Origin of the sequence: Micromonospora sp. DT227 (assembly GCF_049841835.1) — a bacterium.
Classification (GTDB): Bacteria; Actinomycetota; Actinomycetes; order Mycobacteriales; family Micromonosporaceae; genus Micromonospora.
The window spans coordinates 500,432-556,528 of the sequence record NZ_JBNCLA010000002.1 but is presented as its reverse complement, the minus strand read 5'-3'; the positions used below and the strand labels follow the sequence as shown (position 1 = coordinate 556,528).

Genomic DNA, 56,097 nt, shown 5'->3' with positions numbered 1-56,097 from the left:
GTGACGTGGGACTTCTGCCGCGCGGTGCCGTCGGACCTCTGCTTCGCCGAGCCGGTGGGCTCACCGGTGGTCGGAATCGTGGCCCTCGTCCGCGCCGGGACGGTGGTCGTCGGCGTGACCGCGCCGGATGGCGTGCCGGCCGTCGGGTCGGTGCCGGTCGCCTCCGGGGCGGAAACCGGCCGCATGGCCCCCCGCCCGTCGGTCCCCGGCCCGTCGGCCCCCCGCCCGTCGGCCCACGGCTCGTCGGCCCCGGCCCCATCGGTGTCCGACTCGCTGGTGCCCGGCCCGGTGCCCGGCCCGGTGCCCGGCCCGGTGCCCGGCCCGGTGCCCGGCCCGGTCCCGGTGGTGCCCGGCCCGGTGGTGCCCGGCCCGGTGGTGCCCGTTCCGGGCGTGTCGGAGCCGGCCGGAAGCGGCCCGGTCGACGGCTGCGGCTCCGGGCGGCCGGCGGCGAGGACGTCGATGGCCGAGGTGCGCCGGCCCGGTGGCAGCAGGCCGGGCATCGGGGACGTGCGGGCCGGTTCCTCGTCGTACCGGACGCCGGCGGGCGTGACCGACCGGGCCGGTCGCTCGTCGTCGGCGGACGACGCCGGACCGGCGTGTCGGGGTGCCGATGACGGCGGCGTGACGGACCCGCCGGCCTCCGGCCAGTCCCAGTGCGCGGGAGCCGGCGCGCCGGCCGTGGCCGGCACCGGCGCGGTGACGGTCGGCGTCGTCGGAACGGTCGCGCTGGCCGGCAGCGGCGCGAGGATGTCGGTCGGGTCGACGGCGTCGGCGTTGCCCGGCCGGGGCAGCACCGAGGTGGCGGTCGCACCGAGCGCCCCGGCCGCCACCGCGATCAGCGCGCCGTAGTAGGGCGCGAGCTGGTAGCGGTCGGCCGCCGTGCCGGGACCGGCGGTCAGGTAGGCGAACGCCACCAGCACCGGCCCGGCCGCGCCGGCCGCGCCGCCGACCAGTGGCGGATGCCCGGCCCGGCGGGCCAGCACACCGATCGCGCCGCCCGCGAGCAGGGCCAGCGTGGGTAGCAGCAGCATGGCCAGGCGTTGCGCCGTCGGGGCGCCCAGCCAGGACGGTTCGAGCACCCCGAGGCGTACGGTGGCCAGCGGCCGGTTGGCGACGATCGTGGGTGCGACGGAGAGCAGGGCCAGCAGCCAGACGATTCCGGTGGTGATCGCGACGCCCCAGCCGAGCGGCGGCTTGAGCAGCACGGCGATCGCCGCGCCGGCGCCCACCACCGCACCGAGGACGGCGCAGATGCCGGCCGCCCAGGCCGGGTCGACGGAGCCGCCCAGCTCGGCGGCGCGGGCCGGTTGCATGCAGAGCGGGGCGACCACGATCGCGCCGAGCGCGCTGACGCCGGCGATCGAGAGCAGCTCGGTGGTGCCACCGGGGAGGTCGTCGCGGCGGGCGAGGCGCGCGGTGAGGACGGCCCCGGCGACGGTGGCGACGGCGGCGAACCAGGCGACCCAGACGAGCTGGGCGGGCCAGCGGTTGACCGAGACGTCGACGAACGCGCCGTCGAGGCGGACGACGCCGAAGCCGTACGCGACACCGAGCTGGCCGGCAGCGGCCAGCACACTCACCCCGAGCGCCGTGAGCAGCAGCCTGCCCCACGTCCGAAAGGCCATGTCGGGCACGTTACGGCCCGGTGGGGTGGTTCGCCACCTTGCCACCGCGCGGCGCGGCGAACCGCCGCCGGCGTGGCTACTTCAGCTCGACCAGCCGGGCGAGGTAGGTGGTGTCGCCGATGTTGGTCAGCATGTGCACCGCCCCGGGGTCGCGGTAGACCACCCCGCCGGTGGGCTCGTCGGCGTCGATCGTGGTGCCGTCGATCGTCTGCACCACGTTCTTCGCACCCTCGATCGCCACCACCAGGTACGGGTGGTCGTGGCGGTGCAGCGGCTGGCGCTCGCCCGGCTCCAGCCGGATGTGCCAGACCCGGACCCGGTCGTTCTCGTAGACGATCTCCTGGCCCACCGGGCCGAGTTCGAGGTCGGCGTGCTGGTGGGTCATCGTGCTCCGTCCAGTTGGGGGAGCACCTCGGCGGCGATCAGCTCCACGTGGTCGAGGTCGTCGAAGTCGATCAGCCGCAGGTGCACCCGGGTGGTCCCGACCGCGGCGAACTCGCCGAGCCGGTCGACGAGCTGGGCGGGGGAGCCGACCACCGGGTCCTCCGGCGGGAGCGCGCTGGCGACGTGCAGTGGCGCGGCCCGTCGCTGCGCCTCGGCGTCGGTGCGCCCGATCGCCACCACGATCCCGGCGGAGAGCGTCAGCGGCGCACGCCCGGACGCGTCGCGCCCGGTGCGGTCGCACGCCTCCCGGACCCGCTCGTAGGCGGCGGCCGTCTCGGCGACGCTCTTGAACGGCATGTTGAACTCGTCGGCGTACCGGGCGGCCAGCTCGGGGGTGCGCTTGGGGCCCTTGCCGCCGACGATCACCGGCGGGCCGGGTTGCTGCACCGGCTTGGGCAGCGCGGGCGCGTCGACCAGCCGGTAGTGCTCGCCGGTGAAGCTGTACGTCTCGTCGGACGGGGTGCGCCACAGCCCGCTGACGATCTCCAACTGCTCGGCCAGCCGATCGAACCGCTCGTTGACCGGCGGGAACGGAATGCCGTACGCGGTGTGTTCGCGCTCGTACCAGCCGGCGCCGATGCCCAGCTCGACCCGGCCGCCGCTCATCCGGTCGACCTGGGCGACCATCACGGCCAGCGGCCCGGGGAGCCGGAAGGTGGCGGAGGTGACGAGCGTGCCGAGCCGGATCCGGGACGTCTCCCGGGCCAGCGCGGCGAGCGTCAGCCAGGCGTCGGTGGGGCCGGGCAGCGCCGGCTCGTCCCCCATCGACCGGTAGTGGTCGGCCCGGAAGAAGCCCTCGAAGCCGGTCTCCTCGACCAGCCGGGCGAACCGGAGCTGGTCGTCGTAGTCCGCGCCGCGGTGGGGTTCGGTGAAGACCGTGACCCGCATGCTCACCGTCCTCCCGCCGCCGCGGCCCGCGGCGGCGTCTCGACCGGCGTGGCCGGCGGTCCCACCGGACCGGCCGGCGCGGGTACGCCGGGTGCGTCCCGTTCCATCAGCAGTTCGTGCAGCTCGGCGCTGATCCGGGCGACGTCGGCCAGGTGCGCGTGCCGGCCCAGGGTGCGGGGCCGGGGCACGGCCACCTCGACCACCTCGCGGATCCGGCCGGGACGCGGGCTGAGCACGACCACGCGGTCGGCCAGCAGCACCGCCTCGTCGATCGAGTGGGTGACGAAGACGATCGTCGCCTTCGTGTCCATGTGGACCCGTTGCAGCTCGCCGGAGAGTTCCTCCCGGGTGAGCGCGTCGAGCGCGGAGAACGGCTCGTCCATCAGCATCACGCGGGGTGAGCCGATCAGCGACCGGCAGAGTGAGACCCGCTGCTGCATGCCGCCGGACAGCTCGTGCGGGAGGCGCTTCTCGAAGCCGCCCAGCCCGGCCATCTCCAGCAGCGCCCGGGCCCGGTCGCGGTGCTTCGCCCGGCTCCAGCCGAAGATCTCCACCGGCAGCAGCACGTTGTCGAGCACGGTGCGCCAGGGCAGCAGCGCCGGCCGTTGGAACAGCATGGCGACGTCCTGGCGCGGCTTCGTGATCGGCGTGCCGGCGACGGTGATCTCCCCGGCGGTGGCCGGCAGCAGGCCGGCGATCATCCGCAGCAGAGTGGACTTTCCGCAGCCGGACCGGCCGAGGACGGCGACGAATTCACCCTCGGCGACGTCGAGGTCGATGCCGCGCAGCGCCTCCACCCGCCCTGAGCGGCCGTCGAAGGTGCGGGACACCCCGGACAGTCGGATCATCTGCCGGCTCCCTTCCCACGTCGTCCGAATGCGAATCGGGCTAGCGTAGCGGGGCTCGTCCGGTCGTTCAGTCCGGGGTGGACGTCAGCTCACCCCCCTTATGCACGTTCGTTTCCGTTCCGCAACCCGGACGGTTGCTGCGCGTCATCTGGCTTCTCGTACGCTGTTGCGCGCGAAGAGTCCCCTCGCGACGGTCCAGTCGGCCCATCCCCCCTGCCGACCCCGTCGGACCCACGACCCGACCGGCGAAGATGCCCAGGTCGGAAAGGACATGGTGCACTGATGAGAAGGTTGACCCGCACAGTCGCCGCGGCGGCGCTGGCGACCGCCCTCGCCCTCGTCGGCGGCTGCAGCAGCGACTCGGACAAGTCCGAGAGCAGCGGTGGTACCGGCGGGGCGCTGGAGAAGGTGACCTACCTCACCTCGTTCGGCAACTTCGGCCGTGACTCCTACGCCTGGGTGGCGAAGGACAAGGGCTTCTTCAAGGAGGCCGGCTTCGACGTCGACATCAAGCCGGGCCAGGGCACCGGCTCGGTCATCCAGACCATCACCGGCGGTCAGGCCGACTTCGGCCCGATCGACCTGACCGGTGGCATCCTCCAGCTCGGCAACGGCCAGGCGAAGGACTTCGTGGCGGTGGCCGCGATCCAGCAGCGCACGATGGCCGCCATCGTCACGGTCGAGGGCAAGAACATCGCCACGCCGAAGGACCTGGAGGGCAAGAAGCTCGCGGACACCCCGACCTCCGTCGTGCGCAACCTCTTCCCCACGTACGCGCGGCTGGCCGGCATCGACAACAGCAAGGTGACCTGGGTCAACGGTGAGGCGCAGGGCCTGATCGGCATGCTCGGCTCCGGCTCGGTGGACGGCATCGGCCAGTTCGTCGTCGGCCAGCCCACCGTCGAGGTGGTGACCAAGAAGAAGCCGGTCGTGCTGCCGTACAGCAACGTGATGCAGGACCTCTACGGCAACGCGCTGATCACCTCCACCAAGATCGCCAAGGAGAAGCCGGAGATGGTGAAGAAGTTCACCACCGCGCTGCTCAAGGGCCTGGAGTATTCGCTGGAGCACCCGGACGAGGCGGGCGAGATCCTGAAGAAGAACGTGCCGGCCGCCAACCCGGCCGCGTCCGCCGCCGAGCTTCGGCTGATGGCCGCGTACGTCCGGTCGAGCAACTCCGGCACCGCGATCGGCACGCTGGACAGCGGCCGGGTGGCCAAGAGCATCGCGCTGCTCCAGGGCGCGGGCGCGCTGAAGCAGAACCTCACCCCCGACCAGATCATCAACTTCGACCTCGCGCCGAAGGCCTGACCGGTCGCTCGGACCAACGGGGGTGCGACCCGCCGGGACACCCGGTGGGCGCACCCCCTTCGCGTGCCGGTCGTGCCGACCGGCCGGACAAGGAGGACACGTTGACGCAGTTGACCGAGGCCCGGCCGGGAGCGCCGGCGGGGCCGGCGGGGCCGGCGCGCGCCCGGCGCGGTCGGGGCGTACCCCCGGCGGCGGTCGGCCTGCCGGTGCTCGGGCTGGTCATCGCGGTGGCCGCCTGGTGGCTGGTCACGTCCGTGCTGCACCTGGTGCACCCGGTCGCGCTGCCGCCGCCGCAGGCGGTGGCCCGTTCGCTCGCCGCCACCACCGACGTGCTGCTGCCCGCCCTGGGGATCACCACCTGGATGACGCTCTCGGGCTTCCTGCTCTCGTCGGTCGTCGGCGTGCTGATCGGGATGGCGCTGGCCGCGTCCCGCCGGGTGGAGCGGATGTTCGCGCCGCTGCTGGTGGCGGTGAACGCGGTCCCGAAGATCGCCTTCGGCCCGCTGCTCGTGGTGGCCGTGGGCTTCGGTCAGAAGCCCATCCTGACCATGGTGTTCCTGCTCTGCTTCTTCCCGATCGTGCTCTCCACCGCCACCGGGTTGACCACCACCCCGGCGGACCTGGCGGAGCTGGGCCGGTCGCTGAACGCCTCCTGGTGGCAGTCGTTCCGCAAGGTGCGCCTGCCGGCCGCGCTGCCGCAGATCTTCGTCGGTCTCAAGGTGGCCATGCCGCTGGCCGCGATCGGCGCCGTGATCGGGGAGTTCTACTCGGACCGTCCCGGCCTCGGCTACCAGATCCTCCAGTACAACGGCGTGGGTGACACGGCGACCGCGTGGGCGGCCATCATGCTGGTGGCGCTGATGAGCATCGTGCTCTACGCGGCCCTGAGCGCGATCGAGCGGTTCGCCCTCCCGTGGGTGCGCGCCACCACCTCCGCCCGCTGACAGTCGACCGAGCACCCACCCTCGACCGAGGACTCCGACAGAGAGACCTCAACCCACGGTCGGCGGTCGACCACGACAGGTGTGGGCCCCGGCGCAACCGGCGCAGGGATCAAGCCTGACCGCCCGGAGCCGGTTGCGCCGGGGCCCACACCCCCACGGTGACCACTACCCGGCGAGCCGCCACCGACCCCCACGCGCCACCAGCGTCGTCAGCGCCTGCGGCATCAACCCGGAGTGGTTGTCCGGCGTCATCCGGATCGGGCCGGACAGGCCGTCGAGCTGCGAGGTCTCCAGCACGTCGCGCAGCGCGTCCCGGTCCACCTTCCCCCGGTCGCCGCCGGCGCGCTGCTCGGCGTCCGCGATGAGCTGGACCGCGTCGGCGGCGAACGAGGAGAACCCGTTGTAGCCGCCGAACCGGGCGGTGTAGTCCTGGAACCACTGCCGCCGGGCGGCCTTGGCCGGGGTGGTGGCGATGACGTCGTCGATCACCATCGTCTGGGTGAAGATCAGCGTGGCCAGCTCGGTGGAGCGGGCCGACGGGCCGAGGAACAGCTCGCCGGCGGCCGAGGCGTCGAAGAAGAGCGACCCGCGGTAGTTGCGCTGCCGGGCGGTGGTGGCGGCCAGCGTCGCCTGCTCCGGGGGCGTCCAGAGGATCAGGGCCTGCGGCTTCTTCTCGACCAGGTCGTCGATCTGCGTGCTCACCTCGGTGTCGGTGGTCCGCACCGCCTCGGCGGCGACCAGCTTCACCGACGCCTTGCCGAACTCGCGGCGCAGCGCGGCGACCCCTTCCTGGCCGTACCCGTCGGCGCTGTGCAGCACCGCCACCTTGCGGATGTTGCGCCGGGTCAGCTCGGTGGTGAGGGCCGCCGCGCTGTCCACCGCGTTCGGGGCCAGCTTGAAGACGTACCGTCGCTGGTCGACCGGCTCGGTGACCGCGCCGGCGGAAGCGAGCGCGATGGTCGGAATGCGCTTGTCGCTGATCGTGCGCGCCGCGCCGACGGCGCATTCGTTGCAGCCGCCCATGATGACGGCGCTCACCTGTGCGTCGCCGCTGAAATCATTGATGTTCCGCAAGGATTCGGCCGCGTCCGAGCGGTTGTCCTTGACTCTCAGTTCGATCTTCCGGCCGCCCAGCACGCCGGAGGCGTTCATCTGGTCGACCTTCAGTTCCAGCGCCCGCTGGTACACCTTGCCGATCGGCGCGGAAGCGCCGGAGAGTTCGAGGTCGGCGGCGATCACGATGGGGCTGGTGTCCTGCGGTTCCCCGCCGATCCCGCAGCCGGTGAGCGTGGTGGCCAGCACGGCCGATGCGAGCACCGCGATGCTCGCGGAGCGGATGGGGCTCAACTCAGTCCTCCAGGGTGCGGCGCGGGCCGGCGCCCGATCACCGCCGCTTGTCCGTCCTCAGTGGAGGAACGGGATTGGGGTGCCGTACGGTGTGCGCGAAGCTTGCAAAACCTTGCCAATGCCGGGCCCTGTGGTCAAGCGGGGATGCCGGATGCCGTTTCGGGACGGTCATCCCACATGCTGGGGACACGAAACGTTAACTGACAATTACTGCTCAGATGCGCTTGGCCACTCTGGAGTGACATCCCCTGTTCAGGGGGTTGGAGAAAAGAAGGTATTAGGTGACCGGATCACGGGTTGAGTCGACACCGACCGTTTCCTACCTCACCGCGGCTTCCCAAAAAGGATCTCGTCTGATGAAATCTCGGCCGTGCCGCGCGTGGCGCTGGCCGCTGCACCAGGCACGGGTCAGCGGGTCACGCGTGGAAGAAACGACGGAGGCGATGTCGTGAGCACCGGACCTACGACCCTGCCCGGGAGCCCCAGCGCCGAACAGCGGAATCGGCGGCGGCGTCTACCTCGGCTGCGTGACGCGCGGATCCGCTCCAAGCTCGCCCTCATCCTGGTCGTTCCGGTGGCGGCTGTCATCGCACTGGCAACTATCCGACTTATCTCGGTGGGTCAGGGCGCGTACGAGGCGGACCAGGTCCGGGCGCTGACCGCCGTCTCGGTCGACGTCTCGGCGCTCACCCAGGACCTGCACAAGGAGCGGATGGCGGCAGCCGCCTTCCTGGCCGACACGAACCAGAAGCCGGACGACTACAACCTGCGGGTCCGTCGCACCGACGAGCGCATCGCGGCCTACCGGGAGGAGCGCGGCGCGCTCGGCGACGTGCCGGCCGCGGTCCGGGACCGGTTGAAGGTGATCGACGACCACCTGGAGACGCTGAACGGCACCCGCCAGGAGGTGCTCGACCGCCTCCAGATGCCGGTGGCCGAGGCGAGCCTGCGCTACGGCATCGTCCTCGACGACCTCGTCGCGTACGGCGACACGCTGGCCCAGCAGCCCGGCGCGGAGAGCCTCGCCGACGCCCGCCGCGCGGTGGCCGCGTTCGCCCACGCCAAGGCCGAGGTGGCGGAGGAACAGGCGGTCGTGTTCACCGCCCTCGCGGTCGGCAACCGGATCGACGAGGAGCAGTTCTCCTCGTTCGTGGCCACGCTGACCGGCCAGCAGGAGGCCCTGCTCTCGTTCTCCCGGGCCGCCGCTCCGGAGCAGCGGGGCCTGGTGGACCGCACCGTCTCCGGTGACGCCGTCCAGCTCGCCGACCGGGTCGCGGCCGACCTGTCCCGGTCCATCGGCAAGCCCGCGCTGGTCACCCGCGACGAGGCGTCCGCCGCCATCGGCGCGGTCGACGACCTGATGCGGTGGGCGGAGATCCAGCTCCTCGACGAGCTGCTCGCCGACGCCGACGCGGTCCGCACCGACGTGATCCGGCAGGCGTTCGTGGAGAGCCTGCTCGTGCTGCTGACGCTGGCCGTCGCCGTGACGCTCGCCGTGGTGCTCGCCCGCTCGCTCAACGACTCGCTGCGTCGGCTCCGTGAGGGCGCGCTCTCCGTGGCCAACCACGACCTGCCGGACGCGGTGAGCCGGCTGCAGAACATCAACGCCATCGGTGACGGTGGCGTGGACGAGATCGTCCAGCAGGTGCGGGACCCGATCAAGCTGACCAACCGCGACGAGGTCGGTCAGGTGGCGGTGGCCTTCAACGTGGTCCACCGGGAGGCGGTCCGGGTGGCGGCCGAGCAGGCCGCGCTGCGGACCAGTGTCTCGGCGATGTTCCTCAACCTGGCCCGCCGCTCGCAGAGCCTGGTCGACCGGATGATCGGCGAGCTGGACGCGATCGAGCGCGGCGAGGAGGACCCGAAGCGGCTCGCCCAGCTCTTCGAGCTGGACCACCTGGCCACCCGGATGCGCCGCAACGACGAGAACCTGCTGGTCCTGGCCGGCGCCGACTCGGCCGTGCCGCGCCGCGACGACGCGCTCCTGGTCGACGTGCTGCGCGCCGCCCAGTCCGAGGTGGAGCTCTACAACCGGATCGAGTTCGGCACCGTGGACATCGACATCTCGGTGGCCGCGCAAGCCGTCAACGACGTGGTCCGTCTGGTCGCGGAGCTGCTCGACAACGCCACCCGGTTCTCGCCGCCGAACACCGTGGTGGTGGCCGACGGCCGGCGGATCCGTGACTACGTGCTGATCCAGGTGGAGGACCGGGGCCTCGGCCTCACCGACGACCAGCTCGACTCGCTCAACCGGCGGTTGGCCGCGCCGCCGACCGTCGACGTGGCCGCGTTCCGGCTGATGGGTCTGGCCGTGGTCAGCCGGCTCGCCTCCCGCCACGGGATCCGGGTCGAGCTGCGCCGCAACGTCGAGGGTGGCACGGTCGCCCAGGTCACCCTGCCGAACTCGACGGTGGTGCTGCCGGCCAACCGGGGCCAGGCCCCGCTGACCCGGCCGCGCCAGCCGCTCGCCGTCGAGCAGTCGCCGCTCAGCCAGGTCGGTGCCGCCGACGCGCTGGCCGGTGCCGGTCGGGGCGGCACCGCCACCCTGGCCGACCAGTGGCGCAGCACGGTCACCCCGCCGCCCGCGCGGTGGCAGGCGCCCGCCGAGGCGCGGGACACCGCGCCGGCCGTGCAGTTCGGCGGCATGCCCGGCTCGCTGCCTCCGGTGCCCGCCGCCGCCCCGGTCGCCGCCGCGCCCGCAGCCGCGCCGGCCCCGGAGACGGGCTGGTCGGCGGGGGGTCCGACGGTCGCGTACCCGGCTCTCGAACCGCTGCCCAAGCGGACGCCGAACGGCGACACGGCGACGACGACCAACCCCGCGCCGTCGGCCTTCCAGCCGTTCGCCGCCGCGCCGGCGGTCGAGGCCACCCCGGCCACCCCGGCCGCGCCGGTGGTGGCCCGACCGGACCGGCCGGCCGAGGCGCCGATATTCCGGGAGATGGAGGCGGTCTGGTTCCGCTCGCACGGAGAGGACGAGACCACCATCTTCACCCGTCCCCGGTTCGACGAGCCGCCACCCGCCGCGGCGCAGCCCGCCCCGGCGCCGCCTGCCCCGGCGCAGCACGCCGCGGCGGCCCGGCCGCCGCTGCCCACCCGAACCCCGGGGGCACAGGCTTCGGGGCTGAGCACACCGCCCGCGTACAGCCCGCCGGCGGCCCCGTCCACACCGCCCGCCCCGTCCACACCGCCCGCCGCGGCGGCGCCGCCGGCGGTGAACCCGCCCGCGCCGGAGCCCGCGCCGGCTCCGCCGATCGACCCGGAGGCGTGGCGGACGGCGGCCGACGACGGTTGGTCCCGGGCCAGCCAGGCCGCGGAACCCACGACCGGCGGCACGACCCGGTCCGGCCTGCCCAAGCGGGTGCCGCAGGCGCAGCTCGTGCCGGGCGGGATCGAACCGAAGAGCGGCCGGGACCGCAGCCGACGCACGCCGGACGAGGTACGGGGTCTGCTCTCCGCCTACCACCGTGGCGTCCAGCGGGGCCGCACGGCCGGCACCGACCCGAACAGCACCTCGACCAAGGAGACGAACCGATGAACAGGCCGGCGGCCATGCAGGACATGGGTTGGTTGCTCACCAACTTCGCCGACAGTGTGGCGGGTATCGCGCACGTGGTGGCGGTGTCCGCGGACGGGTTGCTCCTCGCCTCCTCCCGGGATCTGCCCCAGGACCGGGCCGACCAGCTCGCCGCGATCACCTCCGGCGTGGTCAGCCTCACCGAGGGCGCGGCGCGGATGTTCAGCGCCGGCGGGGTGTTGCAGACCGTGATCGAGATGGACAGTGGCTACCTCTTCCTGATGTCCATCAGCGACGGCTCGTCGATGGCCGTGCTCGCCGCCCGTAGCTGCGACGTCGGGCAGGTCGGCTACGAGATGGCGTTGCTGGTGGAGCGGGTCGGTCAGGCGCTGGTGCCGCTGCCGCGGGACGCCGTCCGTTCGTGACGCTCTGTTGACCTGGTGATCCGGAGCCGGTCCGGCTCCGTACGAGGGGAGGTGATCGCGAGATGGAACCGCGACGTGATCCGCGTGGCGCGTTGGTGCGACCGTACGCGGTCACCCGCGGCCGCACCGAGCCGTTGCAGAACATCGCGCTCGAGGCGGTCCTGTCGAGCACGGCCACCCAGTCCGCCGAGGCGCGGTTCGCCGGGCACGACAAATACCGCATCTCCTCGGTCTGTGAAGGCCGGGCACAGTCGCTGGCGGAAATCGCCGCTTACACCCGGATGCCGCTGGGCGTCACCCGGGTGCTGGTCGCCGACATGGTGGCCGAGGGCCTGCTGACGCTACACAGTGCCGCTCCCGCGACGGGCTTCGCGGCGCGGATGAACCTGCTTGGAAGGGTGCTAAGTGGACTTCGCGAACTATGACCCCGACGGGGCGAGCCGCGGCCGGGAGATCATCTCCGCGAAGATCGTGATCGCGGGTGGCTTCGGGGTGGGTAAGACCACCCTGGTCGGGGCGATCTCCGAGATCCAGCCGCTGACCACCGAGGCGTTGATGACAGCGGCCGGCGTGGGCATCGACGACTCGTCGAAGGTGCCGGGCAAGGAGACCACCACGGTCGCCATGGACTTCGGCCGCATCACCATGGCCGAGGACCTGATCCTCTATCTCTTCGGGACGCCGGGCCAGACCCGCTTCTGGTTCATGTGGGACGAGATCATCCGGGGCGCGGTGGGCGCGGCGGTGCTGGTGGACACGCGCCGGATCACCGACGCGTTCGCGCCGCTGGACTACTTCGAGAACCGCAAGCTGCCGTACGTGGTGGCGCTGAACCGGTTCGACGACGCGCCGCACTACGAACTGGAGGAGATCCGGGAGGCGCTCGCCATCTCGCCGGACGTGCCGCTGGTGATGTGCGACGCGCGGCACCGGGACTCGGTCAAGCAGGTGTTGGTGACCGTGGTCGAGCACGCCATGCTCCGGCTCCAGGCCGAGCACGGCTACCCGGCCTCGGTGGGCTGACCCGGCGCGTCGATTCTCAGCTACTGCGCCTCTGAGCTGGGAAAACCTAGGATCCTCTCGAGCGCTATAACGCTGTGTGAAGAAGTTTTCACAGTGTGCGCAGATGAGAGGGGATCCGATGCGCACAGTCAGAGGCATCACCGCACTGGCCGCCGGTGCCGTGCTCGGCGTCGGCCTGGTGGGGGCGCCCGCCCAGGCGGCGGTGACGAACGACACCACCCGGGCCAACACGTTGACGGCGATGCAGGGGGAGGCGTTCGCGTACGCCAGCTACCTGGCGTACGGGGCGGAGGCGGCGCGTAACGGCCACGGCGGCATCGCCAAGCTGTTCACGGCCACCGCCGCCACCGAGCTGAACGAGCACTTCACCGAGGAAGCGGCGCTGATCGACTTCGTCGGCTCGGACGTGGCGAACCTGCGCGAGTCGATCGCCGGCGAGTGGCACGAGGCGACAGTGGTCTACCCGGGGTTCGCGCGGCAGGCCCGCCGCGACCGGTGCCCCCGGGCTGCCCGACTCTTCGACGAACTGGCGGCCGACGAGGCGAGGCACGCCTCGCAGTTCCGCCTCGCCCTGTTCGCCATCACCCATCCGGGATCCGGGGCGCGGGTCCCGGTCGGCGAGGCCGTCTCGCCGGTGCCGATCACCGCCGGTGGGCCGGTCTGCTCCGGCGCGACGCAGGCCAACCTGGAGGCGACCATCCACGGCGAGGCGTTCGCGTACGCGAAGTACACGCTCTACGCCCGGCACGCCCGTGACGGCGGTCGGCTTCGCCTGGCCCAGCTCTGGGAGAACACCGCCGGTCAGGAACTCGGCGAGCACTTCAGCGAGGCGGCCACGCTCGCCGGCCTGGTCCGCGGCGACGCGGCGAACCTCCGCACGGCCATCGACGGCGAGATCTACGAGGCGACCACCATGTACCCGTCCTTCTCCCGGCAGGCGGCGTCGGTCGGCGAGGACGAGGCGGCCGACCTGTTCGCCGAGATCGCCCACGACGAGGCCGGGCACGCCTCGGCGTTCCTGCTGGCCCTGGTCGACCTGGAGGTCGGCGGCGCGGGCGGGGCACGCGACGCCCGCCGGAGCTGAGCCGGCTCAGTCCACCCGGAGGCGGTAGCCGCGCTTCACCACGGTCTGCACCACCCGGGGCGCTCGCAGCCCCACCCGCAGCCGGGCCACCGCCATCTCGACGGCGTGTTCGTCAGCGCCCCGGGGCAGCGTGCGCAGCAGCGCGGTGCGGGAGAGTACCTTCCCGGGCGACGCGGCCAGCGCCCGCAGCACGGCCATCGGGGCCGGCGCCAACTGGCGCAGCTCCCCGTCCACCACCGCGGCGTGACCGCGCAACGTGAGCACGTGCCCCGCCGCCTTCACCGAGACCGTGCGGCGGGGCAGCTCCTCGACGAGGGGCGGCACCGGCGCGCCGCCGGGGGCCCGGCTCGGCGCGCTGACCGGCACCCCACGCCGCACCAGCGGTTCGGCGGTGACCGTGCCCACGCACCCGGCCAGCACGTCGCCGCGCAACGCCGCCAGCACCGTCTCGGTCCGGTCCCCGGCGGCCCGCAGCAGCGCCTCGGCCGCCGGGGCGGAGGTGAACGTGACGGCGTCGACCAGCCGGCCGGCGACCAGGTCGATGAGCCGGTGCAGCGGCGCCGGGTCGGCCGGTGGCGCCCACCGGTAGACCGGCACCTCGATCACCGTGGCCCCGGCCGCGACAAGCGCCTCGGTGCACTCCGGCTGCCGGTCGCCGTGCAGTTGCAGCGCCACCACCTGGCCGGCCACGCCGCGCCGGACCAGGTGCTCGACCACCTCGTCGCAGGACTCCGAGGCGGGCGACCAGTGCTCACGCAGCCCGGCCGCGCGGATCGCCCCGGTCGCCTTCGGCCCGCGGGACACCACGTACGCCCGGGTGAGCGTGTCCCGCAGCGGCTCGGCCAGCCCCCAGCCCTCGGCCGCCTCCAGCCAGCCCCGCATCCCGATGCCGGTGTTGGCCATCAGCACGTCCGGCGGGTGCGCCAGGCAGGCCCGGGTCGCCTCGCGCAGGTCGGTGTCGTCGGCCAGCGGCACGATCCGCAGCGCCGGGGCGAGCACCACCCGGGCGCCGCGCCGCTGGAACAACGCGGCCAGCTCGTCGCGCCGCCGGTCCGCGGTGACCCCGATGGTGAAGCCCGCCAGTTCGTCCCGCATTCACTCCTCCTGCCGCAGCCGCACCTCGACCAGGCCGTCCCGGCAGCGCACCCGGTGCCGCCGCAGCGTCACCCCGGGCAGGTCCAGGCAGTGCCCGGTGGTGAGGTCGTACACCTGCTTGTGCAGGGGGGAGGCGAGCGTCGGCACCCCGCCCCGGCTGCCCACCAGGCCCCGCGACATCACGTACGCGCCGCCCACCGGGTCCAGGTTGTCCACCGCGAACAGCCCGCCGACGGTGCGGAAGAGCGCGACCTGCACGCCGTCCACGAGCGCCGCCACGCCCCGGTCGAGGTCGAGCCGGTCCAGCGGGCAGACCGGCGTCCAGCCCAGCGTCACGGTCGGGCTCATCGGCGTACCTCCGGCAGGCCCAGCACGACGGGCTGCCGCCGGCCCGCCCCGCCCGGTGGCGCACCGCGCGCCGGCACCGGCTGGCCCCGCTCCACCGCGAAGGTGATGGACGGGTCCGGCACGTCCGGCGCGTTGACGAACGAGGTGAAGCGGCGCAGCCGTTCCGGGTCCTCCAGCACGTCCCGCCACTCGTCGGAGTACCCGTCGACGTGCCGGGCCATCGCGGCGTCGAGGTCGGCGCAGAGCCCCAGCGCGTCGTCCACCAGCACCGACCGGAGGTGGTCGAGGCCGCCGTCCATGGCCTCGATCCAGGCGGCCGTCCGCTGCAACCGGTCCGCGGTGCGCACGTAGTACATGAGGAACCGGTCGATGAGTGTGACCAGCTCCTCGGTGCTCAGGTCGGTGGCGAACAGGTCGGCGTGCCGGGGCCGGAAGCCGCCGTTGCCGCCGACGTACAGGTTCCACCCGGTCTCGGTGGCGATGACGCCGAAGTCCTTGCCGCGCGCCTCGGCGCACTCCCGGGCGCAGCCGGAGACCGCCGACTTCAGTTTGTGCGGCGCGCGCAGGCCCCGGTAGCGCAGCTCCAACGCGATGGCCAGCCCGACCGAGTCCTGCACGCCATACCGGCACCAGGTGTCCCCGACGCAGGACTTCACCGTGCGCAGCGCCTTGCCGTACGCGTGCCCGGACTCGAAGCCGGCGTCGACCAGCCGGCGCCAGATCTGCGGGAGCTGGTCGACCCGCGCGCCGAACAGGTCGATCCGCTGCCCGCCGGTGATCTTGGTGTAGAGCTGGAAGTCCCGCGCCACCTCGCCGATCGCGATCAGCTTCTCCGGGGTGATCTCGCCGCCGGGGATCCGGGGCACCACCGAGTAGCTGCCGTCGCGTTGCAGGTTGGCCAGGAAGTGGTCGTTGGTGTCCTGGAGGGACGCCGCCTCGCCGTCCAGCACGTGCCCGGTGCCGAGCGAGGCGAGGATCGAGGCCACCACCGGCTTGCAGATGTCGCAGCCGCGTCCGCGCCCGTGCTCGGCGACCAACCGGGAGAACGTGCCGATGCCCCGCACCCGGACCAGGTCGAACAGCTCCTGGCGGCTCAGGTCGAAGTGCTCGCAGAGCGCGGTGGACTGCCGCACCCCGGCGGCGTCCAGCAACTGCTTCAGCATCGGCACGCAGGAGCCGCAGCTCGTGCCGGCCCGGGTGCACGCCTTCAGCGCCGGCACGTCGGTCGCCCCGCCGGCGATCGCCGCGTCCAGGTCGGCCCGGGTCACCGCGTTGCAGGAGCAGACCTGCGCGGCGGCCGGCAACGCGCCGGCCCCGGCCCCCGGGCCGCCGGCCGGGGCCAGCAGCGCCAGCGGGGGACCGGGCAGCGGGCCGCCGACGCTCGCCCGCAACGTCGGGTAGGCGCTCGCGTCGCCGACCAGCACGCCACCGAGCAGCGTCCGCGCGTCGTCGGAGAGGACCAGCTTCGCGTACGAGCGGGTGGCCGGGTCGGTGTACGTCACGTCGAGGCAGCCGGCGGTGACGCCGTGCGCGTCGCCGAACGAGGCCACGTCCACGCCGAGCAGCTTCAGCTTGGTCGCGGTGTCCGCCCCGGGGAACGTGGCCGCGCCGCCGAGCAGCCGGTCGGCGACCACCTCGGCGGTCGCGTACCCGGGCGCGACCAGACCGTGGCAGACGCCCTCCACCGCCGCGCACTCGCCGACCGCCCAGATCCGCTCGTCGGCGGTCCGGCACGCCGCGTCCACAAGCACCCCGCCGCGTGGGCCCAGCGGCAGCCCGGCGGCGCGGGCCAGCTCGTCCCGGGGCCGGATCCCGGCCGCGACCACCACCAGCTCCGCGTCGACCGTGCGGCCGTCCGCGAGGTCCAGCGCGGCCACCGTGCCGTCCGGTCCGGGGCGCAGCGCCGTGGTGGCCACCCCGAGGTACGGGGTGACGCCCAGCTCCTCCACGTAGCGCCGCAGCATCGCCCCGCCGGCGTCGTCCACCTGCACCGGCATCAGCCGGGGCGCGAACTCGACCACGCTGGTGGCGAGCCCCAGCAGGCGCAACGCGTTGGCCGCCTCCAGGCCGAGCAGGCCGCCGCCGATCACCGCGCCGGTCCGCCGGCCCCCGGCGTGTGCCCGGATCGCGGCCAGGTCGTCGAGCGTCCGGTAGACGAAGACGCCCGGCAGGTCGGTGCCGTCGACCGGCGGGACGAACGCGTACGAGCCGGTGGCCAGCACCAACGCGTCGTACGGGTGCTCGCCGGTCGCCGTGGTCACCACCCGTCGCGCCCGGTCCACGCCGGTGGCCGGCTCGCCCAGCCGCAGCTCCACGCCGTCGTCGGGGGTGTGCAGGCTCAACTCGTCCGCGTCGACGCCGTCGAAGACCGCCGAGAGCCGCACCCGGTCGTACGCCGGGCGCCGTTCCTCGGCCAGCACGGTGACCCGCCACCTCCCGTCCCGGTCGCGGGCCCGCAGCGCCTCCACGAAGCGCTGCCCGACCATGCCGTTGCCGACCACCACCAGCCTGCTGATCCGCTCGCTCATGACGGCACTCCGCTTCGCTGCGTGCCGCCATGAGGCACGGTCGCGCTGAGCCTGCTGATTCGCTCGCTCATGACACCTGCACCGCCTCCCGATCCGCATCCGTCTCGCGTACCTCGTCGGTTGTCGGCGGGTCCGCCTCGGCGAGCCAGGCGGCGATGCCGGTCACCGCGTCGCGGCAGCCACCACAACCGGTGGCGGCCCGGGTCGCGGCGGACAGCGCCGCGACGCTCCGGGCGCCGGCCCGCCAGCCCGCCACCAGCGCGCCCCTGGTCACGTCGTTGCACCGGCACACGACGGCCGCGTCCGGCATCAGCGCCGGGGACGCGGCCGGCTCGGCCGGTGCGCCGACCGCGCGGCCGAGCAGCAGCGCGCGCCGGTCCGCGGGCACCGGCGCGCCCCGGTCGAAGAGCTGCACCACGGTGCCGACCGCCGGGTTGTCGCCGAGCAGGATCGCGCCGGTCAGCCGCTCGTCGCGGATCCGCAGCCGGGCGTACGTGCCGCGGGCCGGGTCGGCGAACGTCAGCTCCTCGACCGGGCCGGTCCCGTCCGGGTCGCCGGTCCCGGCCAGGTCGCCCATCGCGGCCAGGTCGATGCCGGCCGCCTTCAGCCGGGTCACCGTCGGTCGGGGCCGGTAGCGGGCCGCCTCGTCGTCCCCGGTCAGCACGTCGGCCACCACGCGCGCCTGCGTCCAGGCCGGCGCGACCAGCCCGGTCAGCGTCCCGTCGTGCTGGGCGCAGTCGCCCACCGCCGAGATACGCGGGTCGCTGGTCCGCATCCGGTCGTCCACCACCACGCCCCGGTCGACGGCGAGCCCGGCCGCCCGGGCCAGCGCGGTGTCCGGGCGTACGCCGCAGCAGAGCACCAGCAGGTCGGCCGCGAGCGGCTCGCCGTCGGCCAGGTGGAGCCGGACGCCGTCGGCGTCGGCGGTCACCCGGGTCGCCGGCACGCCGAGCCGGGCCCGGACGCCGAGCCCGGTCAGCGTGCCCGCGAGGACCGCCCCGGCGGTCGGGTCGAGCTGCCGTTCCATCAGGTGCCCGTGCGGGTGGACCACCGTCACGTCGAGGCCCCGGGCGGCGAGGCCCCGGGCCGCCTCCAGCCCGAGCAGCCCGCCGCCGAGCACCAGGGCGCGACGTGCGTCCCGGGCGACGTCGAGGATCCGCCGGCAGTCGGCGAGCGTGCGGAACGGGACCACCCGGTCGGGCAGCGGGTCGAGCCCGGGCAGTGGTGGCACCGCGGCCCGGCTGCCGGTGGCCAGCACCAGATGGTCGTAGCCGTACCGGCCGCCGTCGGCGGTGCGGACCTCCCGGGCCGCCCGGTCGACGGCGGAGACCGACGAGCCGATCCGCACGTCCACCCGTGGACCGAGCGCCTCGACCAGTTCCACGTCCGGTTCGCCGATCTTCCCGGCGAGCAGCGTGGAGAGCATGATCCGGTTGTACGCCCGGTGCGGCTCCGCCCCGAGCACGGTGATCCGCCGGTCCCCGCCCCGCGCGTGCAGCTCGGCGGCGAGCCGGGCCCCGGCCATGCCGTACCCGACGACGACGACGCGCCCGGTCATGCCCGCTCCACCCGGACCGCGCAGATCTTGAACTCGGGCATCCCGGAGACCGGGTCGAGCGCGTCGTTGGTGACCGAGTTGGCGCGGGCCGCGCCGGGCCAGTGGAACGGGGCGAAGACGGTGTCCGGCCGGATCGCCGGGCTGAGTCGGGCCGGCGCGCGCAGCTCGCCCCGGCGGGAGACCACCCGTACCGGCGTCCCGTCGGTCACGCCGAGCCGGGCGGCCAGGTCGGGGTGCAGCTCGACGAAGCCGCCCGGCGCGGCCCGGCGCAACGCGGCGACCCGTCGGGTCTGCGTGCCGGACTGGTACTGCGCCAGGACCCGGCCGGTGGTGAAGTGCAGCGGATATTCGGCGCAGACCGGCTCGGCGGCCGGGCGGTGGGTCACCGGGTGGAACCGGGCCCGGCCGTCCGGGGTGGGGAACCGGTCGGGGAAGAGGCGGGGCCGGTCCGGTCCGTCGACGTCCGGGCATGGCCAGAACACGCCGTCGTCGGCGTCGATCCGGTCCCAGGTGATCCCGGCGTAGTCGGCCGGGCCGCCGGCCGAGGCGCGCCGCAGCTCCTCGAACACCGTCCGCGGGTCGGTCGGCAGCGGTGCGCCGCCGGTCAGGCGGGCGGCCAGCGCGGCGAGGATCTCCAGGTCGGTGCGGACGCCGGCGGGTGGCGGGCGGAACGCGCGACGGCGCAGCACCCGTCCCTCCAGGTTGGTCATCGTGCCGTCCTCCTCGGCCCACTGGGTCACCGGCAGCACCACGTCGGCCAGCTCGGCCGTCTCCGAGCGGAGCAGGTCGGCGACCACGAGCAGGTCGAGGTCGCGCAGCCGGGACTCGATCCGGGCCGCGCGCGGCGCGGAGACGACCGGGTTGGAGCCGAACACCAGCAGCGCCCGCGGCCCGGACGGGGTGCCGAGCGAGTCGAGCAGTTGGTAGGCGGGCACCCCCGGGCCGGGCAGCGTCGCCGGGTCGACGCCCCACACGCCGGCCACGTGCTCCCGGGCCGCCGGGTCGTCGATCCGCCGGTAGCCGGGGAGCTGGTCGGCCTTCTGCCCGTGCTCGCGTCCGCCCTGCCCGTTGCCCTGCCCGGTCAGGCAGCCGTAGCCGGAGCCGGGTCGGCCGGGCAGGCCGAGCGCGAGCGCCAGGTTGATGAAGGCGGTGACCGTGTCGACGCCCTTGGCGTGCTGCTCGGCCCCCCGGGCGGTGAGGATGATCGCGCGGTCCGCGCCGGCCAGCGCGCGGGCGGCGGCCTCCAGGTCGGCCACCGGCACCCCGGAGAGGCGCTCCACCTCCGCCGGCCAGCAGCCGGCGACGGTGCGCCGGACCTCGTCGAACCCGGTGGTACGCGCCGCGACGTACGCCCGGTCGACGAGGCCCTCGGTGAGCGCGATGTGCAGCAGCGCGTTGGCCACCGCCAGGTCGGTGCCGGGCAGCGGTTGCAGGTGCAGGTCGGCCTGGCGGGCGGTGGCGGTGGCCCGGGGGTCGATCACGATCAGCCGGCCGCCGCGCTGCCGCTGGTCGGCGACGTGCCGCATCAGCGGCGGCATGGTCTCGGCCGGGTTCGCGCCGACCAGCAGCAGCGTGTCCGCCCGGCCCAGGTCGGCGAGCGGGAACGGCAGGCCCCGGTCGACGCCGAAGGCGCGGTTGCCGGCCGCGGCGGCCGACGACATGCACCAGCGTCCGTTGTAGTCGATGTGCCGGGTGCGCAGCGTCACCCGGGCGAACCGGCCCAGCGCGTACGCCTTCTCGTTGGTCAGCCCGCCGCCGCCGAAGACCGCGACCGCGTCCGGGCCGTACCGGTCGCGGACCGTGTGCAGGCCGGCGGCGACCCGGTCGAGCGCCTCGTCCCAGCCCGCCGGGCGCAGCTCGCCGCCGGGCCGGTCGCGCAGCAGCGGCGTGGTGAGCCGCTCCGGGTGGTCGAGCAGCTCGGCGGCGGTCCAGCCCTTCTGGCAGAGCCCGCCCCGGTTGGTGGGGAAGTCCCGCGCGGCGACCTCGACGCCGTCGCCGGTCCCGCGCAGCACCATGCCGCACTGCAACGCGCAGTACGGGCAGTGCGTGGCCGCCTCCCGGGGGAGCACCCCCGATCGCGTCGCCACGCGTGCACCGTCTGTCATGTCGGAAAAGCGTGCCGCCGGGCGGTTTCCGGCCCGGGTCCCTTCTGTTTCGGTCCTGTCAAGAGCGCCTCACACCGCACGGGCTGACGGAGCGGATCGACTGGTCTAGAATGTGAGAAAATCGTCCCACAAAATGGGAGGCAGATGTGCGTGTGACGGATGCTTTCGACGCCGTGGCCGGCCGCTACGACGAGGCCCGACGCCGGCTGGTGCCCTGCTTCGACGCGTTCTACGGCACCGCGATCGAGGTGGCCGCGCCGCCGCTGCGGGCCGCGCTGGCCGCCGGGCGTACCCCCGAGGTGCTGGACCTGGGCGCGGGCACCGGCCTGCTCTCCCTGCTGCTGTCCGCGGCGCTCCCCGGCGTCCGACTGACGCTTGTGGACGGCGCGCCCGCCATGCTCGCGGTCGCCACCGGCCACCTGACCGCCCGCGGGGTGCCGCACCGCACGGTCCACGCCGACCTGGCCGACCCGCTGCCCGCCGGCCGCTACGACGCGGTGGTCTCCGCGCTGGCCATCCACCACCTCGACGACGACGGCAAGCGGGCGCTCTACCGCCGGGCGGCGGACGCGCTCGTGCCCGGCGGTGTGTTCGTCAACGCCGAGCAGGTGGCCGGCCCCACCCCGGCGCTGGACCGGCGCTACGACGAGGTGTGGACGGCGCGGATCACGGAGTTGGGCTCCGACGCCGACGAGATCGCCGCCTCCCGGGAACGGATGCGCTACGACCGGCCGGCCACGGTGGCCGACCAGTGTCGCTGGCTCGGCGAGGCCGGCCTGACGGACGTGGACTGCTTCTTCAAGGAATGGCGCTTCGCCGTCTTCGGCGGCCACCGTCCCGTCTCCGAGTGACCGACGCGGCCGAAGTTCAGATCTTGGTACGAAATGGCCCCGCCAGGGGCCATTTCGTACCAAGATCTACGCGATTCCCAAAGGTCGGAAGGCATTGTCGTGTCCGGTTCACCGGTCCGCGCGAGCGGGGATGACTGGCGGTCATACCGGTGGGTATTCTGCTCGGCATGACCGCCAAGGTGACACTGTCGTTCTCCGACGAGACCATCGAGGAGGCGCGCCGGTTCGCCAAGCGGGAAGGGCTCTCCCTCTCCGCCTGGATGGACCGGGCCGCCCGGGAGAAGGCGCTGCGCGAGGTCTTCACCGCGCACGCCGCCGCGGTCAGCCGGGCCGGCCTGGACCTGGAATCCGCCGCCCTGGCCGACGCCCAGGAGGCCGCGATGGTCGACGACGCCCTGTTCGGCGGCGGGCGTCCGCGTGCTGCGTAGGGGCGAGGTCTGGCGCATCTCCGGCGCCCGGGAACGGTACGGCCTGGTCATCAGCTCCGACGTCTACAACGCCACCGACGTGCCGATCGTGATGGTGGCCGAGGTGGTCGAGGAGTCGCTGCTGCGCGACTCGCCGCTCGCGGTGCGCACGGGCGGCTTCGTGGTGATGCCCGACCGGCTCTCCTCGCCGATGAAGAAGTGGTTCACCGAGTGCGTGGACGTGGCGGACGCCGAGACCATGCAGCGGGTCGGCCGGGCGCTGCGGATCCTCCAGGAGCTGTGACGATCTCACCGTTGCGGTCCGGCGGACGTGCGGTAGCCGTTTCCGGCCCGACGCGCGCGGGGCACCCCGGGGAAACCGCCCGCTCCTAGCGTCCTCCTCGTCACCGACGAGGAGGAGTCGCCGTGAGCACGCTCGCTTCAGCCCCGACCCCGACCGCGCCCCCGGCGCCGGCCGCCACCGGCCGCCCGGGACCGATCACCGACTGGCGTCCGGAGGACCCGGCGTTCTGGGCCGCCGGCGGCGCCCGGATCGCCCGACGCAACCTGTGGGCGTCGATCTTCGCCGAGCACGTCGGCTTCTCGGTGTGGAGCCTCTGGTCGGTGACCGTGCTCTTCCTCGGCCCCGGCTACGGCATCGACCCGGCCGGGAAGTTCCTGCTCACCGCCGTGCCGGCCGCGTTGGGCGCGGTGCTGCGGCTGCCGTACACGCTGGCGGTGGCCCGGTTCGGCGGCCGGAACTGGACCATCGTCAGCGTGTTGCTGCTGCTGGTGCCGGCGGTGCCGATGGCGGTGCTGATCCGGCCCGGCGTGTCGTACGCCACGCTGATGGTGCTGGCCTGCCTGTCCGGCGTGGGCGGCGGCAACTTCGCCTCCTCGATGGCGAACATCAACCTGTTCTTCCCGGACCGGCTCAAGGGGCGGGCGCTCGGGCTCAACGCCGGCGGCGGCAACCTCGGCGTACCGGCGGTGCAGCTCGTCGGGCTGGCGGTGCTGGCCACCGTGGGGGCCGCGTACCCCTGGCTCGTGCCGGCCGTCTACCTGCCGCTGATCGTGCTCGCCGCGCTGGCCGCGGCGCGGTGGTTGGACAACGTCCCGGGGGCGCGCAACGAGCCGGGCGCGCTGCGCGCGGCGGCCCGTGACCCGCACACCTGGGTGATGTCGCTGCTCTACGTCGGCACGTTCGGCTCGTTCATCGGCTTCGGCTTCGCCTTCGGTCAGGTGCTCCAGCTCCAGTTCGCCGACCGGTTCCCGACCCCGGTCGACGCCGCCTGGCTGACCTTCCTCGGGCCGTTGGTCGGCTCGCTGGTCCGGCCGGTCGGTGGCCAGCTCGCCGACCGGCTCGGTGGGGCGCGCGTCACGTTCTGGAACTTCGTCGCGATGGCCGGCGGCGCCGGGCTGGTGCTGTACGCCGCCCGGGACCGGTCCTTCCCGCTCTACCTGGCCGGGTTCCTGGCGCTCTTCGTGTTCTCCGGGATCGGCAACGGCTCGACGTACAAGATGATCCCGGCGATCTTCCGGGCCCGGGCCGTCACCGAGGCCGAGCTGACCGGGGACCGGGAGGCGGCGCAGCGGCGGGCGCGGCGCCTGGCCGGCGCGTTGATCGGCATCGCCGGCGCGGTGGGCGCGTCCGGCGGGGTGCTGGTGAACGTGGCGTTCCGGCAGTCGTTCCTGACCTCCGGCACCGCCGACGCCGCCTACCTGGCGTTCGTCGGCTGGTACGCGTTGTGCTTCCTGGTGACCTGGGCGGTGTACCTGCGACCGGGGCCGGGTAGGCTGGCCGGCGTGTGACAGGCGCCACGCGCAGGCGCAGGTCGAGCGCGGGGCGACCCCGTTTTGACCTGCCACCGGGCAGCCGGGTATCGTTGCCTGCTGTTGTACGACATTCTTAGGCGTGCCGCATCAGGTACGCTTGGTCGTTCGTGCGCGCTGGTTCGACTGGGAAGCCCCGGTTACCTCGGCGCGCGACCCCAGACCGACGACGAGACAAGGTAGACCTGTGCGTACGTACAGCCCGAAGCCGGGTGAGATCGAGCGTCAGTGGCACGTCATCGACGCCTCTGATGTCGTGCTGGGCCGCCTGGCGACCCACGCCGCCACGCTGCTGCGTGGCAAGCACAAGCCGACTTTCGCGCCGCACGTCGACACGGGCGACTTCGTCGTCATCGTGAACGCGGGCAAGGTCGCGCTGACCGGCAACAAGCGCCAGACCAAGGTCGCTTACCGCCACTCCGGTTACCCGGGTGGTCTGAAGCGGGTCGGCTACGACGAGCTGCTCACCAAGCGGCCCGAGCGGGCCATCGAGCTGGCCGTGAAGGGCATGCTCCCGCACAACAAGCTGGGCCGTCAGATTCTCAAGAAGCTGAAGGTCTACGCCGGTGCCGAGCACCCGCACGGCGCGCAGCAGCCGGCGCCGTTCGAGATCAAGCAGATCGCGCAGTGAGCGCGGGCGAAGGAAGCAGCATGACCGACATCACCGAGACCGAGGTCGCCCCCGAGGCCACCGAGGCGCCGGCGCCCGTCGCGCGCGCGCCCCGCGGTGACCGCCCGATCCAGACCGTGGGCCGTCGCAAGGAAGCCATCGTCCGGGTCCGGATCATCCCGGGCAGCGGCAAGATCACCTGCAACGGCCGCGACCTCGAGGCCTACTTCCCGAGCAAGGTGCACCAGCAGCTCATCAAGGACCCGCTGGTCACCGCCGAGAAGCCCGAGGCGTTCGACGTGATCGCCAACCTGCGGGGCGGCGGCACCACCGGCCAGGCCGGCGCGCTGCGGCTCGCCATCGCCCGGGCGCTGATCGTCAACGAGCCCGACGACCGTCCGGCCCTGAAGAAGGCCGGCTTCCTGACCCGTGACGCCCGGGTCAAGGAGAGCAAGAAGTACGGCCTCAAGAAGGCCCGTAAGGCTCCCCAGTACTCGAAGCGCTGATCACCAGCGTCTTGTACTTCTGACGGACGGCCGGGTCCGCCTCCCTTCTGTGGGGGCGGCCCGGCCGTTCCGCGTTTCTCTCCTCAACGGCAGTTCCACGGAGGTTGGCGGGTATGGGCCGGTTGTTCGGCACGGACGGCGTACGCGGGCGGGCGAACGCGGATCTCACCCCGGAGTTGGCGCTCGCGGTCGCGGTGGCCGCGGCCCACACACTGGCCGAGACCGACCGGAGTCATCCGCCGCTCGCGGTGGTGGGCCGGGACACCCGGGCCAGCGGCGAGATGCTGGAGGCGGCGGTGGTCGCCGGCCTGACCAGCGCCGGCGCCAACGTGGTGCGGGTGGGTGTGCTGCCCACCCCGGCGGTGGCGTTCCTCACCGCCGAGATCAAGGCCGACCTGGGCGTGATGCTCTCCGCCTCGCACAACCCGATGCCGGACAACGGCATCAAGCTCTTCGCCGCCGGCGGGCACAAGCTGCCCGACGAGATCGAGATGCGGATCGAGGCGGCCGTCGAGGCGAACGCCACCACCGCCTGGGACCGGCCGGTCGGCGCCGGGGTCGGCCGGGTGAACGACCTGCTCGACGGGGCGGACCACTACGTCCAGCACCTGGTCGGCACCGTGCCGCACCGGCTCGACGGGATCAAGGTCGTGGTGGACTGCGCCAACGGCGCGGCGGCCGACGTGGCCCCGGTGGCCTACCAGGAGGCCGGCGCCGAGGTCATCGCCATCCACGCCGAGCCGGACGGCCTCAACATCAACGACGGGTGCGGCTCCAACCACCTCGACGCGGTGCGCGCCGCAGTGGTCGAGCACGGCGCGCATCTCGGCCTCGCCCACGACGGCGACGCCGACCGGTGCGTCGCGGTCAGCGCCGACGGCGCGGAGGTCGACGGCGACCAGGTGATGGCGATCCTCGCGCTGGCCATGCGGGACGCCGGCGAGCTGACCCAGGACACCCTGGTCGCCACCGTGATGAGCAACCTCGGCCTGCGGCTGGCCATGTCCGCGCACGGCATCCGGCTGGTCGAGACCAAGGTCGGTGACCGGTACGTGCTGGAGGAACTGCGCGCCTCCGGCCTGGCGCTGGGCGGTGAGCAGAGCGGCCACATCGTGCTGCCCGCGTTCGCCACCACCGGCGACGGCGTGCTCACCGGCCTGCACCTGATGGCCCGGATGGCGGCCACCGGCGCCTCCCTGGCCGAGCTGGCCGCCGTGGTCACCAAGCTGCCCCAGGTGCTGATCAACGTGCCGGTGGGCGACCGGACCGTGGGCGCCGCCGCGCCGGCCGTCCGCGCCGAGGTCGAGCGGGCCGAGGCCGAGCTGGGCGAGACCGGCCGGGTGCTGCTGCGCCCGTCCGGCACCGAGCCGCTGGTGCGGGTGATGGTCGAGGCGGCCACCGAGGACACCGCACGCGCGGTCGCCGAGCGCATCGCCGAGCACGTTCGCACCGCCAGCCCGGTCGCCTGATCGGGCGTCCGGGTAGTCGCCTGACCGGGCCGGCCCGCGTACCGCGGGATCGGAGCCGCGGCCCGGTCGCGTGACCGGCCGGCGGCCGGTCAGAGCCGCAGCCGGGTGGCCCGGTCGAACGTGTCGGCCGGGTCCTCGCCGGCGGTGAGGTCGAGGTCCTCGACGATCCGGCCGTCGCCGAGCCGGATCAACCGGTCGCACCGGGCGGCGACGGCCCGCTCGTGCGTGGCCAGCAGGATCGTCATGGCGTGCTGGTCCCGCAGGTCGAGCAGCAGGTCGAGGATCTGCGCGCCGGTGGTGGAGTCCAGGTTGCCGGTGGGCTCGTCGGCCAGCAGCAGCCGGGGCCGGCCCATCAGCGCCCGGGCGATGGCGACCCGCTGCTGCTGACCGCCGGAGAGCTGGGCCGGCAGTGCCCGCTCCCGGCCGGCCAGCCCGACGGCCGCCAGCAGCTCCCGGGCCCGGGCCGGATGGTCGGCGCGACCGGCCCGCAGCGGCAGCACCGGGGCGATCACGTTGTCCAGCACGGTCAGCGCCGGCAGCAGGTGGTAGCGCTGGAAGACGAAGCCGACCCGCTGCCGGTAGCGGGCCAGCGCGGCCCGGCGCAGCGCGGTGACCTCGACGTCGTCCACCGTCAGCCGGCCCCGGTCGGCCCGCTCGATCGCGCCGATCAGGTGCAGCAGGGTGGACTTGCCGGAGCCGCTCGGCCCGGTCAGCGCCACCACCGAACCGCCCGCGATCTCCAGGGAGACGTCGTCGACGGCGGTGAGCCGCTCGGTGCCGGCGCCGAACGCGCGGACCAGCCCCTCCGCCCGCACGGTGCTTCCGGTGCTCGGTTCCATTGTCACTCCTCGGCCAGTAGTCGCGCGGTGGGCAGGCGGCGCAGCAGTCCGGCCGGGACGAGCGCCGCGAGACAGGTGAGCAGCACCCCGGCCAGGGCGACCAGGGCCGCGACGGTCACCAGGGCGGCCGGCACGTCACCGACCAGCCAGGCCGCGCCAGCCAGGCCGAGCCCGGCGCCGGCGGTCGCGCCCAGCCCACCGAGGAACAGCGCCTGGTAGCCGATCAGGCGGGCCAGCGCGCCGTCGGTCCAGCCGGTGGCCCGCAGCGTGGCCAGCTCGGTGGCCCGGTCCCGGACGTCCAGGTAGAGCACGTCGGCGACGGCGGCGGCGCCGAGCAGCACGGTGGCCACCGCGGCGAGCGTGTCCGCGCCGCGCACGCTCAACGACACGGTGTCGCCGAGCAGGCTGCCGACGACCGCGCCGCGGAACGCGTAGCCGACGGCGCCGACCACTGTGAGCGCGGCGACGCCGATGGCGAGCGCGGCGGCGCCGAGCAGCGTGCGCCCGGGGACGCGGGCCAGGTTGACCAGTGCCATCCCGGCGATGCTCCGGGACCGGCGGGCCCGGAACGTGCCGGCCACCGGTGGGCGCAGCGCGGCGGCCGGGTGGGCGCGTGCGGCCCGCAGCGCGGGCGCCAGGCCCGCGACCAGCGCCAGCAGCAGGGCCACCGGTACGGCGAGCAGCGCCCGCCGCCAGTCGACGTCGATGTCGAGGGCGCGGCCGAGCGGGACGGCCAGGCCGACCGCGAGCAGCCCGGCTACCAGGCCGAGCGTGGCGACCTCGCCGAGCACGAGTGCGCCGATGCGACGCGCCGGCCAGCCGAGGCAGGCCAGGACCGCAAGCTCGGACCGGCGGTCCCGGACGGCGGCGGTGACCGCGTTGCCGAGGAAGAGCGCGCAGACCACCAGCACCAGCGCGAACAGCACGGCGCTCTTCCGGTCGACCGCGCGGGTGATGACCGAGGCGACGCCGAGGGCCGACCAGTTCTCGGTCAGCCGCAGGTCGGGGCGGCCGAACGCGCCGGCCGGCAGCTCGACGGTCTGCGGGGCGGGGGAGGAGCCGAGCGTGATGTCCACGTCGAGGCCGGTGGTGGTGGCGATCTTCTCGGCGATCAGCCGGACCCGCTCGGCGGACCGCTCGCTCCAACCGTCCACGTCGGCCACCCGGACCCGGATCGCGCTGATCGGCGCGGTGCGCTGCGGGCTGCTGCCGGCCGAGAGCAGCCCGGGCACGCTGGACAGGCTGGTGAGCAGCAGCGGCGGCGCGGACAGGTACCCGGCCGGGTTGCCGCTCGGCTCCAGCGGTCGCCCGCCCAACGCCGCGCGGCTGCGGTCGTCGGCCCCGTCGGCGCGCGGCGGCTCGTACGTCTCCAGCGGCACCTTGCCCAGGTCGCTGAAGCCGGTCAGTTTCTCCGGGTCGAAGAGCCCCACGGCCTGCCACTGCCGGGCGTCCCGGTCGCCACGACCCAACCGGAGCTGGGTCAGCGGCCGGTAGCCGGTGTCCTCGCTGAGCCACGGTCGGGGCAGCGTGACCAGATCCTGCGAGTCGCCGTACACGGCCGGGTCGGCGGGCGCCGGGCGGACCCGCAGCGCGCCGTCGGGCAGCCGGTCGTAGCCGGCCTGCCCCGGCTGCACGACGACCTGCAACTGGCCGTGGCAGCAGGTACGCGGACCGAGCCCGGCGGCGAGTTGGGCCCGGTAGGCGCTCAGCGCGTCCCGTTGCGTGCCACCGGCCGGGGTGGCCGGTACGCCACGCAGTCGTCCGGCCAGCTCCCGGGGCGGCACGCCGGCGATGGTGCGGTCCAGCGGCAGGCGGGTGTAGCTGGCCCGGATCGCGCCGTCGAGGAACGGGCGGCTGGTGGCGAGCACCGGCAGCGTCCGGCTGGACAGGCCGCGCTCCCGGGTCACCACTGTGGTGTCGGTGGCGGTGAGCGGCCGGCCGGTGACCACCGCGGCGTCGAGGCCGACCAGTTTCTGCTCGGCGCCGGGGTCGACGGCGGCGAGCAGGAACGGCACGGTCAGGCGCACCGTCACGGTCACGCGGGAAGCCGGGACGGCGGGGGCGTCGAGGTTGGTGACGCCCTCGGTCGCCGGCCGCTCGAAGCGCCCACCGGGCAGCATCCGGAACGTCTCCACCTTCCACAGTTGCCGTTCGCTGACGTCCTGCAACCCGTTCGACTGCTCGACGCGCAGGTCGCAGAGGGGCGCGGTACGCCCACCCGGCAGCACCTCCCGGGGCAGCAGCCCGCAGTCGTTGGTGTCGTACGTCCGCCCGTCGGTGTAGCGCACCGCGTCCGGGTAGTACTCGTCGCCGATGACCGGGTAGCGCAGCGGATGCGTGGTGACGTACACGTAGGTGGGCTGGGCCGGCGCGTGGCTCAGGCCGCGCTCGGCGAGGAACTCGCGGTCGATGCGGATGAGCTGCCGGTCCAGCGCGGGGTCGACGGCCGCGGTGACGTCGAGCGGCATCTCGATCGACGTGGTGGAGTAGCCGAGCATGGCGATCGGGGCGGCGACGTCCACCCCCTCGACGGCCCGGACCCGGTCGTACTGCGCGGGGGTGATGCCGCCGTAGCTGCCGGAGAGGTAGTTGGGCCGGACCAGGCCGCGCTCCGCCTCCAACGGCGTGCGCGTCCCTTTGGGCCGGACCAGGATGTCGTAGGCGGCCCGGGTGTCGCGTTCCACGGTGCCGGTCACGGCCAGCCGGGAGGTGGTGGTGGCGCCGGTCAGCACCACGAAACCGGTGGTGGCCACCAGCACGCCGACCAGCAGCGCCACCGAGCGGCCGGCCCGACCGCGCAGTTGACCCCAGATGAACCCGACCATCGCGCCTCCCCGTGTGCTGAGCACACTCTGCGCGATACATTGTGACAATGCAAGGCCCCACCCGGGGCACCCGCCCGGAACCGGATCGGAGAAGACGGTGGCGATCCAGCACGCGGTCCTGGCCCTGCTCGCCCGCGGCCCCAGCTACGGCTACGAGCTGAAGAGCGCGTTCGAGGCGGCGGTCGGGCCGCAGTGGGGCCCGCTCAACATCGGGCACCTCTACCAGATCCTCGACCGGCTCTCCCGCGACGGCCTGGTGGTGGCCGAGCGGCAGCCGCAACCGGTCAAACCCGACCGGGTGGTCTACGAGATCACCGCCGACGGCCGCGCCGAACTCGACCGCTGGCTGACCGCGCCCAGCCCGCGCAGCGGCGGCTTCCGGGACGACTTCTTCCTCAAGGTGACCGCCGCCGCCCGGTCCGGCCGGGCCGACACCGTCCGGACCGTGCTGGCCAACCAGCGCGGCCACCTCATGCGGGAGCTGCGCAACCTCGACGGGCTGCGCCGGCAGGCCGACGACCCGGTGGTCCGGCTGCTGCTCTCGGCCGCCGGCCGGCACGTCGAGGCGGACCTGGCCTTCGTCGACGACGCCGAGGCGGCGCTGCTCGCCGACGGCGGCGCCACGCTCACCGGCCTCGCCGCCGCGCCCTCGACCGCCGGGTCCGCCGGCCGAGGGCTTGGCGGACCCGGCGAGGGTGCCGGCCCGGCGCGGGCGGCCGGCTAGCTCCGGGCCGGGGGCGGCGGGGTCAGCAGGTGGGCAGGCGGCGCAGGAAACGGGCGGCGAGCTCGCGTACGCCGTCGGCGTCCAGCTCCAGCGCCGGCCCGGCGATCGTCACCTCGGCCAGCGCCATCCCGGGCACCGCACTGTCCCGCCAGCCGCCGACGAACCACGCGCGCTCCTGCTCGGCCAGCGCCAGGTTGGCCGCGTCCAGCGCCGCCGCCGGATACGGCAGCCAGAACCGGAACTGGTGGGTGTGTGGCGGCGCCGGATGCACCCGGGCGCCCGGCAGCGCGGCCAGCGCCTCCGCCACCACCGTCGCGTGCCGCACGTACCCGCCCAGCCGGGGCAGCTCCCGCTGGAGCCCGACGAGCGCGGCGAGCGCCGCCGGCCACTGCTGGAACAGCGTGCCGCCGTACCGGTGCCGCCAGGTGCGCGCGTACCCGACCAGCTCCGCGTCACCGGCCAGTGCCGCGCCGGAGTGACCGCCGAGGGACTTGTAGAACGAGACGTACGTGCTGTCGGCGAGCGCCGCGATCTCGGCCGCCGAGTGGCCCAGGTGGACCGTCGACTCCCAGATCCGGGCGCCGTCGACGTGCACCCGCGCGCCCCGCGCCCGGGCCGCCGCCACGACCGCGACCAGCTCGTCCCAGGTGGGCAGCACGAACCCGGCGTCGCGCAGCGGCAACTCCAGGAAGAGCGTGCCGATCGGCTCGTCGAGCGCCGCCACCTCCTCGGCCGTCGGGTTGCGCGGCGCGGACGTGGTGTGCACCGCCCGCACGCCGGCGAGCAGCGCGTACGCGTCGCGCTCGTGCAGCAGCGGATGGCTGAGCGGGTGCAGGCCGACAGCGGCCCGGCCGGTCAGCTCCGCGCCGTGACGCATGGCCACCTGCTGGGCCATCGTGCCGGTGGGGAAGAACGCCACCGCCGCCAGGCCGAGCAGCTCCGCGACCCGCTGCTCCAGCTCCGCGACCGGGCCGCCCTCACCGTAGACGTCGGGCAGGTCGTCGCCGGCCGTCGCGGCGAGCGCGGCCACCTGCTCCCGCACCGACTCCGGGCGTACGCCGGAGAGCATCGTGTCGCAGCCGCGCTGGGCGGCGAGCCGGCGCAGCCGCTCGGCGTACCCGTCGCTCATCCGTGGTCCCGGAGCCGACGCAGTCGGGTCACCGCCTCGGCCAGCACCTCCGGCCGCTTGCAGAACGCGAACCGGACCAGCCGGCGACCCGCCGCCGTGTCGTCGTAGAACACCTGCGTCGGCACCGCCACCACGCCGCACCGCTCCGGCAGGGACCGGCAGAACTCCACCCCGTCCCGGCCGCCGAGCGGAGTGACGTCGGCGGTGACGAAGTACGTCCCCTCCGGCGCGAGCACGCCGAACCCGGCGTCGGCCAGCCCGGCGACCAGTTGGTCCCGGCGGCGTTGCAGGTCGTCCCGGAAGCCGGTGAAGTACGCGTCCGGCAGGCCGAGCGCCACCGCCACGGCCGGCTGCAACGGGCCGGCGTTGACGAACGTGAGGAACTGCTTCACCCGCAGCACGGCGGCCACCAGCGACGCCGGACCACTCACCCAGCCCACCTTCCAGCCGGTGCAGGAGAACGTCTTGCCGGCCGAGGAGACCCGCAGCGTCCGCTCCCGCATGCCCGGCAGCGTGGCCAGCGGCAGGTGCGCCGCGGCGGCGTCGGTGAAGACGAGATGCTCGTAGACCTCGTCGGTGACCGCGTACGTGCCGTGCTCCCGGCACAGCTCGGCGACCAGCGCCAGCTCGTCGGCGGTGAAGACCTTCCCGGTCGGGTTGTGCGGCGAGTTCAGCAGCACCAACCGGGTCCGCGGCCCGAACGCGGCACGCAACTCGGCCGGGTCGAAGGCGTACCGGCCGTCGGCGCCGGGTCGCAGCGTCACCGGGCGGCGGACCGCCCCGGCCAGCGCGATCGAGGCGGCGTACGAGTCGTAGTACGGCTCGAAGCAGACCACCTCGTCACCGGCCTCGCAGAGCGCGAGGATGCTCGCCGCGACCGCCTCGGTCGCGCCGGCCGTCACCACGACCTCGCCGTCCGGGTCGTACTCCAGGTTCCAGAACCGGCGCTGGTGCGCCGCGACGGCCGCGCGCAACGCGGGGATCCCCGGCCCCGGCGGATACTGGTTGTGACCGGTGCGCAGCGCCTCCGCGGCGGCGGCGAGCATCTCCGGCGGGCCGTCCGTGTCGGGGAAGCCCTGCCCCAGGTTGACCGCGCCGGTGCGCACGGCCAGCGCGGACATCTCGGCGAAGATGGTGGTGCCGAACGGCCGCATCCGGGCCACCAGCGGATCGGTCGTGGTCACGGCGGCCAGCCTACGGCCCGCCGCCGGACCCTCACCACCCGAAGCAGGTCGCGCCGTATTCTCCCGAGTTCCGCGAGACGACCTTGCCGTTGATGCTGATCCGGCAGCTCACCTCGCCGGACTCGGCCGGGGTCGCGATCACCTGCACCCGCTCGCGGTCGTTCGCGGTGAACCGCAGCCGCCAGGGCGCGTCCACGTCGTCGAGCTGGAGGAAGTTGCCGTCCGCGTCGTAGAACTGCACGTACACCTGGTCGGCCCCGGTCACCTCGTAGACGACGGTGAACCGGCCGGGCCCGCCGGAGGGCGTGGTGACCGGGACGGCCGGCGCCGGGGTCGGCTCGTCGGTGAACCCGTCGGGCTCGGCCGGCCCGTCGATGAACGGCCGCTCGTAGGGCTCGCCGGAGTTGCTCCTCCCGTCGGTGAGACCGCCGAGCACGCCCAGGCCGACGCAGCCGCAGACGGCCAGCACCAGCGCGACGACCAGGGTGATCACCAGTCCGATCGCCCAGCCCGCGTTCGACCGGCGCGGCGCCCCACCGGGGTACGCGTACGGCGGCGGGTAGGGCCCGGGCGGGTACGCGGCCGGCGGGTAGCCCGCCGCCGGGTACGACCCGGGCGGGTAGGCGGCCGGTGGGTAGGGCCCCGGCGGGTACGCGGTCGACGGCTGGTCCGGCGCCCCCGGCTCACCCGGGTGGTGCGGACCGCCCGGGTGGTGCGGACCGTGCGGATGGTGCGGACCGCTCGGGTGGCCCGCAGCGGGACCGCCTGGTGGTGCGGCGGCCGGGCCGTCGGGCGGTGAGCCGTGCCCGCTGCCGGGGTGGGGCGGCGCGGCGGAGGCGGGCGGCGCCCACGGGTTCGGGTCCCACGCCGGCGGCGACCACGGCGAGGGCGGGGCCCAGGGCTGCGGCGCGGCGAGCGCGTCCGGTGGCGTCCAGGAGGCGGGCTCCCCGGCGCCCGGCGTCGCGGTCGGGTCGACCGGGGCGGGGGTCGGCTCGGGACTGGGGGTCGTCTCGGACATCGGCTCAGCTCACAGGGGTACGGCGCGGACGACCGCGGAGGGTGGACCGGGCTGCCGCCCGGGCCCCTCAATGTAGGGCGCGGCGGCCATCCACGCGGCCCGCCCCGGCCGACACCCGAGATCGTGGTACGTCGGGGAGTGGATCACTCACGTACCGTGGCGGTTTGTCCGGTTGGCGGCCTCCGCTGACCGGTTCGCTCAAGTTCAGTGATCGTTGAGCCGCCTTCCGCGCACGCGCGATGAGCGAAACTCGGCTAGGCTGCGGACCATGTGTGGAATCGTGGGTTACGCCGGTGCGCGCCCGGCGCTCGGCATCGTGCTCGACGGACTGCGGCGGCTGGAATACCGCGGCTACGACTCGGCCGGCGTCGCCGTGGTCTGCGACGACGAGCTGCTGACCGAGAAGAAGGCCGGCAAGCTGGCCAACCTGGAGAAGGTGCTCTCCGAGCGGGCCGCCGACAACCCCGAGGACTGCGCCGCCAGCCCGATCGGCATCGGCGACGGCACCACCGGCATCGGCCACACCCGGTGGGCCACGCACGGCGGGCCGACCGACCGCAACGCCCACCCGCACGTCTCCCCGGACGGGCGGGTCGCGGTGATCCACAACGGCATCATCGAGAACTTCGCGAAGCTGCGCACCGAGCTGGAGGACGAGGGCGTCGAGTTCGCCAGCGACACCGACACCGAGTGCGCGGCGCACCTGATCGCCCGCGCGTTGGCCGACCTGCGCGCGGCCGGTGAGACCGACACCCCGCAGTTGCTCGCCGCCGCCATGCGGGTGGTCTGCGAGCGTCTCGAAGGCGCGTTCACGCTGCTCGCCGTGGATGCCGCCATCCCCGGCGCGGTGGTCGGCGCCCGGCGCAACTCGCCCCTGGTGGTGGGTCGCGGCGACGGCGAGAACTACCTGGCCAGCGACGTGGCCGCGTTCATCGAGCACACCCGGGACGCGGTCGAGCTGGGCCAGGACCAGATCGTCCTGATCACGCCGGAGAGCATCGAGATCACCGACTTCGCCGGCCAGCCCGCGGCCGGCAAGGACTTCCACATCGACTGGGACTCGTCGGCCGCCGAGAAGGGTGGCTACGACTGGTTCATGCTCAAGGAGATCGAGGAGCAGCCGCAGGCCATCGCCGACACGCTGCTCGGCCGGCTCACCGAGAGCGGCGAGATCGCCCTCGACGAGGTCCGCCTCAGCGAGCAGGACCTGCGCGACGTCGACAAGATCTTCATCGTCGCCTGCGGCACCGCGTACCACGCCGGTCTGGTCGCCAAGTACGCCATCGAGCACTGGACCCGGATCCCCTGCGAGGTGGAGCTGGCCAGTGAGTTCCGGTACCGCGACCCGGTGCTGGACCGGTCCACGCTGATCGTGGTGATCTCGCAGTCCGGCGAGACCATGGACACGCTGATGGCGCTGCGTCACGCCAAGGAGCAGAAGGCCCGGGTGCTGGCCGTCTGCAACACCAACGGCTCGACCATCCCGCGCGAGTCGGACGCGGTGCTCTACACCCACGGCGGCCCGGAGATCGCGGTCGCCTCCACCAAGGCGTTCCTCACCCAGGTCGTGGCCTGCTACCTGATCGGCCTGCACCTGGCGCAGGTGCGGGGCATCAAGTTCGCCGACGAGGTGGGCGCGGTGGTGGCCCAGCTCCAGGAGATGCCGGGCAAGCTGCGTGAGCTGCTCGACCGGATCGAGCCGGTGCGCGAGCTGGCCCGTGAGTTGAAGTCCGAGCCGACCGTGCTGTTCATCGGCCGGCACGTGGGTTACCCGGTGGCGCTGGAGGGCGCGCTGAAGCTCAAGGAGCTGGCGTACATGCACGCCGAGGGCTTCGCCGCCGGTGAGCTGAAGCACGGCCCGATCGCGCTGATCGACAAGGGCACGCCGGTGATCTGCATCGTGCCGTCGCCGGTCGGCCGGGGCATGCTGCACGACAAGGTCGTCTCCAACATCCAGGAGGTGCGTGCCCGGGGCGCCCGCACCATCGTGATCGCGGAGGAGGGCGACCAGGCGGTGGTCCGCTACGCCGACCACCTGATCTACGTGCCGCGTACGCCGACGCTGCTGGCGCCGCTGGTGACCACCGTGCCGCTCCAGGTGCTCGCCGCGGAGATCGCCGCCGCCCGCGGGCACGACGTCGACCAGCCGCGGAACCTGGCCAAGTCGGTCACGGTCGAGTAGCCGACCCGCCTCCGCCACGGCCCCTCCGCCCACACCGGAGGGGCCGTGGCGTCTTCCCGCCCGGCGTCCGCACCCGCCGCCTGCCGCCTGCCGCCTGCCGCCTGCCGTTCCGACCGGCCCGCCTGCGCCACGGCGTCCGCTCATTGGCCCAGCACGATCCGGGCCATCCCGTCCAGGGCCGGATTGTCGGCGTCCCAGTAGCCGGTGTGGCCGTGCCGCCCGCTCGGGAAGCGCCGGCCGCCGAAGCCCGGCGCGCTCGGATCGGCGCCGAACCAGAGCCGCTCGCGGTGCCGGTCGTGTGCGGCCAGCACCGGGCCGAGCGGCGTACCGGCCAGCACGGCGCGACGGGCCAGCTCGTCCGGCGGGTGGGCCAGCCGGATCACGTCGTCGGGCGCGGTCGACGCCCAGACCTGGCCGGCCGGCATCCGCAGCTCGGCCGCGTGGTCGACGCCGACGCCGGGTGAGCCGACGAAGACCAGCGCGTCGGCGCCCAGCCCGTGGTCGCGGGCGGCGGTGCCGACGACAAGCGAGCCGTAGCTGTGCCCGAGCACGGTCTGCCGGGCCGGCGGCCCGTCGTGGGTGGCCCGCAGCCCTTCCTGGAACCGGTGCAGCGCCGGGCCGGCGGCCTCCGCCGGCCGGGTGCCGGACGCCTCGGGGAGGAAGTCCGGCGCGTCGTAGTCCAGCCAGAGGACCGCCGCGGCCTCCTCGCCCGGCCCGATCGCCGCGCACCGCTCGAGCACCCGGGCGGCCCGGCCCAACTCGGCCGGGGCGTCCGCGAGGTCGGCGGTCATCCCGGGGACGTAGGTCAGCACCGCGCCGGCCCGGTCCGGGTTGCCGAGCGCCACCACCGCCCGACCGTCCCCGGCGGGGTCGAGCCCCAGCAGGTACGCCCGCGGCGCCCCCGACGTGGCCAGCCGCTCGGCCAGCCCGTCCAGGCCGCGCAGCGCCGCCTCGACCCCGGCCAGCCGGGCCCGCCGGGTCACCTCCGCCGGGCCGGCCGGCAGTGGTCGCCGCAGCGCGAGGCGGCGCGCGAGCAACTCTTCCCGCCGGTCGGCCAGCAGCAGCCGGTTGGCCTGGTCGCGGGCGGTCACCGGCACGCCGTCGAGGTGGCCGACCCGGCCCGGCTCGTGCCCGACCAGCCACCGCCGCTCGGCCGGGCTCAGGCCCGCCCACCAGCGGCTCACCTCGGCCGGACCGGCACCGGGCCCCGGTCGCCAGGCGGGCGGCACGCTGACCCAGCCGGTCACCGCCGCGGTGGCGACCTCCGCCAGCCGGTCGGCCGCCTCCCGGTCCGCCGCGCCGGCCAGCGCGAGCGCGTCCCGGATCCCGGCCTGCGCCCGCACCACGGCGGGGCCGGTCCGGGTGACGGGCCGGGCGGGATCCGGCCGGACCGTGCCGGAGCGGTCCACCCGCAGGCCGCCGCTCTCGGCGCGGACCACCTCGGCGTCGAGGCGGGCCTTCGCCGCGCCCACCCGGCTGGCGAACTCGGCGAGCGTCTGGTCGACCTCGACCAGCGCGGGCAGCACCTCGGTCAACGAGGTGCGCAGCTCGCCGAGGCGCCGTTGCGCGGCCGTCGAGGCCGCGCCGGACCAGCCGGGCCGGAGCGTGTCGGCTCGGGCGGCCAGCCCGGCGGCCCGGTGCCGCACCGGCCCGGCGAGCCCACGCCAGGCCGCCCCGGTGGCGAGCCAGGCGCCCGGCTCGGCGCGCCAGAGCTGCGCGTAGCCGACCGGACCCGGGTCGGACCGGCGATCTCGTGCGGTGGCTGCCCGGCGGGGTGCGGGAGTTCCTCGGTCGTGGGTGGCTCCCGCCGGGTGCGGACGGGTGCCGGCCGGCCCCGGGCCCCGGGTGGCGCCCGCCGGGCGCGGGCCCCGGGTGGCGCCCGCCGGGCGTGGGCGGCGACGCGTCTCGCCGCCGGTCACCGGGCGCCGTCCGGAGCGGCGCCCGCCGGAACCGGGCGGACGGGGACGCCGGCGGCGCTCCGCGTGAGGCGGCGGGCGGCCCGGTCGTCCACCGCCTCGTAGCCGTCCGCGCCGCCGCGCAGCGCCTCGGCGGTGGTGGCCACCCGGGCCGCGAGTGCGCCGGACCAGCGGCGCAGCGCGGCGTCCAGCTCGTCGAGCGCCGCGTCGGCCCGCCAGCCGTCCGGTGGCGGCGGCACCGGCCCCGGCGCCCCGCCCGGCCCGTACGCCAGCCGGTGCGCGTCGTCGGTCAGCTCCCGGGCCACCGCGCGCAGCAGCTCCGGATCGACGCTGAACGGCTCCTCGACCACGACGACCTCCCCACCCCGCCGAGCCCATCGGCCGGACCCGGACAGCGGGCACGCTAGGCCGGTGGGAGCCGTCCGCGTCGACCCTGTGGACAACGTCCCCGGTTGTCCACAGGGCCGTCCCGGCGCCCCGCCCGGCCCTCGCGCCGCCGGTAGGGTGAGGCCGTGATCGCAGCCGACGGGAACGGACGGGGCGGGACGGCATGAGACCGGTGTGGCGGGTCGCGGATGTTCGCGCGGCGGAGGCGGGGCTGATGGCGACCCTCCCGTCCGGCGCGCTGATGCAGCGGGCGGCGGCCGGGCTGGCCCGCCGTTGCGCGCTGCTGCTGGCGGACCGGGGCGGCGTCTACGGCGCCCGGGTGCTGCTGCTCGTCGGTTCCGGTGACAACGGCGGCGACGCGCTCTACGCGGGGGCGCGCCTGGCCCGCCGGGGCGCGGCGGTCGCCGCCCTGCTGCTCACCCCGGAGCGCGCCCACGCCGACGGCCTGGCCGCGCTGCGCGCCGCCGGTGGGCAGGTGGTCGACCGGCCACCCGCCGGGGTCGACCTGGTGCTCGACGGCATCGTGGGCATCGGTGGCGCCGGTGGGCTGCGGGAGACCGCCGACCAGCTCGCCGCGAGCCTGGTCGAGCACCGGGGTCGGGACGGCACGCGGGCCACCGTGGTCGCGGTGGACGTGCCGAGCGGCGTCGCGGTCGACACCGGCCACGTCCCGCTTACCGACGCCGGCCGGCCGCGCGCGGTCCACGCCGACGTGACGGTGGCGTTCGGCGCGCTCAAGCCGGCTCTGGTGGTCGGCCCGGCCGCCGCGCTGGCCGGGCAGGTCGACCTGGTCGACATCGGGCTCACCCCGTGGCTGCGCGGGTCCCCGGCGCTGGGGGTGACCGAGTGGTCCGACGTGGCCGCCTGGTGGCCGGCGCTGGGCGCCGCGTCGGAGAAGTACTCCCGCGGGGTGGTCGGGGTGGCGACCGGTTCCGCCACCTATCCGGGTGCGGCGGTGCTCTCGGTCGGCGGCGCGCTGGCCGGTCCCACCGGCCTGGTCCGCTACGCCGGCGGCGCCCGGGCCGAGGTGGTGCACCAGCACCCCTCCGTGATCGCCACCGACCGGGTCGCCGACGCCGGCCGGGTGCAGGCCTGGGTCTGCGGCTCCGGGCTCGGCACCGGTGACGCGTCCGCCGCCGAGTTGCGCGCGGTGCTGGCCACGTCGGTGCCGGTGGTGCTGGACGCCGACGCGCTGACGCTGCTGGTCGACGGCAAGCTCGCCGATCGGCTGCGCGGGCGGGACGCCCCGATCGTGGTGACCCCGCACGACCGGGAGTACGCCCGGCTCTGTGGCGAGATGCCCGGTGCGGACCGGGTCGCCGCGGCGCTGCGGCTGGCCGCCTGGATGAACGCGGTGGTGCTGCTCAAGGGGTACCGGACGATCGTCGGCACGCCCGACGGCCGGGCGTACGTGAACCCGACCGGCACCCCGGCGCTTGCCACCGGCGGCACCGGCGACGTGCTGGCCGGGCTGCTCGGCTCGCTGCTCGCGGCCGGTCTGGCCCCGGAACGGGCGGCCGCCGCCGCGGCGTACCTGCACGGGCTGGCCGGTCGGGAGGCGGCTCGCGGCGGCCCGGTGACCGCGCCCGACGTGGCCGCCGCGCTGCGCCCGGTCCTCGCCCGCCTGGCCTGATCCGGGTGCGGGCGCTGGCCGGCGGGGGCGTCGGCCGCGCGGCTCCCGGCCACGATGATCACCGGCGGAAGTAGGCTGGGGGCATGTGGCAGTCGGAGGTGCGCGTCGATCTCGACGCGATCCGGGAGAACGTGGCCCGGCTCAAGGCCGGCACCAGCGCCGAGCTGATGGCGGTGGTCAAGGCCGACGGGTACGGGCACGGCATGGCGCCGGCGGCCCGCGCGGCGCTCGACGCCGGGGCGGACCAGCTCGGCGTCTGCACCCTGGACGAGGCGCTCCGGCTGCGTCAGGAGGGGATCACCGCGCCGGTGCTGGCCTGGCTGCTCGATCCGGGTCTGCCGCTGCACGACGGGATCACCGTCGGCGTCGACCTGGGCTGCGCCAGCCTGAGCCAGCTCGACGAGATGATCGAGGCGAGCCGCCGGGCGGACCGCCCGGCCCGGCTCCACCTCAAGATCGACACCGGGCTGTCCCGGGGTGGGGCGACCGTCGCCGACTGGCCGACGTTGCTGGAGGCCGCCGCGAAGGCCCAGGCCGACGGCCTGGTCGAGGTGGTCGGTGTGTGGAGCCACTTCGTGTACGCGGACTCGCCCGGCCACCCCACCACGGATCGCCAGCTCGCCGTCTTCCGGGAGGGGCTGGAGATGGTCACCCGGGCCGGCCTGCGGCCCCGGTACCGGCACCTGGCCAACTCGGCGGCCACGCTCACCCGGCCGGACACCCACTTCGACCTGGTTCGTCCCGGCATCGCGGTCTACGGTCTGTCGCCGATCGCGGGCGAGCAGTTCGGCCTGCGCCCGGCGATGACCGCCCGGGCCCGGGTGATGCTGACCAAGCGGGTGCCGGCCGGCACCGGCGTCTCCTACGGCCACACCTACCTCACCGAGGCGGAGAGCAACCTGGCCGTGGTGCCGCTCGGCTACGCCGACGGGGTGCCCCGGCACGCCTCGAACACCGGTCCGGTGCTGCTCGGCGGCGAGCGGCGGACCATCTCGGGGCGGGTGTGCATGGACCAGTTCGTGGTCGACTGCGGTGACGACGAGGTGGCCGCCGGCGACGTGGTGACGCTGTTCGGCAGCGGCGCGGCCGGCGAGCCCACCGCCGACGACTGGGCCGAGGCGGTCGGCACCATCAACTACGAGATCGTCACCCGATTCGGCGGCGTGCGGGTGCCCCGTGTCTACGACGGCGAGAAGCCGTGAGTCAGCGGCTGCGGGTGCCGCGTCCGCGAGGTGCCGCGGGGAAGGTCGCCGGGCTGGTCGGCGCCGCCGTCGGGGTGGCCGCCGCCGGGCTCGCGGCGGGCGTGGTCAGCGAGCGGGTGCTGGTCCGCCGGCTCAAGAACGACCCCGCCGACCGGTACGCGCACGAGGTCTTCGGGCGGCAGCGCCACGACGAGGCGTACCGGCTGGAGATGCCGGACGGCACCGACATCCACGTGGAGGTGGTCGAGCCGACCCGGCCGGTCGCCGGGCACCCGACCGTGGTGCTGGTGCACGGCTTCTGCCTGGACATGGGCACGTTCCACTTCCAGCGCAAGCTGCTCGCCGAGCGGGGCGACTACCGGGTGGTGGCGTACGACCAGCCGGGGCACGGCCGGTCCGGGCGGCTGGAGACCGGTGAGTACGACCTGACCGCGCTGGGCCGCACGTTGCGCCGGGTGCTCGACGAGGTGGTCCCGGAGGGGCCGCTGGTGCTGATCGGGCACTCGATGGGCGGCATGACGATCATGGCGTTGGCCGAGCTGTACCCGGAGCTGTTCGGCGACCGGGTGGTCGGCACCGTGCTGATGGCCACCTCGGGGGGCCTGGCGGCGGAGACGAAGCTGGTGGCGCCCGCGCTGCTCGGTCGCGTGGGAGCGCCGGTGCTCTACATGATGAGCAACGCCACCCGGTACGGCGGCACGGTGATCGACAAGGCCCGCAAGTCGACCTCGAACGTGGCCTGGCTGCTCACCCGCAAGTACGGGTTCGGCACCCCGAAGCCCAGCCCCGCCCTGGTGTCGTACGTGGAGACGATGAACTCCCGCACCTCGGCCGACACGGTCACCCGTTACCTGCGGACGCTGGCCACGCACTCGCGGTTCCCGGCGCTCGCCGCGCTGGCCGGCACGCCGGTGCTGGTGATCGTGGGGGACAAGGACATGATCACGCCGGTGACGCACTCGGAGGAGATCGTCCGGCGGCTGCCGGACGCCGAGTTCGTGAAGATCCACGACAGCGGGCACGTGGTGATGCTGGAGCACGCCGACGAGGTCAACGCCGCGCTGGAGAGGTTCCTGGAATCACTGTGAAGGTGGAGCTGAAGACCCTCGACGACACCCACGGGTTCGGGCGGCGGCTGGCCGGCGTGCTGCGCGCCGGTGACCTGCTGCTGCTCAGCGGTCCGCTGGGAGCCGGCAAGACCGCGCTGACCCAGGGCGTCGGCGCCGGCCTGGGCGTACGCGGCGACATCACGTCGCCCACCTTCGTCATCGCCCGCGTGCACCGGCCGGATCCGGCGCGGGGCGGCCGGGTGACGCTGGTGCACGCCGACGCGTACCGGTTGGGGGAGTCCGCCGATCCGCGCGCCGAGATCGACGACCTCGACCTGGACGCCTCGGTGGACGAGGCGGTGACCGTGGTGGAGTGGGGCGAGGGGATGGTCGAGCAGTTGGTCGACGCGCACCTTCGGGTCCGCATCGACCGGCGGGACGACGACACGCGGGTGGTCTTGCTGGAGCCGGTGGGCGGCGACTGGGCGGCCCGGCTGGCGACCCTCGACTGAGCGCTGTCGTACCCGCTGCCTAGAGTCCCGGGGACGACTGCGAAAGGTTGCCGATGCCCGACGACGTTCCCGCCCTCGACCTGATGGCGCTCCTGCCCGAGCCGTGGCGGGAGGCGCTCACCCCGCACCTCGATCCGGCCCGCACCGCGGCGTTGGCCGACTTCGTCGCCGGGGAGTACGCGACCGCCACGGTCTTTCCCCCGCTGGCGGACCTGTTCTCCGCCTACCGGTTGTGCGGGCCGGCGGAGACCCGGGTGCTCATCCTCGGGCAGGACCCCTACCACAAGGCGGGGCAGGCGCACGGGTTGAGCTTCAGCGTCCGGGAGGGCGTGGCGGTGCCGCCGTCGCTGCGTAACGTCTTCAAGGAGCTGGGCGAGGACCTGGGCGTGCCGAAGCCGCGCAGCGGCAACCTCGACGGCTGGGCCGCCCAGGGTGTGCTGCTGCTCAACTCGGTGCTCACGGTCCGCCAGGCCACCCCCGGCTCGCACGCCAACCGGGGCTGGGAGGAGTTCACCGACGCCACCATCCGGGCGCTCGACGCGCTCGACCAGCGGGTGGTCTTCCTGCTGTGGGGCGGATACGCGCGCAAGAAGGCGGCGCTGGTCACGAATCCGCGGCACGTGGTGCTGGAGGCCGGGCACCCGAGCCCGATGAACCCGAAGGGCTTCCTGGGCAGCCGTCCGTTCAGCGCGGCAAACAAGGCGCTCGCCGACGCCGGTCTGCCCACCGTCGACTGGGAACGCTCAGCCGGCTGACCCGCCGGTGCGGTCGGCCGTGTCGGCCGTTCCTGCTGCGTCGGCCGTTTCTGCTGCGCCGGCCGTTCCTGCTGCGCCGGCCGCCAGGCGTTGCCGGTGCCGGCGCAGCAGCTCGGCCGCGCGCCGGTCGGCCACCTCCACCTGGACCAGCGGCTCGACCGGGTAGGTGCGCCCACCCAGCCGCACCTCGATCGGCTCGGGCAGTTCCTCGACCATCCGGGCCCGCAGCTCGCCGTGGCGGGTCCGCCAGCGGTGCTCGCCCGGCTCCTCGGGCTCGTGGCGTACGCCGCCCCACTCCTCCCAGCGGGCGTTCCACCGCTGGGCGAGCGCCCGAGACAGGAACGCGGTGAACGAGGGGGAGTCCCGCCACCGCACGGCGATCTCGACCGCCTCCACCGGTATCGGCGCGCCCTGCACCACGGCCGCCGTGCTGCCGGCCAGCACGTGGGGCAGGTCGCCGAGCGCGTCGACCAGGCGGTCCAGCCCGAGGCGATCGAGCCGCTCGACCGGGTCGGCGCCGGCCAGTTCGTCGAGCGCCGCGTCCAGGTGGCTGTCGAGCGGCTCGGCCTCGATCCGTAGCTGCCGGTCGAGTGCGGCGAGGAGACGCTCCACGGTGGTCAGGCCGGGCAGCCGATCGCCTCGTTCGATCCGGGCGATGGCGGCCTGGCTCAGCCCGGCGCGGGCGGCCAGTGCCTGCTGGGTGAGCCCGGCCCGGTCGCGTTCGTGCCGCAGCGTGCGGGCGATCTGGTGGGCCAGGTGACTCTCCGTCATCCCGGCAGGATGGCATGTCGCGGCGGAGCGATATACCGCTGGGTCATATTTATGACACCTGGGTATATCGCTGCATCGCATGGTGTTCCCTCCGGACGCTACCGTCCGTGACGGCATGCGGTGGGCGGCCCAGGTCGGGGGACGGGCTAGGCTGGCTTACCGTGCTCGTACTCGTGGTGGACTCCTCGACGCCCGCGGTGACCGCGGCGCTGGCCGAGGTCTCGGCGGACGGCGTCGTGCTGCGCGCGTCCCGGTGCACGGTCGACGCCCGGGCCCACGGCGAGCTGCTCGCGCCGCAGGTCGACGCGGTGCTCGCCGACGTGGGCGCGCGCCCGGCCGACCTGGGCGCGATCGTCGCCGGCCTCGGCCCCGGGCCGTTCACCGGGCTGCGGGTGGGGCTGGTCACCGCCGCCACCATGGCCCAGGTGCTCGGCGTCCCCACGTACGGCGTCTGCTCGCTGGACGGCCTCGGCCAGCCGACCGCCGCAAGCCACCCCGCCGCCGCAAGCCACCCCGCCGCCGCGGGCGAGCTGGTGCTGGCGGCGAGCGACGCGCGGCGGCGCGAGGTCTACTGGGCCGTCTACGACGGCGCCGGGCGGCGCGTCGCCGGCCCGGACGTGGCCGCCCCGGCGGTCGTCGCCGAGCGAGCCCGCGACCTGGCGGTCACCGTCGCGGTCGGCGACGGCGCCCAGCGCTACGCGGACGTGCTCGGCCTGCCGGTGCGGGCCGAGCCGCGCTACCCGGACCCGCTGGCGCTGGCCCGACTCGCCGCCGAGCGGATCCGCGCGGGTGCCCCGGGTGAGGCGCTCACCCCGCTCTACCTGCGCCGCCCGGACGCGGTGGCGGCCACCGGCCACAAGCCGGTCCTGCGATGAGGCTGAGCCGGTTCCGCTGGTGGCACGTCGACGAGGTGCTGCCCATCGAGGCGGACCTGTTCGGCGCCGAGCAGTGGTCCCCGGGCATGTTCTGGAACGAACTCGCCAACGGGCACTTCTACCTGGTCGCCCTCGACGACGACGGCACGGTGGCCGGCTACGCCGGGTTGGCCGCGGCCCCGCCCGACGAGGCATGGGTGCAGAACATCGCGGTCCGCCGGGACGCCCAACGCCGGGGCGTGGGCCGGCTGCTGCTGGAGGCGCTGCTCGCCGAGGCGGCCCGGCGCGGCATCCGCAGCACGATGCTGGAGGTCGCCGCCGACAACGCCCCCGCGCAGCGGCTCTACGCCACGTACGGCTTCGAGCCGATCGGCGTGCGGCGCGGCTACTACCAACCGAGCAACACCGACGCGCTGGTCATGCAGCGCCACGAGGACTGAACGCGGATGGCTGACGAACCCCTGATTCTCGGCATCGAGACGTCCTGCGACGAGACCGGCGTGGGCATCGTGCGCGGGCACACGCTGCTCGCCGACGCGCTGGCCTCCAGCGTCGAGGAGCACGCCCGGTTCGGCGGGGTGGTGCCCGAGGTGGCCAGCCGGGCCCACCTGGAGGCGATCGTGCCCACCATGGACCGGGCGTTGCGCGAAGCCGGCGTCACCATCGCCGACATCGACGCCATCGCGGTCACCTCCGGTCCGGGTCTGGCCGGCGCGCTGCTCGTCGGCGTCGCCGCCGCCAAGGGGTACGCGGTGGCCGCGGAGAAGCCGGTGTACGGGGTGAACCACCTCGCCGCGCACGTGGCCGTGGACACGCTGGAGCACGGGCCGCTGCCCGAGCCGGCGATCGCGTTGCTGGTCTCCGGCGGGCACTCCTCGCTGCTGCGCGTCGACGACCTGGCCCGGGGCGTGGTGCCGCTCGGCGCCACCATCGACGACGCGGCCGGGGAGGCGTTCGACAAGGTGGCGCGGCTGCTCGGGCTGCCGTTCCCCGGTGGCCCGTACATCGACCGGGAGGCGCGGGCCGGCGACCCGGCGTCGATCGCCTTCCCGCGCGGGCTGACCGCCGCGAAGGACCTGGTCGGACACCGGTTCGACTTCTCCTTCTCCGGCCTGAAGACGGCGGTGGCCCGCTGGGTCGAGGCGCGGCAGCGGGCCGGCGAGCCGGTGCCGGTGGCCGACGTGGCGGCGTCCTTCCAGGAGGCGGTCTGCGACGTGCTGGTCGGCAAGGCGCTTGATGCCTGCCGCAGCAGCGGGATCGACACGCTGGTGATCGGCGGCGGGGTGGCGGCAAACTCCCGGCTGCGGGCGATGGCCGAGCAGCGGGCCGCGAAGCACGGCGTCCGGGTGCGCACGCCCCGGCCGAAGCTCTGCACGGACAACGGCGCGATGGTGGCGGCGCTCGGGTCGCACCTGGTCGCCGCGGGCGTCGCCCCGAGCCGGCTGGACCTGCCGGCCGACTCGGCCATGCCGCTGACCGTGGTCAGCGTCTGACCGGGGAGGAAACCGACATGATCGTCCGGATGTGGGAGGCGAAGGCCGAGCCGTACGGCTTCGCCGAGCTGATCACCTGGGTGTGCGAGACCGCGCTGCCCGAGTTCGAGCACGACCCGATGCACGTCGGTAGCGAGGTGTTCTCCTCCACCGACCACCGGCTGGTGGTCATCTCGAAGTGGCGCAGCAACCCCCGGGAACTGCCCGAACCGCCCACGCGCCTGGTCGCCCGTGCACCGCACAGCTGGGACTTCACCGAGGTCGACCGCTAGGCGACGGTGGTCACGGCACCCGGAAACTGGTTGGCGTCCGGGACCGGCCGCCACCTAGCGTCGGTGGGTCATGCGCTTCTCACCGGCCGGCGATCCCGGCACCCCCGACGCGCGGTCCGCCACCCGTTACCTGGTGTGGCTCGCCGGGCGACATCCCGTGTACTTCGGCGGCGGCCTGACGCTCGGCGTGATCTGGATGCTGGCCCAGGCGCTGGTGCCGGCCGCGATCGGCCGGGCCGTGGAGGCCGGGCTCGCCCAGCGCGACCCGGACGCGCTGGTGCGCTGGAGCCTCGCCCTGCTCGGGCTGGGGCTGGTCCAGGCCGGCGCCGGCATCCTGCGGCACCGCTGCGCGGTGCACAACTGGCTCGGCGCCGCGTACCGCACGGTGCAGGTCACCGTGGACGCCACCAACCGGCTCGGCGCCGCGCTGCCGCGCCGGGTCGCCGCCGGCGAGGTGGTGAGCATCGGCACGTCCGACATCGAGCACATCGGCAGCGCGATCGACATCACCGCCCGGGGCGTCGGAGCGGTGGTCGGCATCGTCACCGTCGCCACCATCCTGCTCACCGCGTCACTGCCGCTCGGGCTGGTGGTGGTGCTCGGCGTGCCGCTGCTGATGGCGCTCGTCGCGCTGCTGATCCGGCCGCTGCACCGGCAGCAGGCGGCGTACCGGGAGTCGACCGGTCGGCTCACCGCGCGCGCCGCGGACATCGTCTCCGGCCTGCGGGTGCTGCGCGGCGTGGGCGGGGAGCCGGTGCTGGCCGCCCGCTACCGGGAACGGTCGCAGGCGTTGCGCGCCGACGGCCTGCGGGTGGCCCGGGTGGAGTCGCTGCTCCAGGCCGCCCAGATCCTGCTGCCCGGTGTGTTCGTGGTGCTGGTGACCTGGCTCGGCGCCCGGTTCGCGTTGCGCGGCGAGATCAGCGCCGGTGAGCTGGTGTCCTTCTACGGCTACACCGCGTTCCTGGTCAGCCCGCTGCGCAACCTCACCGAGGCGGCCGACAAGCTCACCCGGGGGCACGTCGCGGCCCGCCGGGTGGTCCGGCTGCTGCGGCTCGCGCCGGAGTTCACCGACCCGGCCCAGCCGGTGCCGGTGCCGTCCGGGCCGGGCGAGCTGGTGGACGCGCGCTCCGGGCTGGTGCTGCCGCCGGGCCGGCTCACCGCGCTGGCCGCCGCCGAACCGCAGGACGCGGCCGAGATCGCCGACCGCCTCGGCCGGTACGCCGACGGGGACGTGACGCTGCACGGCGTACCGCTGCGGGACGTGGCACTGGCGACGGTGCGGGAGCGGATCCTGGTGGCCGACAACGACGCGCAGCTGTTCAGCGGCGTGCTCCGCACGGAGCTGGACCCGCACGACCGGGCGGACCGCGCCACGGTCGAGGCGGCGCTGGCCGCGGCCAGCGCGACGGACATCGTCGAGGCGCTGCCCGGCGGCCTGGACGGCGCGGTCGCCGAGCGGGGCCGGGAGTTCTCCGGCGGGCAGCGGCAGCGCCTGCGGCTGGCCCGCGCGCTGGTCGCCGACCCGGAGACGCTGATCCTGGTCGAGCCCACCAGCGCGGTGGACGCGCACACCGAGGCGCGCGTCGCCGACCGGCTGGCCGCGGCCCGGTCCGGCCGCACCACGCTGGTCTGCACCACCAGCCCGCTGGTGCTCGGACGCGCCGAGCACGTGGTCTTCGTGGAGGACGGCAAGGTCGTCGCCGAGGGCCGGCACGAGGAGCTGCTCGCCGCCGAGCCCCGGTACGCGGCCACGGTGAGCCGGGAGGAGGACCGATGAGCAACGCGCTGCCCGTCGCCGACGCCGCGCAGGTCCGCCGGTACGTGCGGGAGCTGGTCCGCCGGCACCCGCGTGGCCTGGCCACCGTGCTCGGCCTGCACGCGCTCGCCGCGGCGGCCGGGCTGGTCACCCCGCGCCTGCTCGGCGACCTGGTCGAGGGGATCTCCCGGGGCGTGGCCGCCACCACCGTGGACCGGGTGGTGGCCGCCATCGCCGCGTTCGTGGTGGTGCAGTCGGTGCTGGTCCGGTTCGCGCACCTGGCCTCGGCCCGGCTCGGCGAGCGGGTCCTCGCCGAGCTGCGGGAGGAGTTCGTCGACCGGGTGCTGGCGCTGCCGCTGTCCACCGTGGAGCGGGCCGGCACCGGTGACCTGCTCACCCGCACCTCCCGCGACGTGTCGGCACTGTCGCGGACGGTCCGGTTCGCCGGGCCGGAGACGCTGATCGCGGCCCTGACCGTGCTGCTGATCCTCGGCGCGCTGGTGCTGACCGGGCCGCTGCTGGCGCTGCCCAGCCTGCTCGCGGTGCCGGTGCTCTGGGCCGGCACCCGGTGGTACCTGCGCCGCGCGCCGGCCGGCTACCTGCGGGAGAACGCCGCCTACTCGGACATCACCGACGGGATCAGCGAGACGGTCGAGGGAGCGCGGACCACCGAAGCGCTGCGCCAGGCGGCCCGCCGCCGGGCCCGCGGCGACGCCGACATCCGCCGCTCGTACGCTGCCGAGCGGTACACGCTGTACCTGCGTACCGTGTTCTGGCCGGTGGCCGAGTTCGGCTACCTGGTGCCGATGGTGGCCACGCTGCTGATCGGCGGCTGGTTCCACCTGAAGGGCTGGGCCAGCCTGGGCCAGGTCACCGCCGCCACGCTCTACGCCCAGCAGCTCACCGACCCGATCGAACGGCTGCTCGGCTGGCTGGACGAGTTCCAGGTGGGCGGGGCCTCGCTGGCCCGGCTGCTCGGCGTGGCCACCGAGCCGGACGAGCGCTCCCCGGCACCCGTCGCGTCGCGCCGGCCGACCACCGAGGGTCGGCTCGCCGCGCACGACGTCCGGTACGCGTACCGCGCCGGCCACGACGTGCTGCACGGCGTGACGCTGGTGCCCCGACCGGGGGAGCGGCTGGCCATGGTGGGCCCGTCCGGGGCGGGGAAGTCCACGCTGGGTCGGCTGCTGGCCGGCGTGCACACCCCGTCGGCCGGTGCGGTGACCGTCGACGGTCGACCCCTCGCCGAACTGCCCCTGGACGAGCTGCGTACCCACGTCGCGCTGGTCAGCCAGGAGCACCACGTGTTCATCGGCACGCTCGCCGACAACGTGGCGATGGTCCGGCCGGCCGCCGACCGGGCGGCGGTACGCGCCGCGCTGGCCGCGGTCGAGGCGTTGGAGTGGGCGGAGGCGCTGCCGGCGGGGCTGGAGACGACCGTGGGGGCCGGCGGGCATCCGCTCACCCCGGCGCAGTCGCAGCAGCTCGCGCTGGCCCGGCTGGTGCTCGCCGACCCGCACACGCTGGTGCTGGACGAGGCCACCTCCCTGATCGACCCGAGGGCCGCCCGCGCGCTGGAGCGGTCGCTGGCCGCGGTGCTGCACGGGCGGACCGTGATCGCCATCGCGCACCGGCTGTTCTCCGCACACGACGCGGACCGGGTGGCGGTGGTGTCCGACGGCCGAATCACCGAGCTGGGCCCACACGACGACCTGGTCGCCGCCAACGGCTCGTACGCCGCCCTCTGGCGCTCCTGGCACGGCTGACGGGTGTAAGGAGGGGCCCCTTCTTAACGCCTGGCGTATAGGAAGGGGCCCCGCTTAACGCCCGTCAGGCGCGGCGCATCAGCCGCCAGGTGGTGTACCCGCCGGTGCCCAGCGCGAGCAGGAAGACCGCCCACACGATCCCGGTGCCCACCTGGAGCCCGCCGCCGCTGGACGCGTTGGCCTGGGCGGCGGCGACCAGCGAGTCGCTCTGCGCGGCCGGCAGCGCGGGCGGCGGCAACTGCTGCCAGCGGACCAGCCCGGTGCTCTCCAGCATGGTCATGTGGTCGTTGACGAACTTGTTGGCGTCCTCGGCGAGCTTGCGCACGACCGGGTCCTTGGTGCTCGCCCGCACCGCGCCGATCACCGGGAAGATGTTGCCGTGGGCGACCCGGAGCCGGGTGACGAAGATCTGGTCGAACTGCGCGCCGCTGGCGTTCTGCATCTCGGTCAGCCAACCCTTCTGCTGGGTCGTCGGGTCCGTCGGCAGCACCGCCCCCAGCTTGTTCGCCGCCTCGACCACCAGCTGGTCCAGCACACCGTGCTGGCGGGCGATCTCCGCGCCGACCTCCCGTACCCGGGGGGACTGGCCCTTCTCGGCGGCCATCGTGCCGGCCGGCATCTCCCAGAGCCCGGCCAGCCGGACGCCGTTGAGCAGCGTCATGTCCGCGGCGTTCATCTGCACCCCGGGATTGGGGGCGGCCAGAGCCGCGCCGGGAAGAACGCCGATCCCCGCGCCGATCGCGACGAGCAGCAGGGTCACCCGGTGCGCCAGCCGGCGACGTGCGGATTCCAGCGATGCCATGGTTGCGGTGCCTCCTCGGTCCGGACCGGTACGCGGGGTCGCGGGACGGCCGAGCCCACCGGCCGCCCGTCCGCACGTTGGTACGGATCACCGGGCCGATCAGTTCAGCGGGTCGGCCAGGAGGCGTTCGAAGGCCAGCTCGGCGGCGCCGACCAGCGCCGCGTCGTCGCCGAGTTCCGGGGTACGCAGCCGCACGTGCTCCAGGCAGGCGGGCAGCCCGTTGCGGTTGAGCCGGCTGCGCACCTGGGCGGCGGCGGCCAGGTAGAGGTCACGCATGGTGCCGCCGAAGAGGACCATCTCCGGGTTGAAGATGTTGACCAGGTTGGCCACGCCGAAGCCGAGCCAGTCGCCGGCCTGCCGTACCGCGCTCTGCGCGCGGGCGTCCCCGCGGTCGGCCGCGTCGAAGACGCTCAGCAGCGCCTCCCGGCCGCGCGCCTCGGCCCGGCCGGCGGCCCGCAGCAGCCCGTGCTCGCCGATCTCGGTCTCCCAGCAGCCGTACCGGCCGCAGTCGCAGCGCGCCCCGTCACGGACCACCACCATGTGGCCGACCTCGCCGCCGTAGCCGCCGTGCCCGGTCAGCCGCCGGCCACCGGCGATGATGCCGGCGCCCACGCCGACGTCGCCGTACAGGTAGATGACGTTGTCGCAGCCGGTGGCCGCGCCGCGGGCGTGCTCGGCGAAGGCGGCCACGTCGGCCACGTTGCCCACCGTGATGGGGACGTCGATGCCCAGCTCGGCGGCGAGCGCCGCGCCGATCGGCTCGTCCACCCAGCCGGTGGTGGGGCTGAGCCGCACCAGCCCGTCGTCGCGGCGCACCATGCCGCAGACCGCCACTCCGGCGCCGACGCAGAACGAGCCGTCCGGCACCGCCTGGTGCATCTCCTTGACGGCGCCGGCCAGCAGCGGGGCGGCCTCGCCGGCGACCAGGTTGCGTGGCCGTTCCAGCTCCCGGCGGTCGAGCACCTCACCGCCGAGGCCGACCCGCGCGGCCCGCAGCCGGTCCACCTCGACGCTGTACGCGTACGCGTAGACCCGTCCCGACTCGGGCCGGACGACGAGTGACGGTCGTCCGGCCCGGCCGGTCTCCTTCGGCGTCCCCTCGCTGACCAGACCGGCGCCGGCCAGGTCGGCGGTCAGCGCGCCGATGGTGCTGCGGTTGAGCCCGAGCGCGGTGGTCAGCTCCGCGCGCGTGGTGGCCCCGTGCACGTGCACGTAGCGGAGCAATGCGCCCAGGTTCTGCCGTCGGATCTCGTCCTGACTGGGACCCGCGCGCATTGCCACTGCCATGGTGTGTCCGTACCCGGGTCAGCGCGTGCCGGTGGCGGCGGCCCGCCGCCTCGACAGCGCGTCGATGGTCGCCGCGGCGAGCAGCACCACGCCGGTGACCACGAACTTGACGCCCGAGCTGTATCCCATCAGTCCCATACCGTTGTCGATCACCGCGACCACCGCGCCGCCGAGCACGGCGTCGAGGACCCGGCCCTTGCCGCCGAAGAGGCTGGTGCCGCCGATCACCGCCGCGCCGACGGCGTACAGCAGCACGTTACTGCCACCGGTGTTGGGGTCGACCGAGTTGGCCCGGCTGGCCGCCACGATGCCGCCGATGGCGGCCATCCCGGAGCAGATGACGAAGACCGAGATGCGGATCTTGTCCACGTTGATGCCGGCCCGGCGGGCCGCCTCGGCGTTGCCGCCGACCGCGTAGATGTGCCGGCCGTAGCTGGTGCGCTGGAGCACGAACGTCCAGACGACCAGCAGCAGCGCGATGATCGGCACCACGATCGGCACGCCCTTGAGCGAGACCACCAGCACGTTGCGGCTGCGCTCCAGGTTCAGCACGTAGACCGCGACGCCGAGCACCACGGCGAGCCCGCCGATCCGCGCGGCCACCACCGCGATCGGGTCGGTGAGCAGGCCCCGGGCGGACCGGTTGCGGTGCCGCAGGAGCTGCACGGCCGCGTACCCGGCGATGGCCAGCGCGGCCAGCGCCCAGCCCAGCACCGGGGAGATGTTGCGGTTGGCGATCGCCACCAGCACGTCGTCGCGGACCGCGATGTTCGCGCCCTCGTCCATCAGCGTCAGCACGACGCCCTGGAACGCCAGGAAGCCGGCGAGCGTCACCACGAAGGACGGGATGCCGACCTTCGCGACCAGCAGGCCGAGCACGACGCCGATCACCACGCCGGTGACGACGGCGGCCAGCACCGCCACGTACCAGGGGTAGCCGAGCACGGTGACGGTGTTGGCCAGGATCGCCGCGCAGACACCGCTGGCGAACCCGGCGGAGAGGTCGATCTCGCCGAGCAGCAGCACGAAGACCAGACCCATCGCGATCAGCGTGACCGCGGCGCCCTGGGTGAACAGGTTGGCGAGGTTGCCGGCCGTGAAGAACGACGGGCGGGCGATCGAGAAGCCCACCGCGAGCACGACCAGCATGACCACGGCGGGCAGCGCGCCGATGTCGCCGCCGCGTACCCGGCGCCAGTAGTTGTTCACGTGGCTGCCCACGGTCGGCGCCGGGGCGACGCCGGCCGGGCCTTCCTTCTTCACGACGGTGGCGGTCATCGGACGGCTCCTGGTGTGGTGTCGGCGGGCGCGGCGCCGGTGCCGTTGCTGCCCGGTTCGCCGGCGAGGCCGAGGCCGCCGGAGCGGCCGGCGGTGATCAGCTCGACCACCTGCGAGTGGGTGATGTCGGTGGTCTTCACCTGGGCGACCATCTGGCCGAGGTAGAGCGCCGCGATCCGGTCGGAGACGGCGAAGACGTCGTTCATGTTGTGCGAGATGAGCACCACGGCCAGGCCGTTGTCGGCCAGCCGGCGGACCAGCTCCAGCACCTGGGCGGTCTGCGCGACGCCGAGCGCGGCGGTCGGCTCGTCCAGGATGACCAGCCTGCTGTTCCAGAGCACCGCCTTGGCGATGGCCACCGTCTGCCGCTGGCCGCCGGAGAGGCTGGACACGTGCTGGCGCAGCGACTTCACGGTCCGGACGCTGAGGCCGGCGAGCGTCTCGGCGGCCATCTGCTCCATGGTCGGCTCGTCGAGCACGAGGCCGCTGCGCTTCTCCCGGCCGAGGAACATGTTCTGCACGATGTCGAGGTTGTCGCAGAGCGCCAGGTCCTGGTAGACGACCTCGATCCCGAGCGCGGCGGCGTCCCGGGGGCTGCTGATGCTCACCGGTCGGCCGTCGAAGAGGAACTCGCCGGCGTCGGTGGGGTAGATGCCGCTGATGCACTTGACCAGGGTCGACTTGCCGGCGCCGTTGTCGCCGACCAGCGCGGTCACCTCGCCGGGGTGCGCGGCGAAGGCGACGTCACGCAGCACCTGGACGGGACCGAAGCTCTTGTCGATCCCGCGTAGCTCCAGCAGGGGGGTTGCGGACACGGGGGTCTCCTTTGGGCGGAGGGAGGTCTCGGATCCCGTCCGGCGTGGACGCCGCCCGGCGCGGGAGTGGTCCCGTGCCGGGCGGCGCCGCCTGAGGCGGGGTGGGTCAGCTCACGCCGGCGTCGGTGCAGAGCTTGGCGAACGCACCGGTGCAGAGCTCGTCCTTGGTGATGTAGCCGTCGGCCACGACGTCCTTGACGTTGTCCTTGTAGATGGCCTTCGGCTCCAGCAGCACGGCCGGCACGTCCCGGTTGCCCTCCGGGTCCTTGACGGTCTGGCCGGTGTCCTTCGTCTCGCCCTTGGCGAGCGCGATGGCCAGCTCGGAGGCGGCGTCCGCCTCCTTCTTGACCGCCTTGTAGACGGTCATGCACTGGTCACCGGCGAGGATGTTCTGCAGACCCTCCTTGGTGGCGTCCTGACCGGTCACCGGGACCTTGCCGTTGAGCTTGTTCTTCTTCAGCACCGAGATGGCCGCGTTGCCGAGACCGTCGTTGGCGGCGAGCACGCCGTCGATCTTGCCGCTGGCCTTGGTCAGCTGCTGCTCGAAGATGGTGGCGGCCTGCGCGTTGTCCCACGCCGGCACCGAGTCGTCGGCGACCTTGGTGTACTCCTTCGAGTCGAACTTCGGCTTGAGCACCGAGTCGTACCCGTTCTTGAACAGGGTGGCGTTGTTGTCGGTCGGCGAGCCGTTGAGGTACGCGATCGACGGGTTCTTGGCGCCCTTGTCGGTCAGGCACTTGCTCAGGCCCTCGCCCTGGAGCTTGCCGACGGCCTCGTTGTCGAAGCTGACGTAGTACTGGGCGGAGCCGCCCAGGGTCAGCCGGTCGTAGTCGATCGTGGCGACGCCCTGCGACTTGGCCTTGT

At 74.4% G+C, this 56,097-nt stretch carries 49 protein-coding genes and 1 pseudogene (2 of these 50 only partly in view); 27 read left to right on the top strand and 23 right to left on the bottom strand.

Features of this window, described 5'->3' with window-relative positions:
* The 4 genes from ACLQ2W_RS11510 to ACLQ2W_RS11495 form a co-directional block, all read right to left on the bottom strand.
* Positions 1 to 1,625 carry the 5' portion of a hypothetical protein gene (locus tag ACLQ2W_RS11510; RefSeq protein WP_425786364.1) on the bottom strand. 1,297 nt of this gene lie to the left of the window's left edge, so 1,625 of the gene's 2,922 nt are visible here — the first part of the coding sequence; it begins with the start codon at positions 1,623 to 1,625; its stop codon lies beyond the left edge, outside the window.
* Positions 1,626 to 1,701: 76 nt separating this feature from the next.
* Entirely contained in the window at positions 1,702 to 2,010 is a 309-nt protein-coding gene (locus ACLQ2W_RS11505) for a cupin (protein WP_425786363.1), read from the bottom strand.
* On the bottom strand, positions 2,007 to 2,957 hold the full coding sequence (locus ACLQ2W_RS11500; RefSeq protein WP_425786362.1) for an LLM class F420-dependent oxidoreductase: 951 nt from the start codon (positions 2,955 to 2,957) through the stop codon (positions 2,007 to 2,009). The genes ACLQ2W_RS11505 and ACLQ2W_RS11500 overlap by 4 nt, the downstream gene beginning before the upstream one ends.
* A 2-nt stretch (positions 2,958 to 2,959) precedes the next feature.
* Positions 2,960 to 3,805, bottom strand: a complete 846-nt coding sequence (locus ACLQ2W_RS11495; RefSeq protein ID WP_405091218.1) for an ABC transporter ATP-binding protein — start codon at positions 3,803 to 3,805, stop codon at positions 2,960 to 2,962.
* Positions 3,806 to 4,087: 282 nt separating this feature from the next.
* On the opposite strand from ACLQ2W_RS11495, the gene ACLQ2W_RS11490 reads away from it, so the two are divergent.
* Together ACLQ2W_RS11490 and ACLQ2W_RS11485 are read left to right on the top strand one after the other, a co-directional pair.
* Complete coding sequence (locus ACLQ2W_RS11490; protein WP_425786361.1) at positions 4,088 to 5,116, top strand: ABC transporter substrate-binding protein; 1,029 nt, start codon at positions 4,088 to 4,090, stop codon at positions 5,114 to 5,116.
* Positions 5,117 to 5,217: 101 nt separating this feature from the next.
* Positions 5,218 to 6,060 (top strand): ABC transporter permease, encoded by an 843-nt coding sequence (locus tag ACLQ2W_RS11485; RefSeq protein WP_425786360.1) that lies wholly within the window; start codon positions 5,218 to 5,220, stop codon positions 6,058 to 6,060.
* 165 nt (positions 6,061 to 6,225) lie between these two features.
* Here ACLQ2W_RS11485 and ACLQ2W_RS11480 read toward each other — a convergent pair whose 3' ends face one another.
* Positions 6,226 to 7,407 (bottom strand): ABC transporter substrate-binding protein, encoded by a 1,182-nt coding sequence (locus tag ACLQ2W_RS11480; RefSeq protein ID WP_425786359.1) that lies wholly within the window; start codon positions 7,405 to 7,407, stop codon positions 6,226 to 6,228.
* A 448-nt stretch (positions 7,408 to 7,855) separates the two neighbouring features.
* Between ACLQ2W_RS11480 and ACLQ2W_RS11475 the strand changes: the two genes are divergently transcribed.
* From ACLQ2W_RS11475 to ACLQ2W_RS11455, 5 genes are all read left to right on the top strand, one after another.
* On the top strand, positions 7,856 to 10,942 hold the full coding sequence (locus ACLQ2W_RS11475; RefSeq protein ID WP_425786358.1) for a sensor histidine kinase: 3,087 nt from the start codon (positions 7,856 to 7,858) through the stop codon (positions 10,940 to 10,942).
* Positions 10,939 to 11,346: a roadblock/LC7 domain-containing protein gene (locus ACLQ2W_RS11470; protein ID WP_089155226.1), complete on the top strand. Its 408-nt coding sequence runs from the start codon at positions 10,939 to 10,941 to the stop codon at positions 11,344 to 11,346. Before ACLQ2W_RS11475 ends, ACLQ2W_RS11470 begins: the two co-directional genes overlap by 4 nt.
* A 62-nt stretch (positions 11,347 to 11,408) precedes the next feature.
* Complete coding sequence (locus ACLQ2W_RS11465) at positions 11,409 to 11,771, top strand: DUF742 domain-containing protein (protein ID WP_091065900.1); 363 nt, start codon at positions 11,409 to 11,411, stop codon at positions 11,769 to 11,771.
* On the top strand, positions 11,752 to 12,369 hold the full coding sequence (locus tag ACLQ2W_RS11460) for a GTP-binding protein (protein ID WP_281938056.1): 618 nt from the start codon (positions 11,752 to 11,754) through the stop codon (positions 12,367 to 12,369). The genes ACLQ2W_RS11465 and ACLQ2W_RS11460 overlap by 20 nt, the downstream gene beginning before the upstream one ends.
* A gap of 118 nt (positions 12,370 to 12,487) precedes the next feature.
* Complete coding sequence (locus ACLQ2W_RS11455; protein WP_425786357.1) at positions 12,488 to 13,453, top strand: ferritin family protein; 966 nt, start codon at positions 12,488 to 12,490, stop codon at positions 13,451 to 13,453.
* Positions 13,454 to 13,459: 6 nt separating this feature from the next.
* Here ACLQ2W_RS11455 and ACLQ2W_RS11450 read toward each other — a convergent pair whose 3' ends face one another.
* The 5 genes from ACLQ2W_RS11450 to ACLQ2W_RS11430 form a co-directional block, all read right to left on the bottom strand.
* The gene (locus tag ACLQ2W_RS11450) at positions 13,460 to 14,548 is read right to left on the bottom strand and encodes a uroporphyrinogen-III synthase (protein ID WP_425786356.1); all 1,089 of its coding nucleotides are present in this window, start codon (positions 14,546 to 14,548) and stop codon (positions 13,460 to 13,462) included.
* Positions 14,549 to 14,896, bottom strand: a complete 348-nt coding sequence (gene nirD, locus ACLQ2W_RS11445; RefSeq protein WP_405091213.1) for a nitrite reductase small subunit NirD — start codon at positions 14,894 to 14,896, stop codon at positions 14,549 to 14,551.
* The gene (gene nirB / locus ACLQ2W_RS11440; RefSeq protein WP_425786355.1) at positions 14,893 to 17,424 is read right to left on the bottom strand and encodes a nitrite reductase large subunit NirB; all 2,532 of its coding nucleotides are present in this window, start codon (positions 17,422 to 17,424) and stop codon (positions 14,893 to 14,895) included. Before nirB ends, nirD begins: the two co-directional genes overlap by 4 nt.
* A 67-nt stretch (positions 17,425 to 17,491) precedes the next feature.
* The gene (locus ACLQ2W_RS11435) at positions 17,492 to 18,982 is read right to left on the bottom strand and encodes an FAD-dependent oxidoreductase (RefSeq protein WP_425786354.1); all 1,491 of its coding nucleotides are present in this window, start codon (positions 18,980 to 18,982) and stop codon (positions 17,492 to 17,494) included.
* Positions 18,979 to 21,087: a molybdopterin oxidoreductase family protein gene (locus tag ACLQ2W_RS11430; RefSeq protein ID WP_425786353.1), complete on the bottom strand. Its 2,109-nt coding sequence runs from the start codon at positions 21,085 to 21,087 to the stop codon at positions 18,979 to 18,981. Before ACLQ2W_RS11430 ends, ACLQ2W_RS11435 begins: the two co-directional genes overlap by 4 nt.
* Positions 21,088 to 21,239: 152 nt before the next feature.
* Here ACLQ2W_RS11430 and ACLQ2W_RS11425 point away from each other — a divergent pair, with 152 nt between their 5' ends.
* The 7 genes from ACLQ2W_RS11425 (at position 21,240) to glmM (ending at position 26,763) form a co-directional block, all read left to right on the top strand.
* Positions 21,240 to 21,938: a class I SAM-dependent methyltransferase gene (locus ACLQ2W_RS11425; protein WP_425786352.1), complete on the top strand. Its 699-nt coding sequence runs from the start codon at positions 21,240 to 21,242 to the stop codon at positions 21,936 to 21,938.
* Positions 21,939 to 22,105: 167 nt separating this feature from the next.
* The gene (locus tag ACLQ2W_RS11420) at positions 22,106 to 22,366 is read left to right on the top strand and encodes a DUF6364 family protein (RefSeq protein ID WP_405091208.1); all 261 of its coding nucleotides are present in this window, start codon (positions 22,106 to 22,108) and stop codon (positions 22,364 to 22,366) included.
* On the top strand, positions 22,356 to 22,649 hold the full coding sequence (locus ACLQ2W_RS11415; RefSeq protein WP_425786351.1) for a type II toxin-antitoxin system PemK/MazF family toxin: 294 nt from the start codon (positions 22,356 to 22,358) through the stop codon (positions 22,647 to 22,649). Before ACLQ2W_RS11420 ends, ACLQ2W_RS11415 begins: the two co-directional genes overlap by 11 nt.
* Positions 22,650 to 22,771: 122 nt before the next feature.
* Positions 22,772 to 24,157, top strand: coding sequence for an MFS transporter (locus ACLQ2W_RS11410; protein ID WP_425786350.1), 1,386 nt, complete (start codon positions 22,772 to 22,774; stop codon positions 24,155 to 24,157).
* 208 nt (positions 24,158 to 24,365) lie between these two features.
* On the top strand, positions 24,366 to 24,809 hold the full coding sequence (gene rplM, locus ACLQ2W_RS11405) for a 50S ribosomal protein L13 (RefSeq protein WP_174528511.1): 444 nt from the start codon (positions 24,366 to 24,368) through the stop codon (positions 24,807 to 24,809).
* Between the two features lie 20 nt (positions 24,810 to 24,829).
* A complete protein-coding gene (gene rpsI, locus ACLQ2W_RS11400; RefSeq protein WP_089155217.1) occupies positions 24,830 to 25,294 on the top strand; it encodes a 30S ribosomal protein S9 in 465 nt (154 codons plus the stop codon).
* A gap of 113 nt (positions 25,295 to 25,407) precedes the next feature.
* On the top strand, positions 25,408 to 26,763 hold the full coding sequence (glmM, locus tag ACLQ2W_RS11395; RefSeq protein ID WP_425786349.1) for a phosphoglucosamine mutase: 1,356 nt from the start codon (positions 25,408 to 25,410) through the stop codon (positions 26,761 to 26,763).
* Between the two features lie 89 nt (positions 26,764 to 26,852).
* Here glmM and ACLQ2W_RS11390 read toward each other — a convergent pair whose 3' ends face one another.
* On the bottom strand, positions 26,853 to 27,602 hold the full coding sequence (locus ACLQ2W_RS11390; RefSeq protein WP_425786348.1) for an ABC transporter ATP-binding protein: 750 nt from the start codon (positions 27,600 to 27,602) through the stop codon (positions 26,853 to 26,855).
* A 2-nt stretch (positions 27,603 to 27,604) separates the two neighbouring features.
* Positions 27,605 to 30,427, bottom strand: a complete 2,823-nt coding sequence (locus tag ACLQ2W_RS11385) for an FtsX-like permease family protein (RefSeq protein WP_425786347.1) — start codon at positions 30,425 to 30,427, stop codon at positions 27,605 to 27,607.
* A gap of 97 nt (positions 30,428 to 30,524) precedes the next feature.
* Between ACLQ2W_RS11385 and ACLQ2W_RS11380 the strand changes: the two genes are divergently transcribed.
* Positions 30,525 to 31,151: a helix-turn-helix transcriptional regulator gene (locus ACLQ2W_RS11380; RefSeq protein ID WP_425786346.1), complete on the top strand. Its 627-nt coding sequence runs from the start codon at positions 30,525 to 30,527 to the stop codon at positions 31,149 to 31,151.
* A gap of 22 nt (positions 31,152 to 31,173) precedes the next feature.
* Here the strand turns inward: ACLQ2W_RS11380 and ACLQ2W_RS11375 are convergent, their stop codons facing one another.
* From ACLQ2W_RS11375 to ACLQ2W_RS11365, 3 genes are read right to left on the bottom strand one after another with little or no spacing between them, the layout of a single operon-like run.
* Positions 31,174 to 32,280, bottom strand: coding sequence for a threonine aldolase family protein (locus ACLQ2W_RS11375; protein ID WP_425786345.1), 1,107 nt, complete (start codon positions 32,278 to 32,280; stop codon positions 31,174 to 31,176).
* Entirely contained in the window at positions 32,277 to 33,464 is a 1,188-nt protein-coding gene (locus ACLQ2W_RS11370) for a pyridoxal phosphate-dependent aminotransferase (RefSeq protein ID WP_425786344.1), read from the bottom strand. The genes ACLQ2W_RS11375 and ACLQ2W_RS11370 overlap by 4 nt, the downstream gene beginning before the upstream one ends.
* A 31-nt stretch (positions 33,465 to 33,495) precedes the next feature.
* Positions 33,496 to 34,482, bottom strand: coding sequence for an MmpS family transport accessory protein (locus ACLQ2W_RS11365; protein WP_425786343.1), 987 nt, complete (start codon positions 34,480 to 34,482; stop codon positions 33,496 to 33,498).
* 268 nt (positions 34,483 to 34,750) lie between these two features.
* Between ACLQ2W_RS11365 and glmS the strand changes: the two genes are divergently transcribed.
* A complete protein-coding gene (gene glmS, locus ACLQ2W_RS11360) occupies positions 34,751 to 36,664 on the top strand; it encodes a glutamine--fructose-6-phosphate transaminase (isomerizing) (protein ID WP_281938037.1) in 1,914 nt (637 codons plus the stop codon).
* 140 nt (positions 36,665 to 36,804) lie between these two features.
* On the opposite strand, the gene ACLQ2W_RS11355 is transcribed toward glmS, so the two are convergent.
* Both ACLQ2W_RS11355 and ACLQ2W_RS11350 read right to left on the bottom strand, forming a co-directional pair.
* Entirely contained in the window at positions 36,805 to 38,583 is a 1,779-nt protein-coding gene (locus ACLQ2W_RS11355; RefSeq protein ID WP_425786342.1) for an alpha/beta hydrolase, read from the bottom strand.
* Positions 38,580 to 38,930 carry a hypothetical protein gene (locus ACLQ2W_RS11350; RefSeq protein WP_425786341.1) on the bottom strand — a complete coding sequence of 117 codons (351 nt, stop codon included), beginning with the start codon at positions 38,928 to 38,930 and terminating at the stop codon, positions 38,580 to 38,582. The genes ACLQ2W_RS11355 and ACLQ2W_RS11350 overlap by 4 nt, the downstream gene beginning before the upstream one ends.
* A 200-nt stretch (positions 38,931 to 39,130) precedes the next feature.
* On the opposite strand from ACLQ2W_RS11350, the gene ACLQ2W_RS11345 reads away from it, so the two are divergent.
* From ACLQ2W_RS11345 to ung, 5 genes are all read left to right on the top strand, one after another.
* Positions 39,131 to 40,600, top strand: a complete 1,470-nt coding sequence (locus ACLQ2W_RS11345; RefSeq protein WP_425786340.1) for an NAD(P)H-hydrate dehydratase — start codon at positions 39,131 to 39,133, stop codon at positions 40,598 to 40,600.
* A gap of 83 nt (positions 40,601 to 40,683) precedes the next feature.
* On the top strand, positions 40,684 to 41,802 hold the full coding sequence (gene alr / locus ACLQ2W_RS11340; RefSeq protein WP_425786339.1) for an alanine racemase: 1,119 nt from the start codon (positions 40,684 to 40,686) through the stop codon (positions 41,800 to 41,802).
* Positions 41,799 to 42,890 (top strand): alpha/beta fold hydrolase, encoded by a 1,092-nt coding sequence (locus ACLQ2W_RS11335; protein WP_425786338.1) that lies wholly within the window; start codon positions 41,799 to 41,801, stop codon positions 42,888 to 42,890. The genes alr and ACLQ2W_RS11335 overlap by 4 nt, the downstream gene beginning before the upstream one ends.
* Entirely contained in the window at positions 42,881 to 43,363 is a 483-nt protein-coding gene (tsaE, locus tag ACLQ2W_RS11330) for a tRNA (adenosine(37)-N6)-threonylcarbamoyltransferase complex ATPase subunit type 1 TsaE (RefSeq protein WP_425786489.1), read from the top strand. The genes ACLQ2W_RS11335 and tsaE overlap by 10 nt, the downstream gene beginning before the upstream one ends.
* 53 nt (positions 43,364 to 43,416) lie before the next feature.
* Positions 43,417 to 44,118, top strand: a complete 702-nt coding sequence (ung, locus tag ACLQ2W_RS11325; RefSeq protein WP_425786337.1) for a uracil-DNA glycosylase — start codon at positions 43,417 to 43,419, stop codon at positions 44,116 to 44,118.
* On the opposite strand, the gene ACLQ2W_RS11320 is transcribed toward ung, so the two are convergent.
* On the bottom strand, positions 44,107 to 44,889 hold the full coding sequence (locus ACLQ2W_RS11320) for a helix-turn-helix domain-containing protein (RefSeq protein ID WP_425786336.1): 783 nt from the start codon (positions 44,887 to 44,889) through the stop codon (positions 44,107 to 44,109). The genes ung and ACLQ2W_RS11320 overlap by 12 nt on opposite strands.
* Positions 44,890 to 45,050: 161 nt before the next feature.
* On the opposite strand from ACLQ2W_RS11320, the gene tsaB reads away from it, so the two are divergent.
* The 6 genes and pseudogenes from tsaB to ACLQ2W_RS11290 all read left to right on the top strand — a co-directional run bounded on the left by tsaB (position 45,051) and on the right by ACLQ2W_RS11290 (position 51,051).
* Positions 45,051 to 45,764 (top strand): tRNA (adenosine(37)-N6)-threonylcarbamoyltransferase complex dimerization subunit type 1 TsaB, encoded by a 714-nt coding sequence (tsaB, locus tag ACLQ2W_RS11315; RefSeq protein ID WP_425786335.1) that lies wholly within the window; start codon positions 45,051 to 45,053, stop codon positions 45,762 to 45,764.
* The gene (rimI, locus tag ACLQ2W_RS11310; protein WP_425786334.1) at positions 45,761 to 46,204 is read left to right on the top strand and encodes a ribosomal protein S18-alanine N-acetyltransferase; all 444 of its coding nucleotides are present in this window, start codon (positions 45,761 to 45,763) and stop codon (positions 46,202 to 46,204) included. Before tsaB ends, rimI begins: the two co-directional genes overlap by 4 nt.
* A gap of 6 nt (positions 46,205 to 46,210) precedes the next feature.
* Positions 46,211 to 47,274: pseudogene (tsaD, locus tag ACLQ2W_RS11305) on the top strand (tRNA (adenosine(37)-N6)-threonylcarbamoyltransferase complex transferase subunit TsaD); the annotation flags it as partial.
* On the top strand, positions 47,275 to 47,529 hold the full coding sequence (locus ACLQ2W_RS11300; RefSeq protein WP_405094335.1) for a hypothetical protein: 255 nt from the start codon (positions 47,275 to 47,277) through the stop codon (positions 47,527 to 47,529).
* Between the two features lie 70 nt (positions 47,530 to 47,599).
* Positions 47,600 to 49,306: an ABC transporter ATP-binding protein gene (locus ACLQ2W_RS11295; RefSeq protein WP_425786333.1), complete on the top strand. Its 1,707-nt coding sequence runs from the start codon at positions 47,600 to 47,602 to the stop codon at positions 49,304 to 49,306.
* The gene (locus ACLQ2W_RS11290) at positions 49,303 to 51,051 is read left to right on the top strand and encodes an ABC transporter ATP-binding protein (protein ID WP_425786332.1); all 1,749 of its coding nucleotides are present in this window, start codon (positions 49,303 to 49,305) and stop codon (positions 51,049 to 51,051) included. The genes ACLQ2W_RS11295 and ACLQ2W_RS11290 overlap by 4 nt, the downstream gene beginning before the upstream one ends.
* A 64-nt stretch (positions 51,052 to 51,115) precedes the next feature.
* Here the strand turns inward: ACLQ2W_RS11290 and ACLQ2W_RS11285 are convergent, their stop codons facing one another.
* The 5 genes from ACLQ2W_RS11285 to ACLQ2W_RS11265 all read right to left on the bottom strand — a co-directional run.
* Complete coding sequence (locus ACLQ2W_RS11285) at positions 51,116 to 51,853, bottom strand: DUF4142 domain-containing protein (RefSeq protein ID WP_107158835.1); 738 nt, start codon at positions 51,851 to 51,853, stop codon at positions 51,116 to 51,118.
* Positions 51,854 to 51,952: 99 nt separating this feature from the next.
* Positions 51,953 to 53,128, bottom strand: coding sequence for an ROK family protein (locus ACLQ2W_RS11280; RefSeq protein WP_425786488.1), 1,176 nt, complete (start codon positions 53,126 to 53,128; stop codon positions 51,953 to 51,955).
* Positions 53,129 to 53,158: 30 nt separating this feature from the next.
* Positions 53,159 to 54,418, bottom strand: coding sequence for a sugar ABC transporter permease (locus ACLQ2W_RS11275; RefSeq protein ID WP_281938019.1), 1,260 nt, complete (start codon positions 54,416 to 54,418; stop codon positions 53,159 to 53,161).
* Positions 54,415 to 55,233: an ATP-binding cassette domain-containing protein gene (locus ACLQ2W_RS11270; RefSeq protein WP_405091187.1), complete on the bottom strand. Its 819-nt coding sequence runs from the start codon at positions 55,231 to 55,233 to the stop codon at positions 54,415 to 54,417. The genes ACLQ2W_RS11275 and ACLQ2W_RS11270 overlap by 4 nt, the downstream gene beginning before the upstream one ends.
* A 106-nt stretch (positions 55,234 to 55,339) precedes the next feature.
* A protein-coding gene (locus ACLQ2W_RS11265; protein ID WP_405091186.1) for a sugar ABC transporter substrate-binding protein crosses the window boundary here: on the bottom strand, positions 55,340 to 56,097 show its 3' portion. The gene runs 346 nt beyond the window's last position; only the last 758 of its 1,104 coding nucleotides appear in the window; the start codon falls outside the window, past its right edge — the gene reads right to left on this strand; it ends in the stop codon at positions 55,340 to 55,342.

Excerpts from the sequence above, each read along its gene's own strand:
- ACLQ2W_RS11505 (WP_425786363.1), bottom strand. The coding sequence starts at position 2,010 with ATGACCCACCAGCACGCCGACCTCGAACTCGGCCCGGTGGGCCAGGAG.
- ACLQ2W_RS11500 (WP_425786362.1), bottom strand. The coding sequence starts at position 2,957 with ATGCGGGTCACGGTCTTCACCGAACCCCACCGCGGCGCGGACTACGAC.
- ACLQ2W_RS11495 (WP_405091218.1), bottom strand. The coding sequence starts at position 3,805 with ATGATCCGACTGTCCGGGGTGTCCCGCACCTTCGACGGCCGCTCAGGG.
- ACLQ2W_RS11490 (WP_425786361.1), top strand. The coding sequence starts at position 4,088 with ATGAGAAGGTTGACCCGCACAGTCGCCGCGGCGGCGCTGGCGACCGCC.
- ACLQ2W_RS11470 (WP_089155226.1), top strand. The coding sequence starts at position 10,939 with ATGAACAGGCCGGCGGCCATGCAGGACATGGGTTGGTTGCTCACCAAC.
- ACLQ2W_RS11465 (WP_091065900.1), top strand. The coding sequence starts at position 11,409 with ATGGAACCGCGACGTGATCCGCGTGGCGCGTTGGTGCGACCGTACGCG.
- ACLQ2W_RS11455 (WP_425786357.1), top strand. The coding sequence starts at position 12,488 with ATGCGCACAGTCAGAGGCATCACCGCACTGGCCGCCGGTGCCGTGCTC.
- ACLQ2W_RS11450 (WP_425786356.1), bottom strand. The coding sequence starts at position 14,548 with ATGCGGGACGAACTGGCGGGCTTCACCATCGGGGTCACCGCGGACCGG.
- nirD (WP_405091213.1), bottom strand. The coding sequence starts at position 14,896 with ATGAGCCCGACCGTGACGCTGGGCTGGACGCCGGTCTGCCCGCTGGAC.
- nirB (WP_425786355.1), bottom strand. The coding sequence starts at position 17,424 with ATGAGCGAGCGGATCAGCAGGCTGGTGGTGGTCGGCAACGGCATGGTC.
- ACLQ2W_RS11435 (WP_425786354.1), bottom strand. The coding sequence starts at position 18,982 with ATGACCGGGCGCGTCGTCGTCGTCGGGTACGGCATGGCCGGGGCCCGG.
- ACLQ2W_RS11430 (WP_425786353.1), bottom strand. The coding sequence starts at position 21,087 with ATGACAGACGGTGCACGCGTGGCGACGCGATCGGGGGTGCTCCCCCGG.
- ACLQ2W_RS11420 (WP_405091208.1), top strand. The coding sequence starts at position 22,106 with ATGACCGCCAAGGTGACACTGTCGTTCTCCGACGAGACCATCGAGGAG.
- rpsI (WP_089155217.1), top strand. The coding sequence starts at position 24,830 with ATGACCGACATCACCGAGACCGAGGTCGCCCCCGAGGCCACCGAGGCG.
- glmM (WP_425786349.1), top strand. The coding sequence starts at position 25,408 with ATGGGCCGGTTGTTCGGCACGGACGGCGTACGCGGGCGGGCGAACGCG.
- ACLQ2W_RS11390 (WP_425786348.1), bottom strand. The coding sequence starts at position 27,602 with ATGGAACCGAGCACCGGAAGCACCGTGCGGGCGGAGGGGCTGGTCCGC.
- ACLQ2W_RS11385 (WP_425786347.1), bottom strand. The coding sequence starts at position 30,427 with ATGGTCGGGTTCATCTGGGGTCAACTGCGCGGTCGGGCCGGCCGCTCG.
- ACLQ2W_RS11375 (WP_425786345.1), bottom strand. The coding sequence starts at position 32,280 with ATGAGCGACGGGTACGCCGAGCGGCTGCGCCGGCTCGCCGCCCAGCGC.
- ACLQ2W_RS11365 (WP_425786343.1), bottom strand. The coding sequence starts at position 34,482 with ATGTCCGAGACGACCCCCAGTCCCGAGCCGACCCCCGCCCCGGTCGAC.
- glmS (WP_281938037.1), top strand. The coding sequence starts at position 34,751 with ATGTGTGGAATCGTGGGTTACGCCGGTGCGCGCCCGGCGCTCGGCATC.
- ACLQ2W_RS11345 (WP_425786340.1), top strand. The coding sequence starts at position 39,131 with ATGAGACCGGTGTGGCGGGTCGCGGATGTTCGCGCGGCGGAGGCGGGG.
- alr (WP_425786339.1), top strand. The coding sequence starts at position 40,684 with ATGTGGCAGTCGGAGGTGCGCGTCGATCTCGACGCGATCCGGGAGAAC.
- ung (WP_425786337.1), top strand. The coding sequence starts at position 43,417 with ATGCCCGACGACGTTCCCGCCCTCGACCTGATGGCGCTCCTGCCCGAG.
- ACLQ2W_RS11320 (WP_425786336.1), bottom strand. The coding sequence starts at position 44,889 with ATGACGGAGAGTCACCTGGCCCACCAGATCGCCCGCACGCTGCGGCAC.
- rimI (WP_425786334.1), top strand. The coding sequence starts at position 45,761 with ATGAGGCTGAGCCGGTTCCGCTGGTGGCACGTCGACGAGGTGCTGCCC.
- ACLQ2W_RS11300 (WP_405094335.1), top strand. The coding sequence starts at position 47,275 with ATGATCGTCCGGATGTGGGAGGCGAAGGCCGAGCCGTACGGCTTCGCC.
- ACLQ2W_RS11295 (WP_425786333.1), top strand. The coding sequence starts at position 47,600 with ATGCGCTTCTCACCGGCCGGCGATCCCGGCACCCCCGACGCGCGGTCC.
- ACLQ2W_RS11290 (WP_425786332.1), top strand. The coding sequence starts at position 49,303 with ATGAGCAACGCGCTGCCCGTCGCCGACGCCGCGCAGGTCCGCCGGTAC.
- ACLQ2W_RS11285 (WP_107158835.1), bottom strand. The coding sequence starts at position 51,853 with ATGGCATCGCTGGAATCCGCACGTCGCCGGCTGGCGCACCGGGTGACC.
- ACLQ2W_RS11280 (WP_425786488.1), bottom strand. The coding sequence starts at position 53,128 with ATGCGCGCGGGTCCCAGTCAGGACGAGATCCGACGGCAGAACCTGGGC.
- ACLQ2W_RS11275 (WP_281938019.1), bottom strand. The coding sequence starts at position 54,418 with ATGACCGCCACCGTCGTGAAGAAGGAAGGCCCGGCCGGCGTCGCCCCG.